The organism is Halomonas ventosae (assembly GCF_004363555.1).
GTDB classification, from domain to species: Bacteria; Pseudomonadota; Gammaproteobacteria; order Pseudomonadales; family Halomonadaceae; genus Halomonas; species Halomonas ventosae.
In genome coordinates, this window is record NZ_SNZJ01000009.1 from 112,741 (window position 1) to 167,550 (window position 54,810).

General features: G+C 68.5%; 53 protein-coding genes (1 of these 53 only partly in view). 31 read left to right on the top strand and 22 right to left on the bottom strand.

What is annotated here, in order from left to right:
* The 3 genes in view from DFP85_RS09675 to DFP85_RS09685 are tightly spaced (at most 2 nt apart) and all read left to right on the top strand, a layout consistent with a single transcriptional unit that may run on beyond the window.
* Positions 1–662, top strand: partial view of a xanthine dehydrogenase family protein molybdopterin-binding subunit gene (locus DFP85_RS09675; RefSeq protein WP_133636076.1) — the final stretch only. Its footprint begins 1,672 nt before the window's first position; only the last 662 of its 2,334 coding nucleotides appear in the window; its start codon lies off the left edge, out of view; it ends in the stop codon at positions 660–662.
* 2 nt (positions 663–664) lie between these two features.
* The gene (locus tag DFP85_RS09680; RefSeq protein ID WP_133636077.1) at positions 665–1,645 is read left to right on the top strand and encodes an XdhC family protein; all 981 of its coding nucleotides are present in this window, start codon (positions 665–667) and stop codon (positions 1,643–1,645) included.
* Positions 1,632–2,309, top strand: a complete 678-nt coding sequence (locus tag DFP85_RS09685; protein ID WP_243737258.1) for a nucleotidyltransferase family protein — start codon at positions 1,632–1,634, stop codon at positions 2,307–2,309. Before DFP85_RS09680 ends, DFP85_RS09685 begins: the two co-directional genes overlap by 14 nt.
* 19 nt (positions 2,310–2,328) lie before the next feature.
* Here DFP85_RS09685 and DFP85_RS09690 read toward each other — a convergent pair whose 3' ends face one another.
* Positions 2,329–3,504: a TauD/TfdA family dioxygenase gene (locus DFP85_RS09690; RefSeq protein WP_133636078.1), complete on the bottom strand. Its 1,176-nt coding sequence runs from the start codon at positions 3,502–3,504 to the stop codon at positions 2,329–2,331.
* 116 nt (positions 3,505–3,620) lie between these two features.
* Here DFP85_RS09690 and DFP85_RS09695 point away from each other — a divergent pair, with 116 nt between their 5' ends.
* On the top strand, positions 3,621–4,499 hold the full coding sequence (locus DFP85_RS09695) for a LysR family transcriptional regulator (protein ID WP_133636079.1): 879 nt from the start codon (positions 3,621–3,623) through the stop codon (positions 4,497–4,499).
* On the opposite strand, the gene DFP85_RS09700 is transcribed toward DFP85_RS09695, so the two are convergent.
* The 8 genes from DFP85_RS09700 to glcD form a co-directional block, all read right to left on the bottom strand.
* Complete coding sequence (locus DFP85_RS09700; RefSeq protein WP_133636080.1) at positions 4,436–5,299, bottom strand: M90 family metallopeptidase; 864 nt, start codon at positions 5,297–5,299, stop codon at positions 4,436–4,438. The genes DFP85_RS09695 and DFP85_RS09700 overlap by 64 nt on opposite strands.
* A 4-nt stretch (positions 5,300–5,303) precedes the next feature.
* Positions 5,304–6,875, bottom strand: coding sequence for a bifunctional GNAT family N-acetyltransferase/carbon-nitrogen hydrolase family protein (locus DFP85_RS09705; protein ID WP_133636081.1), 1,572 nt, complete (start codon positions 6,873–6,875; stop codon positions 5,304–5,306).
* 55 nt (positions 6,876–6,930) lie between these two features.
* Entirely contained in the window at positions 6,931–7,851 is a 921-nt protein-coding gene (locus DFP85_RS09710) for a DMT family transporter (protein WP_133636082.1), read from the bottom strand.
* Positions 7,852–7,941: 90 nt separating this feature from the next.
* Positions 7,942–8,208, bottom strand: coding sequence for a DksA/TraR family C4-type zinc finger protein (locus tag DFP85_RS09715; RefSeq protein ID WP_133636083.1), 267 nt, complete (start codon positions 8,206–8,208; stop codon positions 7,942–7,944).
* 156 nt (positions 8,209–8,364) lie between these two features.
* The gene (locus DFP85_RS09720) at positions 8,365–8,766 is read right to left on the bottom strand and encodes a GlcG/HbpS family heme-binding protein (RefSeq protein ID WP_133636084.1); all 402 of its coding nucleotides are present in this window, start codon (positions 8,764–8,766) and stop codon (positions 8,365–8,367) included.
* A 334-nt stretch (positions 8,767–9,100) separates the two neighbouring features.
* Positions 9,101–10,345, bottom strand: a complete 1,245-nt coding sequence (gene glcF, locus DFP85_RS09725) for a glycolate oxidase subunit GlcF (RefSeq protein WP_133636085.1) — start codon at positions 10,343–10,345, stop codon at positions 9,101–9,103.
* Between the two features lies 1 nt (position 10,346).
* Positions 10,347–11,450, bottom strand: coding sequence for a glycolate oxidase subunit GlcE (gene glcE / locus DFP85_RS09730; RefSeq protein ID WP_133636086.1), 1,104 nt, complete (start codon positions 11,448–11,450; stop codon positions 10,347–10,349).
* A 9-nt stretch (positions 11,451–11,459) separates the two neighbouring features.
* The gene (gene glcD, locus DFP85_RS09735) at positions 11,460–12,959 is read right to left on the bottom strand and encodes a glycolate oxidase subunit GlcD (protein WP_133636087.1); all 1,500 of its coding nucleotides are present in this window, start codon (positions 12,957–12,959) and stop codon (positions 11,460–11,462) included.
* 195 nt (positions 12,960–13,154) lie between these two features.
* On the opposite strand from glcD, the gene glcC reads away from it, so the two are divergent.
* The gene (gene glcC / locus DFP85_RS09740; protein ID WP_133636088.1) at positions 13,155–13,934 is read left to right on the top strand and encodes a transcriptional regulator GlcC; all 780 of its coding nucleotides are present in this window, start codon (positions 13,155–13,157) and stop codon (positions 13,932–13,934) included.
* A 3-nt stretch (positions 13,935–13,937) separates the two neighbouring features.
* On the opposite strand, the gene DFP85_RS09745 is transcribed toward glcC, so the two are convergent.
* Positions 13,938–14,621 carry a GntR family transcriptional regulator gene (locus DFP85_RS09745; RefSeq protein ID WP_133636089.1) on the bottom strand — a complete coding sequence of 228 codons (684 nt, stop codon included), beginning with the start codon at positions 14,619–14,621 and terminating at the stop codon, positions 13,938–13,940.
* A 175-nt stretch (positions 14,622–14,796) separates the two neighbouring features.
* Between DFP85_RS09745 and DFP85_RS09750 the strand changes: the two genes are divergently transcribed.
* The 10 genes from DFP85_RS09750 to DFP85_RS09795 all read left to right on the top strand — a co-directional run bounded on the left by DFP85_RS09750 (position 14,797) and on the right by DFP85_RS09795 (position 26,308).
* Complete coding sequence (locus DFP85_RS09750; protein ID WP_133636090.1) at positions 14,797–15,258, top strand: GlcG/HbpS family heme-binding protein; 462 nt, start codon at positions 14,797–14,799, stop codon at positions 15,256–15,258.
* A 197-nt stretch (positions 15,259–15,455) separates the two neighbouring features.
* Positions 15,456–16,442 carry a TRAP transporter substrate-binding protein gene (locus DFP85_RS09755; protein WP_133636091.1) on the top strand — a complete coding sequence of 329 codons (987 nt, stop codon included), beginning with the start codon at positions 15,456–15,458 and terminating at the stop codon, positions 16,440–16,442.
* Positions 16,443–16,517: 75 nt separating this feature from the next.
* Entirely contained in the window at positions 16,518–17,036 is a 519-nt protein-coding gene (locus DFP85_RS09760; RefSeq protein WP_208108486.1) for a TRAP transporter small permease, read from the top strand.
* Positions 17,033–18,313 (top strand): TRAP transporter large permease, encoded by a 1,281-nt coding sequence (locus DFP85_RS09765; RefSeq protein ID WP_133636092.1) that lies wholly within the window; start codon positions 17,033–17,035, stop codon positions 18,311–18,313. The genes DFP85_RS09760 and DFP85_RS09765 overlap by 4 nt, the downstream gene beginning before the upstream one ends.
* Before the next feature lie 29 nt (positions 18,314–18,342).
* The gene (locus DFP85_RS09770; RefSeq protein ID WP_133636093.1) at positions 18,343–19,128 is read left to right on the top strand and encodes an enoyl-CoA hydratase/isomerase family protein; all 786 of its coding nucleotides are present in this window, start codon (positions 18,343–18,345) and stop codon (positions 19,126–19,128) included.
* Positions 19,129–19,159: 31 nt separating this feature from the next.
* Entirely contained in the window at positions 19,160–20,347 is a 1,188-nt protein-coding gene (locus tag DFP85_RS09775; RefSeq protein ID WP_133636094.1) for a CaiB/BaiF CoA transferase family protein, read from the top strand.
* 62 nt (positions 20,348–20,409) lie between these two features.
* The gene (locus tag DFP85_RS09780) at positions 20,410–21,618 is read left to right on the top strand and encodes a pyridoxal-phosphate-dependent aminotransferase family protein (RefSeq protein WP_133636095.1); all 1,209 of its coding nucleotides are present in this window, start codon (positions 20,410–20,412) and stop codon (positions 21,616–21,618) included.
* A gap of 36 nt (positions 21,619–21,654) precedes the next feature.
* Positions 21,655–24,660, top strand: a complete 3,006-nt coding sequence (locus DFP85_RS09785) for an FAD-binding and (Fe-S)-binding domain-containing protein (protein ID WP_133636096.1) — start codon at positions 21,655–21,657, stop codon at positions 24,658–24,660.
* A gap of 75 nt (positions 24,661–24,735) precedes the next feature.
* Positions 24,736–25,749, top strand: a complete 1,014-nt coding sequence (gene ltaE / locus DFP85_RS09790; RefSeq protein WP_133636097.1) for a low-specificity L-threonine aldolase — start codon at positions 24,736–24,738, stop codon at positions 25,747–25,749.
* Positions 25,750–25,783: 34 nt separating this feature from the next.
* Complete coding sequence (locus DFP85_RS09795; RefSeq protein ID WP_133636098.1) at positions 25,784–26,308, top strand: gamma carbonic anhydrase family protein; 525 nt, start codon at positions 25,784–25,786, stop codon at positions 26,306–26,308.
* Between the two features lie 93 nt (positions 26,309–26,401).
* Here the strand turns inward: DFP85_RS09795 and DFP85_RS09800 are convergent, their stop codons facing one another.
* Positions 26,402–28,102, bottom strand: a complete 1,701-nt coding sequence (locus tag DFP85_RS09800) for an L-lactate permease (RefSeq protein WP_133636099.1) — start codon at positions 28,100–28,102, stop codon at positions 26,402–26,404.
* A 345-nt stretch (positions 28,103–28,447) separates the two neighbouring features.
* On the opposite strand from DFP85_RS09800, the gene DFP85_RS09805 reads away from it, so the two are divergent.
* The 3 genes from DFP85_RS09805 to DFP85_RS09815 all read left to right on the top strand — a co-directional run bounded on the left by DFP85_RS09805 (position 28,448) and on the right by DFP85_RS09815 (position 30,411).
* Entirely contained in the window at positions 28,448–29,155 is a 708-nt protein-coding gene (locus DFP85_RS09805) for a glutathione S-transferase family protein (RefSeq protein WP_133636100.1), read from the top strand.
* A gap of 25 nt (positions 29,156–29,180) precedes the next feature.
* Positions 29,181–29,870 carry a glutathione binding-like protein gene (locus tag DFP85_RS09810; RefSeq protein WP_133636101.1) on the top strand — a complete coding sequence of 230 codons (690 nt, stop codon included), beginning with the start codon at positions 29,181–29,183 and terminating at the stop codon, positions 29,868–29,870.
* A gap of 184 nt (positions 29,871–30,054) precedes the next feature.
* Entirely contained in the window at positions 30,055–30,411 is a 357-nt protein-coding gene (locus DFP85_RS09815) for a phasin family protein (RefSeq protein ID WP_133636102.1), read from the top strand.
* A 104-nt stretch (positions 30,412–30,515) separates the two neighbouring features.
* Here the strand turns inward: DFP85_RS09815 and DFP85_RS09820 are convergent, their stop codons facing one another.
* Positions 30,516–31,139 carry a phosphoribosyltransferase gene (locus DFP85_RS09820; RefSeq protein ID WP_133636103.1) on the bottom strand — a complete coding sequence of 208 codons (624 nt, stop codon included), beginning with the start codon at positions 31,137–31,139 and terminating at the stop codon, positions 30,516–30,518.
* A gap of 248 nt (positions 31,140–31,387) precedes the next feature.
* Between DFP85_RS09820 and DFP85_RS09825 the strand changes: the two genes are divergently transcribed.
* Both DFP85_RS09825 and DFP85_RS09830 read left to right on the top strand, forming a co-directional pair.
* Complete coding sequence (locus DFP85_RS09825; RefSeq protein WP_243737259.1) at positions 31,388–32,248, top strand: hypothetical protein; 861 nt, start codon at positions 31,388–31,390, stop codon at positions 32,246–32,248.
* Between the two features lie 172 nt (positions 32,249–32,420).
* The gene (locus tag DFP85_RS09830) at positions 32,421–33,884 is read left to right on the top strand and encodes a uracil-xanthine permease family protein (RefSeq protein WP_133636104.1); all 1,464 of its coding nucleotides are present in this window, start codon (positions 32,421–32,423) and stop codon (positions 33,882–33,884) included.
* Between the two features lie 168 nt (positions 33,885–34,052).
* On the opposite strand, the gene uraD is transcribed toward DFP85_RS09830, so the two are convergent.
* Positions 34,053–34,577, bottom strand: a complete 525-nt coding sequence (gene uraD, locus DFP85_RS09835) for a 2-oxo-4-hydroxy-4-carboxy-5-ureidoimidazoline decarboxylase (RefSeq protein WP_133636105.1) — start codon at positions 34,575–34,577, stop codon at positions 34,053–34,055.
* A gap of 226 nt (positions 34,578–34,803) precedes the next feature.
* Here uraD and uraH point away from each other — a divergent pair, with 226 nt between their 5' ends.
* From uraH to DFP85_RS09850, 3 genes are all read left to right on the top strand, one after another.
* Positions 34,804–35,157 (top strand): hydroxyisourate hydrolase, encoded by a 354-nt coding sequence (gene uraH / locus DFP85_RS09840; RefSeq protein ID WP_133636106.1) that lies wholly within the window; start codon positions 34,804–34,806, stop codon positions 35,155–35,157.
* 51 nt (positions 35,158–35,208) lie between these two features.
* On the top strand, positions 35,209–36,411 hold the full coding sequence (locus DFP85_RS09845) for a urate hydroxylase PuuD (protein ID WP_133636107.1): 1,203 nt from the start codon (positions 35,209–35,211) through the stop codon (positions 36,409–36,411).
* Positions 36,412–36,491: 80 nt separating this feature from the next.
* Complete coding sequence (locus DFP85_RS09850; protein ID WP_133636108.1) at positions 36,492–37,223, top strand: GntR family transcriptional regulator; 732 nt, start codon at positions 36,492–36,494, stop codon at positions 37,221–37,223.
* A gap of 7 nt (positions 37,224–37,230) precedes the next feature.
* On the opposite strand, the gene DFP85_RS09855 is transcribed toward DFP85_RS09850, so the two are convergent.
* The 9 genes from DFP85_RS09855 to DFP85_RS09895 form a co-directional block, all read right to left on the bottom strand.
* Positions 37,231–38,109: an SMP-30/gluconolactonase/LRE family protein gene (locus tag DFP85_RS09855; protein ID WP_133636109.1), complete on the bottom strand. Its 879-nt coding sequence runs from the start codon at positions 38,107–38,109 to the stop codon at positions 37,231–37,233.
* Complete coding sequence (locus tag DFP85_RS09860) at positions 38,106–38,720, bottom strand: 2-dehydro-3-deoxy-6-phosphogalactonate aldolase (protein ID WP_133636110.1); 615 nt, start codon at positions 38,718–38,720, stop codon at positions 38,106–38,108. Before DFP85_RS09860 ends, DFP85_RS09855 begins: the two co-directional genes overlap by 4 nt.
* Before the next feature lie 3 nt (positions 38,721–38,723).
* Positions 38,724–39,743, bottom strand: coding sequence for a 2-dehydro-3-deoxygalactonokinase (locus DFP85_RS09865; RefSeq protein ID WP_133636111.1), 1,020 nt, complete (start codon positions 39,741–39,743; stop codon positions 38,724–38,726).
* Positions 39,740–40,498, bottom strand: a complete 759-nt coding sequence (locus tag DFP85_RS09870) for an SDR family NAD(P)-dependent oxidoreductase (RefSeq protein WP_133636112.1) — start codon at positions 40,496–40,498, stop codon at positions 39,740–39,742. The genes DFP85_RS09865 and DFP85_RS09870 overlap by 4 nt, the downstream gene beginning before the upstream one ends.
* 50 nt (positions 40,499–40,548) lie before the next feature.
* Positions 40,549–41,697, bottom strand: a complete 1,149-nt coding sequence (gene dgoD, locus DFP85_RS09875) for a galactonate dehydratase (RefSeq protein WP_133636113.1) — start codon at positions 41,695–41,697, stop codon at positions 40,549–40,551.
* Positions 41,694–42,443 carry a FadR/GntR family transcriptional regulator gene (locus DFP85_RS09880; RefSeq protein ID WP_341776971.1) on the bottom strand — a complete coding sequence of 250 codons (750 nt, stop codon included), beginning with the start codon at positions 42,441–42,443 and terminating at the stop codon, positions 41,694–41,696. Before DFP85_RS09880 ends, dgoD begins: the two co-directional genes overlap by 4 nt.
* Before the next feature lie 157 nt (positions 42,444–42,600).
* Positions 42,601–44,058 carry an NCS1 family nucleobase:cation symporter-1 gene (locus DFP85_RS09885; RefSeq protein ID WP_133636115.1) on the bottom strand — a complete coding sequence of 486 codons (1,458 nt, stop codon included), beginning with the start codon at positions 44,056–44,058 and terminating at the stop codon, positions 42,601–42,603.
* Between the two features lie 66 nt (positions 44,059–44,124).
* Positions 44,125–45,498 (bottom strand): NCS1 family transporter, encoded by a 1,374-nt coding sequence (locus DFP85_RS09890; RefSeq protein ID WP_133636116.1) that lies wholly within the window; start codon positions 45,496–45,498, stop codon positions 44,125–44,127.
* Positions 45,499–45,641: 143 nt separating this feature from the next.
* Positions 45,642–46,388: an aspartate/glutamate racemase family protein gene (locus DFP85_RS09895; RefSeq protein WP_133636117.1), complete on the bottom strand. Its 747-nt coding sequence runs from the start codon at positions 46,386–46,388 to the stop codon at positions 45,642–45,644.
* Positions 46,389–46,793: 405 nt separating this feature from the next.
* On the opposite strand from DFP85_RS09895, the gene puuE reads away from it, so the two are divergent.
* From puuE to DFP85_RS19090, 8 genes are all read left to right on the top strand, one after another.
* Entirely contained in the window at positions 46,794–47,732 is a 939-nt protein-coding gene (gene puuE / locus DFP85_RS09900) for an allantoinase PuuE (RefSeq protein WP_133636118.1), read from the top strand.
* 215 nt (positions 47,733–47,947) lie between these two features.
* The gene (locus DFP85_RS09905) at positions 47,948–48,781 is read left to right on the top strand and encodes a bifunctional allantoicase/(S)-ureidoglycine aminohydrolase (protein ID WP_133636119.1); all 834 of its coding nucleotides are present in this window, start codon (positions 47,948–47,950) and stop codon (positions 48,779–48,781) included.
* Between the two features lie 151 nt (positions 48,782–48,932).
* Positions 48,933–49,418, top strand: coding sequence for an ureidoglycolate lyase (locus tag DFP85_RS09910; protein WP_133636120.1), 486 nt, complete (start codon positions 48,933–48,935; stop codon positions 49,416–49,418).
* A gap of 189 nt (positions 49,419–49,607) precedes the next feature.
* Positions 49,608–51,383: a glyoxylate carboligase gene (gene gcl / locus DFP85_RS09915; RefSeq protein ID WP_133636121.1), complete on the top strand. Its 1,776-nt coding sequence runs from the start codon at positions 49,608–49,610 to the stop codon at positions 51,381–51,383.
* 50 nt (positions 51,384–51,433) lie between these two features.
* Complete coding sequence (hyi, locus tag DFP85_RS09920) at positions 51,434–52,210, top strand: hydroxypyruvate isomerase (protein WP_133636122.1); 777 nt, start codon at positions 51,434–51,436, stop codon at positions 52,208–52,210.
* A 39-nt stretch (positions 52,211–52,249) separates the two neighbouring features.
* Positions 52,250–53,137, top strand: coding sequence for a 2-hydroxy-3-oxopropionate reductase (locus tag DFP85_RS09925; protein ID WP_133636123.1), 888 nt, complete (start codon positions 52,250–52,252; stop codon positions 53,135–53,137).
* Between the two features lie 199 nt (positions 53,138–53,336).
* A complete protein-coding gene (locus tag DFP85_RS09930) occupies positions 53,337–54,692 on the top strand; it encodes a glycerate kinase type-2 family protein (protein ID WP_133636124.1) in 1,356 nt (451 codons plus the stop codon).
* A partial coding sequence (locus DFP85_RS19090) for a pyruvate kinase (protein WP_243737260.1) occupies positions 54,689–54,810 on the top strand: 122 nt, incomplete at its 3' end. The genes DFP85_RS09930 and DFP85_RS19090, both read left to right, overlap by 4 nt.

The window sequence follows — 54,810 nt, forward strand, 5'->3', positions numbered from 1 at the left end:
AGAGCTTCGCCCATGAGATGGCCGTGGCGGCCGGGAAGGACCATCGGGACTTCGTGCTGGACCTGCTGGGGCCGGACCGGGAAGTGCATAACCTGACCGTGGGTGACGGCTGGAATTACGGCGAGGATCCGGAACTCTATCCGATCGATGTGGCCCGCATGCGCCGCGTCATCGAGCGGGCCACCGAAGAGGCCGGCTGGGGGCGCGAGACCGGGAAGGGGCGAGGCCTGGGCCTGGCCTTTCATCACAGCTTCGTCTCCTACACCGCCATCGTCTTTGACGTGGAGGTGAGTGAGGCGGGCGAACTGACCATTCACCGGGCGGACATTGCCTTCGACTGCGGGCCTCAGGCCAATCCGGAGCGAATCCGGTCACAGATGGAGGGCTCCTGCGTGATGGGCATCGGTATTGCCCTGCAGAGCGAGGTGACCTTCGAGGATGGCGTGGCCCAGCAGGATAACTTCGACAGCTATCTGATCCCCCGGATGCCGAACGCGCCCAGGGTCGTGCGCGTCCACCTGATCGACAACCCGAACGACGCCATGGGTGGGGTGGGTGAACCCGGCCTCCCACCCGTCGCGCCGGCCCTGTGCAATGCCATCTTCGCCGCCACCGGCAAGCGCATCCGCCGCCTGCCGGTCGGCGACCAACTGGCGAGCTGAGGATGCGCCATCTCGACCTGCAGGTGGTCGACCAGGCACTGGCCTGGCTGCGCGAGGGTCGACGGATCTGGCTCTGCACGGTGCTTGCCACCTTCGGCTCCTCGCCCCGCGAGCCGGGCTCGCTGCTGGTGGCAAGGAGTGACGGCAGGCATGTCGGCTCGCTCTCCGGGGGCTGTGTCGAGGAGGACTTCCTCGCCCGCCTGCGCGACGGCGAGTTCGATGCGGGCCTGCAGACCCTGCGCTACGGCGACCCCGAGGGGCCGGGCGGTCCGCGCATCCGCCTGCCCTGTGGCGGCATGCTCGATGTGCTGATCGAGCCCCTGGCACCCGATGCCGCCACCCTGACCCACCTGGAGGTGATTCAGGCGACCCTGCTCGGCCAGCGACCCCTGATGCGCCGGGTCGACCTGGCCAGCGGCCGGGTGCATTTCGTCGAGGATGACGGCCTGGGACCTCGTGTCGTTCAGGATCGCGGGGCAGGGAGGGTGAGCCTGCGCATCGGTCCCGCGGCGCGTCTGATTCTCGCCGGCCTCTCGCCGGTGGCCGATGCCTGCGCCGAATTCGCGCGCACCCTGGGCTTCGAGGTGATCGCCTGCGATCCCCGCGAGGAGGCACGGGCGGAATTTCGCGTCGAGGGCGTCGAGGTGCAGTCGGTACTGCCCTCCCTCTTCATCGCCTCGGGCGCCTGCCATGCCGCCACCGCGGTGGTGGCGCTGACCCATGACCCGCGCATCGATGACCTGGCGATGATCGAGGCGGTGCGCACCCCGGCCTTCTATATCGGCGTGATGGGATCGCAACGGACCTCCGCAGCGCGTGCCGAGCGCCTGCGCCGCTCGGGCGGCCTGAGCGAGGAGGAGATGGCGCGGATCCACATGCCGATCGGCCTGGCGCTGGGCAGCAAGACGCCGGCCGAGATCGCCCTGGCAGTGATGGCCGACATCGTCCGCGTGCAGCGGGGGCGCTCCCGTGAGTCCCTCTGAGACAGCGCCCCCCATTCGCGAGAGGCCGCTGGCTCGGGTCGTGGCCCTGGTGATGGCGGCCGGGCGCTCACGCCGTTTCGGCGCCGCCGACAAGCGCCGGGCGCGCCTGGCCGATGGTCGCACCCTGCTGGCGAGTGCCGTCGAGCGGGCCGCCGGGGCCTTCGACGACTGCTATGTGGTGTTGCGCGAGGACGACGATCCCGAGGCACTCGGCCTCTCGCCCGACATCTGCCTGATACGTGCCGTGAACGCCGACCTGGGGCTGGGCAGCAGCCTGGCCGATGCCGTCGGCGCGCTGGAGGTGTTTGCCGCCCCGGTGGCGGTCGCGGTGCTGCTGGGCGACATGCCGGACATCGCCCCGGCCACGCTGGTTGCGCTGGGCCGAGCGGCCCGTCGGGACACCATCCTCCGTCCGGTCCAGGGTGGACGGCCTGGCCATCCGGTGCTGTTCGGCCGGGCGCTATGGCCCGAGCTTGCCGCGCTGCGGGGCGACCGGGGGGCTCGCGAGGTGGTGCGCCGGCATGCCTCGCAGCTTCACCTGATCCCTGTCGAGGACCCGGGTATCCACCGGGATGTGGATACGCCCGGTGATCTCGATGCCTGGCAGGGGACTGGCCGGCCCGCAGGGAGCGAGCCAGGGAGCAAGCGAGGCGTTGTGCCATGATCACCCCGCCTCCGGTGACTCAGGGCTGGCGCGCCAGCACCCGCAGCCGCGACTCGAGCATGTCGCGGTCGAGATAGGTGCCCTGCAGGTGGCGCCGCCCGCTGTCGGGGTCGAAGGCGCCGCGGCCGTGCAGCACGCGGCGATTGTCGAAGGCGACCATCTCGCCCGGGGCCAGGCTGAACGCGAACCGGTGGCGAGGCTCGTGCAGCAGCGTCCAGAAGCGGTGGTAGGCGGCGTACCAGGCGTCGATGTTTTCCGCCGGCAGGCGCAGGGTGTCGCGGATCCAGTTGTTGAAACGCACCTCCACCACGCGACCGTCCGTGTCGCAGCTCAGGATCGGCGCACGCACGGCGATGTCCTGCTCCTCGTCCTGGAAGCGGAAGTCGATGGGCGTCTCGCAGAGCAGGCGAAAGGCCTGCGGGTCCTCGCGGCGCAGGGCCTCGGCGACCCGGTAGCCATCGGCGAACAGTGACTCGCCGCCCTCGGCGTCGTTCTCCAGGCAGTAGAGCAGCTGGATATCCGGCGGCTGGCGCCAGTTCGGGAGGTCGGTGTGCAGTGCCAGGCCGATGGCGGTATAGGCGGCGTTGTTGGGGTTGGGCTTGGAGCGGACATCGAAGCGGGCGCCGAAGTTGGTCGAACGCAGCGGGCCGATGCGCCGGGCCAGGCGGCTCACCTCCTCGTCGGCCACTGGCCCGTGTTCGAGCAGCACCAGGCCGTCGCGCAGCAGGGCCTCGAGCCAGGCCCGCTCGCCCTCGACGGAGCCGGTGAAGGCCGCGTGGTCGACCCGCCCGGGGCGAAAGCCCTCGGGCCAGATGTGCGGCGCGGGCAGTGTCGTGGCCGCATCCCCGCCGGGGCGACGCTGGTGGAGCCAGCCGCCGTCGAAGCGGCTCTCGTGCCCGTCCTCCCATACCAGGTGCAGGTGGCCGGCCTCGACGCGGGCCTCCCGGGGGCGGGCGATGGCCGGCTGCGGCAGGACGAGGCGCTCGCGGGTCTGGGCATGGCGGCAGGCGCGGCAGGCACAGTGGTCGCGCAGCCAGAGCCAGGGCAGGCGGGCCTGCTCGCCATCCTCCCAGGCCAGCGTGATCCCCGTTTCGCCGGCCTGGCCATCGTGCAGCCGCGGGGCCTGGGCGTAGGGGTCCAACTCGTGCATCTCCACCGGTGCGGCGGTGGTGGCCTGTGGGGCAGTGGCGTCCATCCGGTCCTCCTCGGGAATGTCAGGTTGACGGATGCCGAGGGTGACGCCTGGCTCGACGGCTGACAAACGATTAATCTGGCCCCTATGACCAAGCCAAGCTTATGGGTAGCTTTTTCATGAGTGCCCTGCCTCCGCTGACCTGGCTGCAGGCCTTCGAGGCAGCCGCGCGGACCCTGAGCTTCACGGCCGCCGGCCGCGAACTGGGGGTGACCCAGGCGGCCATCAGCCAGCGCATCCGGCTGCTCGAGGACCGATTGGGGCAGAAGCTCTTCGTGCGTCACCCGCGAAGCCTCACGCTCACGCCGGCGGGCCAGGCCTGGCTGCCCAGCATCCACGAGGGATTCGCGCGCATCGGCGAGGGCACCCGAGAGGTCTTCGGCAGCGCACCGGCACGTTCGGTCACCCTGCGCACCACGCCGGTCATCCAGCAGAACTGGCTGGCGCCCCGGTTGCTGGCCTTCCATCGTGCCCACCCGGCGATCGCCGTGCGGCTGGTCAGTGCCATCTGGACCGACGAGTTCGGCCCAGAGGGGGCGGATATCGAGATCCGCTACGGGCGTGGCGGCTGGTCGGGCGTGGAGGCGCTGTCGCTGGGTGCCGAGCACCTGCTGCCGGTGTGTGCCCCGGCGGTGGCACGCGGCCTGGCGGCACCCGCCGACCTGGCGGGCGTGACCCTGCTGCATGCGGCAGGCTTCGCCGTGGGCTGGCCGAGCTGGCTGGAACGGGCCGGGGTGGCCGGCCTCGAGTCGCGCTCTCCGGCGCTGACCTGCGACAACCAGGTGATGACCCTGGCACTGGCCAGCCTGGGAGGTGGGGTGGCGCTGACCCATCGCCGCCTGTTCGAGGGGCGTGATGACCTGGTCGCGCCATTCGACCTTGCCGTGCCCACCGACGAGCGCTTCTGGCTGGTGCGCTCGACCCGCGGCCAGCGTCAGGAGGAGGCGTCGCTGCTGTGGTCGTGGCTCTGTCGCGAGGTAGACGCCGACCCGGGGTGAGCCGCCGGGGGGCAGCGCGCCAGGGTGTCCTGGCGGAAGTAGCGCGCGAGCAGCGCATGGAGCTCGGGATAGGCGGCGTGCAGCACGTCCGGGGCGGTGAAGAAGTGTTCGCAGCAGACCGCGAAGCACTCGCCGGGGTGGGTCGCCGCATAGTCGTCGATCGGCGTCGGCTCGCCGTGCGCCAGGCGCGACTGCAGGTCCTCCCAGACGCCCATGAAGACCCGGTGCCACTCCCTCGGGTCGATCTCCCGGGGCAGTGGCGGAAAGCCGTCAACGTCCAGGGAGTTGCCCAGGTCGAGCTTGTGGGCCAGCTCGTGGATCAGCACGTTGAAGCCCGAGAAGTCGCCGCTCTCCATCAGGTCGGGAAAGGAGACCACCACCGGCCCCTGGGAGGAGGTCTCGCCGGCGCGCTCGTCGACGTACTCGTGGACCACGCCGGCCTCGTCCATCTCCTCCACCCGGCGCCGGAAGGCCTCGGGCAGGATCAGGATCTCGTGGACGTTGGCAAAGGCCTCGTGGTGCTCGTCCTCCTCCCAGCCCAGGGTCAGCAGGCAGGCCTGGGCCGCCAGGGCCAGCCGGGCGGGCGGGTCGAAGTCGGTGGTCTCGGCGAGCTCGGGGTGCAGGCTCAGGCGCTTGTCATGCACGAACCGCCAGGCGCGATGACCGAGCCGCTCGGCCAGCTCGTCGGGCAGGGCGGCGAGCAGTGGCAGTCGTTCCCGGGCCTCGCGCCAGGTCTGCTCGGGAAAGGGGTGGCGCTGCTCGAAGCGCCGGCCCCCCAGGCGCATCAGCCGGCCGAGCATGGCGTCAGCTCTCCTCCAGGTTGGCCCCGGACTTCCAGGACCAGTCCCTCCAGCGCAGGTCGAAGAGGTCCTTGCGGCGATCCTTGAGGTTGGTCACCGAGCCCTCGGCCCGCACCACGGTCAGCCGGGTCAGATCGAGGTCCGAGAACATGATCATCTCGGTGTTGGGCGTGGTCTCCGAGAGCACGGCATCGTGGGGGAAGGCGAAGTCCGAAGGCGAGAAGACCGACGACTGGGCGTACTGGATCTCCATGTTCTCGACGGAGGGCACGTTGCCGACGCTGCCGCACAGCACCACGTAGCACTCGTTCTCGATGGCCCGCGCCTGGGCGCAGTGGCGCACCCGCAGGTAGCCGTTCTTGGTGTCGGTCCAGAAGGGCACGAAGAGGATGTCCATCTCCTGGTCGGCGAGCAGCCGCGAGAGTTCGGGAAATTCCACGTCGTAGCAGATCTGGATGCCCACCCGGCCGGCATCGGTCTGGAACACCAGCAGCTCGTCGCCGCCCTCGATCACCCAGTCGCGGCGCTCCTGGGGGGTGATGTGCAGCTTGGCCTGGCGCTCGATGGTGCCGTCGCGATGGCACAGGTAGGCGATGTTGTAGAGGAGGTCGTCCTCGCCCACCTCGATCATCGAGCCGGCGACGATGTTGATGTTGTAGGAGACCGCCATGCGCGACAGCTCGGTCTTGAACTGGTCGGTGAAGCCGGCCAGGAAGCGGATGGCGGCCATCTGGTCCTGCTGGGCGGCGCGGTCCTGCAGCCCCATCAGCGGGGCGTTGAACAGCTCCGGGAAGACCGCGAAGTCGCTCTGGTAGTCGGCCAGGGCATCGACGAAGTACTCCACCTGCTGCAGTACCGACTCCACCGAGTCGAACTCGCGCATCTGCCACTGCACGGCGCCGACGCGGACCTGGGTGGGACGGTTCTCCAGCACCCGTTCCGCCGGCTCGAAGAGGATGTTGTTCCACTCCAGCAGGGTGGCATAGCCCTGGGACTTCTCGTCCTCCGGCAGGTACTTGCGCAGCAGGCGCTTGACCTGGAAGTCGTTGGCCAGCTGGAAGGAGAGAATGGGGTCGTGGATCTCCTTGCGCGCCACCTTGTCGAGGTACTCGGCCGGGGAGAGCTCGTGGGCATGCTCGTGGTACTGGGGGATCCGCCCGCCGGCGAGGATCGAGCGCAGGTTCATGGAGCGGCACAGCTCCTTGCGCGCCTCGTAGAGCCGCCGGCCCAGCCGGTAGCCGCGATAGTCCGGATGGATCAGCACGTCGAGCCCGTACATGGCGTCGCCATCGGGGTCGTTGAGGATGGTCTCGCGCTTGCCGATCAGGTCGTCGTAGCGGTGGGGGTTGGAGAAGGTGTCGTAGTCCACCAGCGCAGTCAGGGCCACGCCGACGATGGTCTCGTCATCCTCGATGACGATCTGGCCGTCGGGGAATTCCGTGATCAGCTTGTCGATGGTGGCCTTGGGCCAGGCCCCGCCGATGTCGTGATAGACCCGGTCCATCAGGGTCTTGAGCTGCGGGTAGTCGTCCGGGGTGAGGTTGCGCAGGTTGAGGTGCAGGTCGTCGAGGGACATGGCGCGTCCTTCCTTCCTTCGGGTCAGGGGGCAGTCTCGCTGCAGTCTACCATGCTCAGCGCGGGCCCCGGTCGAGGCGCGTCGCCCGCGGCGTGAGCCGTCCCAGCGGGCGGGTGAGGGTCTGGGCCATGATCACGCCCACCAGCACCAGGGCCCCGCCGGCGAGGTGGTAGGCGGCGATCCGCTCGCCGAGGAAGGCCATGGCGATCAGGGCGCTGAACACCGGCATCAGGTTGATGAAGATGCTGGCCTGGCTGGCGCCGATCTGGCGGATGGCCCGCATCCACAGGAAGGTGGTGATGATCGAGGCGGGAATGCCCGCATAGAGGATCAGCCAGACGTTGTGGCCATCCACCGGTGTCATGGGGCCGATCAGGTAGCCGGGCAGCAGGAAGAGGGTGGCGAAGGCCGCCTGGAGGTAGAGCACCACCCAGGGCGGCATGTCCAGGGGCCAGCGCTTGAGCATCACCCCGTAGAGGGCATAGCAGGTGGCGGCCACCACCATCAGCAGGTCACCCAGGGCCACCTCCAGTTCGAGCAGCGACAGCGGGTCGCCGTGCCCCAGCAGGATCGACACCCCGGCCAGCGCCAGTATCCCGCCCAGGGTGCCGCCGAGACTCGGCGCCTCGCGCAGGATCAGCGCACTGAGCAGCACGGTCAGCAGCGGCACCATGGCCGCCAGGATGCCCATGTTGGTGGCCGAGGTGGTCTCGGCGGCCACATAGGCCAGCCCCTGCCACATGGCCATGCCCAGCAGCCCCAGCAGAGCGAGCTTCGGCCAGTGGCGGCGGATGGCGTCGCGATGGCGCAAGGCCACGGGCAGCACGAAGGGGGTCAGTACCGCCAGCGCCAGCACCCAGCGCAGGAAGGCGATGCTGCTCGGGGCGATGCTGCCCACGGTGAGCTGGTTGATGGTCATGTTGCCCGACCAGATCAGCACGGCGCCGAGCGGGGGCAGGAAGGTGAGCAGTGGCATACAGGTTCCCTGAACATGAAGCGGCCCCGCATATCGGGGCCGTGATTGCCGGTGTCTCGAGGGCGGACAAGCCCTTGGCCTCCAGGAGCGTCAGCGCAGCTGGCTGTCCTTGCTGCCGCGGCGATTGTAGCCGCTGTGCCCCGAGGGGCGCCTGTCGCGCTCGGCCTGGCAGGTGACACAGAAGCGCACCCCCCGGATCGCCTCGCGGCGCGCCTGGGGGATGGGGTCCCCGCACTCATCGCAGCGCTCGGCGCTCTCGCCGTCCGGCAGCTGCCGGCGCGAGCGTGCCAGGGCATCCTCGACGGTGCTGTCGATCTGCTCCTGGACGGCACCATCCTTCGACCATCCTCCCGCCATGAGCTCCTCCTCGCGCCTGAGGCGTCGGCCCGACCGGATATCGTCCCAGTCTGGACCACTCCCGGGATCAGTTCCATGCCCACGCGTCTCGGGCGGCCCTGCCATCAGAAAGGCCCCGCAAGGGCGGGGCCTGGTCGCGGGCAGGGCGCGAGGTGCTCAGCCGATGGCGGCGACGCCGGCCTTGGCGATCTGGACGTCCTGGTCCGGCTTGACGCCGGAGATGCCGACGCTGCCGGCCACCTGGCCCTCGACGAGCACCGGGACACCGCCGGCCAGCAGGGCCTGCATGGGGGCCGTCACGAAGGCGGTCCGGCCATTGTTGATCATGTCCTCGAAGACCTGGGTCTCCTTGCGCCCGATGGCGGCGTTGCGCGCCTTCTCGGTGGCGACGTCGGCGCTGAAGGGCGGGGCACCGTCGAGGCGACGCAGGCCGAGGAGGTGGCCGCCATCGTCGGCCACGGCCAAGGTCACGGCCCAGCCGTTGGCCTGGGCTTCCTGCTGGGCGGCGTCGAGGATGGCGTTGACGTCATCCAGGGTCAGTACGGGCTTGGTCTGCATGGTGTTCTCCTTAGGGGGCTAGTGTCTTGTCGACGTTCTCGATCCAGTGCCTCACCGGGGTGCGGTTGGCTCCGGCCAGGCGGGTCTGGCAGCTGAATGATTGAGCGCCGTGACGATCGTTCATGCCAGTGCCTCGTCGACGATCTCGATCCAGTGCCGGACCGGGGTGCGGTTGGCCCCGGCCAGGTGGGTCTGGCAGCTGAATGATTGAGCGCCGTGACGATCGTTCATGCCAGTGCCTCGTCGACGATCTCGATCCAGTGACTCACCGGGGTGCGGTTGGCCCCGGCCAGGTGGGTCTGGCAGCTGAATGATTGAGCGCCGTGACGATCGTTCATGCCAGTGCCTCGTCGACGATCTCGATCCAGTGCCTCACCGGGGTGCGGTTGGCCCCGGCCAGGTGGGTCTGGCAGCCGATATTGGCCGTGACGATCACCTCCGGATTGCCGGCCTCGAGATTGTCGAGCTTGTTGTCGCGCAGCTGGGTGGCGAGTTCCGGCTGGGTGACAGAGTAGGTGCCCGCCGAGCCGCAGCAGAGGTGGGCGTCCTGCACCGGGGTGAGGGCGAAGCCGAGCCGGCCGAGCACCTGGTCCACGGCGCCGCCGAGCTTCTGGGCGTGCTGCAGGGTGCAGGGGCAGTGGAAGGCGAGCCGGCGGCGCTCCTTCACCTCGAGGCCGGTGAGGTCCTCGTCGCGCAGCACCTCCACCAGGTCCCGGGCCAGCGCGCTGATGCGCTCGGCCTTGTGGGCATAGTCGGGGTCGTCGGCGAGCATCTCGCCATACTCCTTGACGAAGGCACCGCAGCCGCTGGCGGTCTGAACTATTGCTTCAACCCCGGCCTCGCCCTCTTTCTCGATATGGGGCCACCAGGCGTCGATGTTGGCGCGCATGCGCGTGCGGCCGGCTTCCTGAGCATTGAGGTGGAAGTCGATGGCACCGCAGCAGCCGGCTTCCGGGGCCGGGGTCAGGCCGATGCCCAGACGATCCAGTACCCGGGCAGTGGCGGCGTTGGTGTTGGGCGAGAGCCCGGGCTGCACGCAGCCCTCGAGAATGAGCATCTGGCGCGGGTGTCGCTTGCCCTCGGGGCGCGCGCCCGCATCCACCGGCGCCGGAGGCATCTTGTCCCTGAGGGTGCCCGGCACCAGCGGTCGGAAGGTCTGGCCCAGCTTGAGCAGCGCCTTGAAGCGTGCGGGCTCCACCAGGGCCTTGCGCAGCCCGAAGCGCAGCGTGCGCTCGGGCAGCGAGCGGGGCACGCGCCGCTCGATCTCGGCACGGCCGATATTGACCAGCTTGTGGTACTCCACCCCGGAGGGGCAGGTGGTCTCGCAGTTGAGGCAGGTGAGGCAGCGGTCGAGGTGCAGCCGCGTCTCCTCGGTGACCTGGGTGTCGTCTTCCGGGCTCTCGAGCATCTCCTTCATCAGGTAGATGCGCCCGCGCGGACCGTCGCGCTCGTCACCCAGCAGCTGGTAGGTGGGACAGGTGGCATTGCAGAAGCCGCAGTGCACGCAGCTGCGCAGGACGCGATCGGCCTCGCGGATATGGGGCTTCTTGAGGTCTTCCTCGGTAAAGTGCGTCTGCATCTCAGAGCTCCGCGTAGAGTCGGCCCGGGTTGAAGATGCCCTTCGGATCCAGCTGGGCCTTCAGGTTTCGATGGTACTTGGCCACCACCGGTTCCAGCGGCATGAAGGGGTCGGGCTGGCCCGGTCCCTGGCGGGACCCCAGGCAGGTGGCGTGGCCGCCGGCGCGGGCGCAGGCCTCGCGGATGGTGTCGGCGGGCAGGTCGCTGCGCAGCCAGCGCTGGGTGCCGGCCCAGTCGTGGAGCATGTCCGCTTCCTGGACGCCGGAAAGCGCCAGCGAGGGCGTGTTGTGGGGCAGCGAGAGGCGCCACAGGGCGCGGGCGTCGTCCCGGGAGAAGAAGTCCAGCGTCTGCTCGCGAAGCGCCGTCCAGAACTCCGTGTCCAGCTCGTCGCCGCCGAGGCGCTCGCGGGTGGCGGCGACCGAGCTGGGCCCGCCCTCCAGGCGCAGGTGCAGGGCGCCGGCGTGCCAGGCGGCGGCGGTGATGGGCAGCGGGTGGCGCCCCCACTCGGCGAGCTTCGCCTGGGCGTCGGCCAGCGGCATCTCGAGGCGCAGGCTGTGGCTGGCGCCGGGTCGGGGCAGCACCTTGAGCGAGACCTCGGTGATCAGCCCCAAGGTTCCCTGGGCGCCCACCATCAGCCGCGACAGGTCGTACCCGGCGACGTTCTTCATCACCTCGCCGCCGAAGCGCTGCTGGTGTCCCTCGTGGGTGATCACCCGGGTGCCCAGCACGAAGTCGCGCACGCTGCCGGCCCAGGGCCGGCGGGGGCCGGAGAGGCCGGTGGCGACCATGCCGCCCACGGTGGCAGCCGCGCCGAAGTGGGGCGGCTCGCAGCCGAGCATCTGGCCGTTCTCGGCCAGGGTGGCTTCGAGCTCGGCCAGCGGCGTGCCGCTGCGCACCGAGACGATCAGTTCCACCGGGTCGTAGTAGGTGATCCCGCGGTGCTCGCGGGTGGACAGGGTCTCGCCGTCGACGGGGCGGCCGTAGAAGGCCTTGGTATCACCGCCGACGATGCGCAGCGGACTGCCCTCGGCCGTGGCGCGGCGAATGCGTTCGGCGAGGGCCTCGCTGACGTCCTGGTCGGTCGGTTGGGGGCGTGTCTCCACCATGGGGAATCCTCAGAATCGGGGCAGCTCGGGGTGCGGGAGCTCGTTGTTGTGCACGTGCATGGCACCGAACTCGGCGCAGCGGGCGAGGGTCGGGATGTTCTTGCCCGGGTTGAGCAGGCGGTCGGGGTCGAAGGCCGCCTTGACCGCATGGAAGGTGGCCAGTTCGCCCGGGTTGAACTGGGCGCACATCTGGTTGATCTTCTCGCGGCCCACGCCGTGCTCGCCGGTGATCGAGCCGCCGACCTCGACGCACAGCTCGAGGATCTTGCCGCCGAGCTCCTCGGCCTGCTCCAGCTCGCCGGGACGGTTGGCATCGAAGAGGATCAGCGGGTGCATGTTGCCGTCGCCGGCATGGAAGACGTTGGCGACCCGCAGCCCATACTCCTCGGAGAAGTCGGCGATGCCCTTCAGCACCCGCGGCAGCTCGCGGCGCGGGATGGTGCCGTCCATGCAGTAGTAGTCCGGCGACATGCGGCCCACCGCCGGGAAGGCGTTCTTGCGCCCCGCCCAGAAGGTGGCGCGCTCGGCCTCGTCGCGGGCCTGCTGGATACCGGTGGCCCCGGCCTTCTCGAGCACCGCGCGCACGGTGGCGCAGTCATCGTCGACGTCGGCTTCCACCCCGTCCAGCTCGCAGAGCAGGATGGCCTCGGCCTCTACCGGATAGCCGGCCTTGACGAAGTCCTCGGCGGCGCGGATGGCGAGCTTGTCCATCATCTCGAGCCCGCCGGGGATGATGCCGGCGGCGATGATGTCGCCGACCGCCCGGCCGGCCTTCTCGACGTCGTCGAAGCTGGCCATCAGCACCTTGGCGGTCTCGGGCTTGGGCAGCAGCTTGACGGTGATCTCGGTGACCACGCCGAGCATGCCCTCGGAACCGGTGAACAGGGCCAGCAGGTCGAGGCCCGCGGCGTCCAGCGCCTCGCTGCCGAGCGTCATGCGCTCGCCCTCGATGGTGATCACCTCCACCTTCATTACGTTGTGCACGGTCAGCCCGTACTTCAGGCAGTGCACGCCACCGGCATTCTCGGCCACGTTGCCGCCGATGGAGCAGGCGATCTGCGAGGAGGGGTCCGGCGCATAGTAGAGGCCGTAGGGGGCCGCCGCCTCGGAGATCGCCAGGTTGCGAACGCCGGGCTGGAGCCGGGCGATGCGGGCGTCCGGGTCCACGTCGAGGATGCGGTTGAAGCGCGACATGACCAGCAGCACCCCCTTCTCGAGGGGCAGGGCACCGCCGGAGAGACCGGTGCCGGCCCCGCGGGTCACCACCGGCACGCCCAGGGCGCGGCAGCGCTTCATCAGCGTCTCGACCTGCTCGAGGGTCTCGGGCAGGGCGACCAGCATGGGCAGCACGCGGTAGGCGGAGAGGCCGTCACATTCGAAGGGGCGCAGGTCCTCCTCGCGGTGCAGCAGGGTGAGACCGGGCGCGGCCTGCTGCAGGTCGGCCAGGACGTCGGCCTTGTCGATTTCCGGCAGCTCGCCGTCGAGCCGCTCGTCATAGAGGATGTTCATGTGGCTTCCTCGCTGGATGGCCCATGACCCGCGCGGGCCGGGCAGGTGTCCGGTGGTGGCCTTCAATCTGTGCCTTCTTGACGGGCGTGTCCAGTCTCTGGTTCGCTGGTCAGACCAGTTGTGAGTATAATTCTGGAAAGTATTTCCAAGCTACACCCTCGCGCCACGGAAGGACATCCCCCTCAGGAGACGGCCATGCCCCGCTACCATGATGAGCTGGTCACCACCTCACGCACGCCCGACGCCATTGCGGCCAGGCTCGAGGAGCTGATCCTCGATGGCGTGTTCCGCCCGGGCCAGCTGCTGCCCTCCGAGCGGCGTCTTAGCGAGCGGCTGCAGGTCTCCCGTGCCTCCCTGAGGGAGGCACTCAGGACGCTGCGCAGCAAGGGGGTGATCGTCACCCGGCAGGGGCGGGGCTCGGTGGTGGCCGAGCTGGTCACGGCGGCCCAGGACACGCCGCTGATGCATCTTTTCCGCGACCATCCGCGGACGCTGTTCGACCTGCTGGAGGTGCGGGCCCTGCTCGAGGGCGAGTCGGCCCGCCTGGCCGCCAGCCGGGGCACGCCCTCCGACCGTGTACTGATCACCCGCCGCTATCAGGCGATGGTCGACTATGTGGAGAGCGCCGAGTCGGTCGACGTCGAGCGCCTGGCGCGGCTCGACCACGGCTTCCACCTGGCCATCTGCCAGGCCTCCCACAACCCGGTGCTGGTGCATACCCTGCAGAGCCTGACCGACCTGCTGCTGAGCTCGGTGTTCGCCTCGGTGAAGAACCTCTATCACCGCCCGAGCTCCCGCGAGATGATCAATCGCCAGCATGCGCGGCTCTATCGTGCGGTGATCGAGGGCAAGCCGGTTCTCGCCCGGCGTGTCGCCCTGGAGCACCTCTCCGGGGTGGGCGAGCAGCTGCGCGAGATCGAGGCGGAGGACCAGCGGCTGGAGCGCTCGGCCATGCGCCTCGAGGGCTGGGGGTAGGGGTCAGGAGGTGGCGACCTCGAGGGCGGTCTCGTCCTCGACCACCCCGGCAAGGGAGGCCACCTCGAGCTTGTTGCAGAGATGGTCGCGCAGGATCTGGCCCAGTCGCCTGCCGTCGCGTGCCTCCAGGGCAAGGATCATGTGCTCGTGGTCCTGGACGGCGTTGCCCCAGAAGTCGTCGGTCATCTTCTTGGAGTAGCGGACCCGCTTCACTCGCTGGCTGAGGTTGCTGTAGGTCTCCTGCAGCACCTCGTTTGCCGAGGCGGCCAGGATGCTCTCATGGATGCGCTGGTTGACCCGGAAGTAGTCCGGCAGGTTGCGTTCGCGATAGTGCCGGAGCATCTCGTCATGCAGCGTGCGGATGGCCCGGATCCCCTCGTCACTGATGTTCTGGCAGGCGAGCTCGCCGGAGAGCCCCTCCAGGGCGCCCATCAGGTCGTAGGTGTCCTTCACCATCTTCAGGGTCAGCCGCACGACCCTGGCGCCGCGGTTTGGCAGCAGCTCGACCAGTCCCTCGGAGGCTAGGACCTTGAGTGCCTCCCTAAGTGGCGTGCGGGACACCCCGAACCGCTCGCAGAGGTGCTTCTCGGATATCCGCTCGCCGGGGGCGAGATCCCCCTGCTCGATGAGCTCCCGGACGCGGTCGGCCACATCCAGGTAGAGGCTGCGCTGCTGGATCTTGCTCATGGCATGGGTCCCTCGAGGCAATGGCGTCCTGATGGTCGCAGCAAAGGGTGACGGCAGCGTCGCCGGCCGGGCGGTGCACCCTCGGGTGATGGACCAGGCTGGCATTCTGTCACGAGAGGTATTATGAATTCAAAATGCAGCCAATATCCACCTCGACCATCATCAGGAGTCGCCCATGGCCGGCAAGGTCTTCCGCAGTCACTTCCAGCTTGGCCGTTCGCAGGCCAGGACCATCCTCGACGGCGCCTTTGCCAAGGCGCGTGATGCCGAGATGGAACCTCTCACCGTGGTGGTGCTCGACGGTGGCGGGCATGTCGTCGCCGCCGAACGCGAGGACGGCTGTGCCCCGCTGCGTTTCCCGGTGGCTCAGGGTAAGGCCTTCGCCGCCCTGGGGAACGGCATCGCCAGCGGCGTAGTGGGCGAGCGCAACAGCGAGCGTCCCGCCTTTCTGGCCAGCGTGGCCGCGGCCTCGGCAGGGCACTTCGTTCCAGTGGCCGGCGGGGTTCCGATACTCGACGATGAAGGGCAGGTGATCGGCGCGGTCGGGGCCAGCGGGGCAAGCTCCGGCGAGGACGAGGCCGCCGTGATTGCCGGCATCGAGGCCGCCGGTCTCGCCTGGGGGCGCGAGCCGGAATGAGGGCGTTCCTCGAGCGCGGACGACTAAAGTTTAATACCTGATTATGAATTTTGAATTCAAATTGAATCGGTGAGGCATGGCGGCCACCGCAGAGCGACAACACCACAATTCGGGGCCCGCCACTGCTGGAGGATGTCGGGGCGAGCTCGGCTCACCGGCAAGACGCGTACAACAACAAGCCAGCACCGGAGTATCCCATGAAAGTGATCAAGACAGCATTTGCCGTCACAGCCCTGGCGGCCGCCATGGCGCCTGGCCTGGGCATGGCGCAGACCGAGCTGCAGTTCGGCCACGTCGGCAACCCCGGATCGTTGTTCGACGCCTCCGCCACGGAGTTTGCCAAGCGCGCCAACGAGCGGCTGGGCGATGACTATGAGGTGGAGGTCTACGGCTCGAGCCAGCTGGGTGGCGACAGCTCCATGATGCAGAAGCTCAAGCTCGGCCAGCTCACCTTCACGCTGCCCTCCACCGTGATGTCCTCGGTGGTCGACGAGTTCGGCCTGTTCGAGATGCCCTACCTGATCAAGGACCGGGAGCACATGAAGCGGGTCATCGAGGAAGTGCTCGAGCCGCAGCTCTATCCGCTGGTGGAGGAGGAGGGCTACAAGGTCCTCGCCGTCTGGGAGAACGGCTTCCGTCAGATCACCAATAACGTCCGACCCATCAACACGCCGGAGGACCTGGATGGCCTCAAGCTGCGCACCCCCAAGGGGAAGTGGCGGGTACGCATGTTCGAGGAGTACGGCGCCAACCCGTCACCCATGGCCCTCTCGGAAGTCTTCACGGCGCTGCAGACCGGCACCATGGACGGCCAGGAGAACCCCCTGGTGCAGATCTACTCCCAGAAGTTCCAGGAGGTCCAGGACTACCTGTCGTTGACCGGCCACGTCTACACGCCGGCCTACGTGGTGGTCTCCAGGAGCCACTGGGAGGACCTGCCGGACGAGGTGCGTGAGGTCCTGGAGGAGACCGCCCAGGAGGTGCAGGACTTCGTCTACGAGACGGCCGCCCGGCAGGACGAGGAGCTGCTCGGCGAGATGGAAGCCGCCGGTATGGAGGTCAACGAGGCCGACAAGCAGGCCTTCATCGACGCCAGTGGCCCAGTCTATGAGCTCTTCGGCGAGGAAGTGGAAGGCGGCAGCGATCTGATCGATCGCGTGCTGGAGCTCGGCAAGGAGGAGTGATCCTCCCGTCCGGCTGACCTTCCTGACCGCCCCTGACGGGGCGGTCCTTCCCTGACTCGACGGAGTAGCGTCTTCATGTCTCTCGCGAGATTACGATCCGGCTTCGAGTGGTTGCTCGAGGTCATCACCATGTTTCTGGTGGTGTCGCTGGCAGTCGTCGTGCTGCTCGGCGTCATCTTCCGCTTTGCCGGCAATTCCCTCGGCTGGTACGACGAGGTGGCCGCCGTGATGCTGGCCTGGGTCACCTACTACGGTGCCGCCCTGGCCGCGCTCAAGCGCGGCCATATCAGCGTGCCGGGCCTCGTCTATTCACAGCCGCGTGCCGTGCGCGTGACCCTGGTGGTGATCGGTGAGGTCATCATCCTGGCCTTCTTCGTGATGCTCGCCGCCTATGGCGTGCATGTCATCCAGATCCTCGGGGGATCGACCCTGGTCAGCGTGCCGATCCCGATCGCCGTCACCCAGTCGACCATTCCCATCGGCGCCGCGCTCTACGTGATCGCCGAGCTGATCAACCTGCCGACCATCATGCGCGAGGCCTGGCAAGGCAAGGCGCCGCCCGCGGAGCATGACATCGTGGAGGACGCGCAATGACGACTGCCCTGATCCTCCTGGCCGGCCTGGCGATGATCTTCATCAATATCCCCATCGCCGTGGCGCTGGGCGCGGTGTCTCTGCTGGCCATGCTGGTGCTGCAGGGCCCGAACAGCCTGCTCAGTTTCCCGATCGTGATGTTCGAGGGCGCCACCAAGTTTCCCCTGATCGCCATACCCTTGTTCATCCTCGCCGGGGCGATCATGAATACCGGCGGCATCTCCAAGCGATTGATCGACTTCGCCTCGGCGCTGCTCGGTTTCATCCGCGGCGGACTGGCGATGGTCAACATCGGCACCTCGCTGTTCTTCGCCGAGATCTCGGGCTCGGCGGTGGCCGACGTCGCCGCCCTCGGCTCCATCCTGATGCCGGCGATGAAGAAGAAGGGCTATCCGGCGGACTTTACCGCGGCGATCACCTCCTCCTCGGCGTCGCTGGCAATCATCATCCCGCCCTCCATCCCGATGATCCTCTACGCCGCCATGGCCGACACCTCGGTGGTGCAGCTGTTCGTGGCCGGCATCGTGCCGGGGCTGCTCGGCGGGTTGTCGATGATGGCGCTCGCCTGGTTCTTCGCCGTCCGCTACAAGTACCCGGTCGAGGAAGCCTTCCAGCTCAAGCGAGTCTGGGCCACCTTCAAGGCAGCGGGACTCGCCTTCCTGCTGCCGCTGATCATCCTCGGGGGCATCTTCGGAGGCTTCATGACCGCCACCGAGGGCGCCGCCCTGGCGGTGGTCGCGGCGCTGCTGATCAGCTTCCGCTACGGCGAGCTGCGCTGGAGCACGCTGCGCGGCGCCATGGTCGAGGGCGGCGTCCAGACCGCCGTGGTCATGCTGCTGGTGGCGAGCTCCGCCCTGCTGGGAGACTTCCTCACCCGGGCCCAGCTGCCCCAGACCCTTGCCGCCGTGATCGGCGACTTCACCAGCAACAAGTACATGGTGCTGGCGCTGCTCAACGTCTTCCTGCTGGCGATCGGCATGATCCTGCACTCGGCGGCGGCGATCATCCTCACCGTGCCCATCGTCATGCCGCTGGTGATGATGGTCGGGATCGATCCGGTCCACTTCGGCATGATCGTCACCCTGAACCTGGCCATCGGCCAGCAGACGCCCCCGGTGGCCAGCGTGCTGATGACGGCCTGCTCGGTGGCCAAGGCGGACATCTGGGACGTGGCCAAGGCCAATGTGCCCTTCATGATCCTGCTGTTCGTGCTGCTGATGCTGGTCACCTATGTGCCGGTCGTTCCCATGGGTCTGGTGGACCTCTTCTACCGGTGATGCCGCTGACCCCTGACGGGAGAAACATGATGAGCGACGAGTCCGTGATCCTGCGCCGCGAGGGCGGAATCGCCTGGATCGGCTTCAATCGCCCGGCGAGCCGCAATGCCATGACCTGGGAGATGTACGACGCCCTGGAAGCCTGCTGTGACCGGCTTGCCCAGGACGATGAGGTGGTGGCCGTCGTGTTGCATGGAATGGGGGGCGAGGCCTTCGTGGCCGGCACCGACATCGGCCAGTTCACGCACTTCGCCGCCCCCGAGGATGCCATCGGCTACGAGCGGCGCATCGACCGGGTGGTGGGCAAGCTCGAGGCCTTGCCCAGGCCCACCATCGCCCTGATCGAGGGCGCCTGCGTGGGCGGCGGCGCCGCCCTGGCGCTGGTCTGCGACTTCCGCTACTGCACGCCCAGCATGAAGTTCGGTGTGCCCATCGCCAGGACGCTCGGCAATACCCTGTCGATGAGCAACGTCTCTCGGCTGATCGACATGATCGGCGTGGCCCGCACCAAGGAGGCGCTGATGATGGCCAGGCTGTTCGGGGCCGAGGAGGCGGCCCAGGCGGGACTGGTCAATGCGGTGTTTGACGCCGAGGTGATCCATGAGGAGGTGGCCGCCATCGCCGCCGAATTCGCGCGGCGCGCCCCGCTCACCGTCCAGGCCAGCAAGGCGCTGGTGGGGCGGGTGCTCGCCGAGCGTCGTCCCGCCCCCGAGGCCGGGGACGACTGGGTCACCACCTGCTACATGAGCGACGACTTCAAGGCGGCGGTGAACCGGTTCGTCCACAAGACGCCCTTCGAGTGGCGCGGCCGCTAGCATGAATGACAGCAATGGAGGGAGCACAGCGATGCTGCCACTGCAGAACCTCAAGGTCCTCGACATCTCCCAGATCATGGCCGGTCCCTACTGCACCATGGTGCTGGCCGACATGGGCGCGGAGGTGATCAAGGTCGAGAAGCTCAACGGCGGCGATGACAGTCGCCAGATGGGCCCCTATGTCAACGACGAGTCGACCTGCTTCTCGCAGATCAACCGCAACAAGAAGAGCATCTCGCTCAACCTCAAGGACGACCGGGCCCGGGAGATCTTCTACCGCCTGGCCCGGGACGCGGACGTCATCGTCGAGAACTACCGCACCGGGGTGACCCAGTCGCTGAAGATCGACTACGACACCATCAAGGCGATCAACCCGGGCATCGTCTACTGCTCGATCTCCGGCTACGGCCAGACCGGACCCTACCGGCACAAGGGAGGCTTCGACCTGGTCGCCCAGGGGATGACCGGGCTGATGTCGATGACCGGCGAGCCGGGGCGTCGGCCGCTGAAGACCGGCATCGCCGTCTACGACATCGGCGCCGGCCTCACCGCCACCTACTCGATCCTCGCCGCCTGCATCCACAAGATGAACACCGGCGAGGGCCAGCATATCGACATCGCCATCACCGAGTGTGGCCTGCCCTGGTACACCTGGGAGGCGGCCGCCTACTTTGCCGAGGGCCGGGTGCCCGAGCCGACTGGCTGGCGCCACCGCGTCTCGGCGCCCTACCAGGCGATCAAGGCCCGAGACGGCTACCTGATGCTCGGCTGCGCCAACCAGCGCACCTGGGAGCGCTTCGCCGGCGATGTGCTGGAGCGCCCCGAGCTGATGGAAGACCCTCGCTTCCTGACCAATCACGACCGCGGCCAGCATGTCGAGGAGCTCGAGGCGCTGCTGGAGTCGATCATGGTCGAGCGCGACGTCGACGACTGGCTTGCGCGCTGCGACACGGCCGGGGTGCCCGCCGGGCCGATCAACGATTTCGCCCAGGCCATGAGCGACGAGCACTACCTGGCGCGCGGCATGGTGCAGGAAATGGACCACCCGAAGATCGGTCGGATGAAGACCATCGGTTTCCCCAGCAAGTTCTCGCGTACCCCGTCGCAGATCCGTCAGCCGGCACCGCTGTTCGCCCAGCACACAGATGAAATCCTCGGTGGCATGGGGTTGTCTGCCGAGGAGCTCGAGACCCTGAGGGCCGAGGGCTGCATCAAGTAGGCGCCTTTTCGAGACATGGATTGCATTCATTATCCAAGAACAAGATGCACGGAGATTGACTCATGCTGAACCTCGACTTCCACCCCTCTGGTCGCCACTTCCTCCAGATTCCCGGCCCTTCCCCGGTGCCGGATCGCATCCTGCGCGCCATGAGCCTGCCGACCATCGACCACCGGGGCCCGGAGTTCGGGGCGCTGGGACTCGAGTTGCTCGGCAAGGTCAAGCAGGTCTTCAAGACCGACAACCCGGTGATCATCTACCCGGCGTCGGGCACCGGCGCCTGGGAGGCGGCGCTTTCCAATACCCTCTCGCCGGGCGACGAGGTGCTGATGTTCGAGACCGGCCACTTCGCTACCCTGTGGCACAGGATGGCCACCCGCCTGGGCCTGGCGCCCGAGTTCATCGGCCTGCCGGGCTATGAGGGCTGGCGCCACGGCGTGCAGGCCGACATGATCGAGGCGCGCCTGAGGGAAGACACCGGGCACAGGCTCAAGGCGGTCTGCGTGGTGCACAACGAGACCTCCACCGGGGTGACCAGCGACATCGCGGCGGTGCGCCGCGCGATCGACGCCGCCGGTCACCCGGCGCTGCTGCTGGTCGACACCATCTCGGGGCTGGCCAGTGCCGACTACCGCCATGACGAGTGGGGGGTGGACGTGACCATCTCCGGCTCCCAGAAGGGCTTGATGCTGCCCCCGGGGATCAGCTTCAACGCGGTCTCCGACAAGGCCATCGAGGCGAGCCGCCACAACGCCATGCCGAAGAGCTTCTGGGCCTGGGACGAGATCCTCGAGGCCAACCGGAACGGCTACTGGCCCTATACCCCCAGCACCAACCTGCTCTACGGCCTCAACGAGTCGCTGGACATGCTGCTCGAGGAGGGCCTGGAGCACGTGCTGGCGCGCCACCAGCGCTGGGCCGCCGGTGTGCGCACGGCGGTGGAGGCCTGGGGGCTGGAGATCCAGTGCCAGGATCCGTCCGTCTACTCGCCGGTGCTCACCGGGGTGGTGATGCCCGAGGGCACCGACGCCGACGCGGTGCGCAAGATCATCTACGAGCGCTTCGACCTGTCGCTGGGCACGGGGCTCGGCAAGGCCAAGGGCAAGATGTTCCGCATCGGCCACCTGGGCGACTGCAACGACCTGACCCTGATCGCCACCCTGGGCGGCTGCGAGGCGGGCCTGAAGCTGGCGGGCGTACCCCTCAAGGGCAGCGGTGTGACGGCCGCACTGGACTACTTCGCCGGCCACCCCCTCGAGGCCGCCCACTGACCATCGGCAGTGCCACGCATGGCGGAGGATGATCCCATGACGTCCCTGAAGGACAATTCCCGGGCCGGCCGGGCCCCCGATGCCCGGATCAAGCCGGTGACCGAGCTGGCGGCCCGGCTATCACGCGAACTCGAGGGCGAGGTGCTGTTCGATGACGCCTCGCGGGGCCGCTACTCGACGGATGCCTCGATCTACCAGGTCACCCCGGTGGGCGTGGCAATTCCCCGCCACCAGCGGGACCTGGCGCTGGCGCTGGAGATCGCCCGGGACGCCGGGGTGCCGGTGCTGGCGCGTGGTGCCGGCACCAGCCAGTGCGGCCAGACGGTGGGCGAGGCGCTGGTGATCGACAGCACCCGCTGGCTCGACGAGGTCGTCGAGTTCGACCCCGAGGCGCGCACCGTGGTGGTCGAGCCCGGGATCGTGCTCGACCACCTCAACGCCTGGCTCAAGCCACATGGCCTCTGGTACCCGGTGGACGTCTCCACCAGCGCCCAGTGCACCCTCGGCGGCATGGCCGGCAACAACTCCTGCGGCTCGCGCTCGATCCGCTACGGCAACATGGTGCACAACGTGCTGGGCGTGGATGCGCTGCTGGCCGACGGCAGCGAGGGGCACTTCGGCTTCGTCGACCAGCTTCCGGACTCGGGGAGGGTGCGCGAACTGGCCGAGCGGGTGAAGGCCATCGCCGACGGCGTGGCCCCCGAGATCCGTGAGCACTTCCCCAAGGTGCTCAGGCGGGTCGGCGGCTACAACCTGGACCTCTTCGACTGCCAGAACCCCAAGCCCTATGACCCGGGCGGGCGCGCCAATCTCGCCCACCTGCTGGTGGGCTCCGAGGGTACCCTTGCCGTGAGCCGCCGGATCACCCTGCGCCTCTCGCCGCTGCCCGAGCACAAGGTGCTCGGGGTGGTGAACTTCCCCACCTTCTACCAGGCGATGGACCTCACCCAGCACATCGTCACCCTCGACCCCTCCGCGGTGGAACTGGTCGATCGCACCATGATCGACCTCTCGCTGGAGAACCCGGCCTTTCGCCCGGTGATCGAAAAGGCGCTGATCGGCAGACCCGAGGCGGTATTGCTGGTGGAGTTCGCCGGAGAGGACCGCGAGGCTCAGCTCGCCTCGCTTGCGCGCCTTTCCGAGCTGATGGCCGACCTGGGGCTGCCGGAGAGCGTGGTGGAGATGCCCGAGCCCGCCGAGCAGAAGGCGCTGTGGAACGTGCGCAAGGCGGGGCTCAACATCATGATGAGCATGAAGGGGGACGGCAAGCCGGTCTCCTTCATCGAGGACTGCGCAGTGCCGCTGGAGCACCTGGCCGAGTACACCGACAGGCTGACCGAGGTCTTCCACCGCTACGGCACCGAAGGCACCTGGTACGCCCACGCCAGTGTGGGCACCCTTCACGTGCGGCCGATCCTCGACATGCGCCGTGACGGCGCCGAGAAGATGCGCGAGATCGCCGAGCAGGCCTCCGCCCTGGTGCGCGAGTACAAGGGCGCCTACTCCGGCGAGCATGGCGATGGCCTCTGCCGGGGCGAGTGGGTCGCCTGGCAGTTCGGCGAGACCGTCAACGATGCCTTTCGCGAGGTGAAGCGGCTCTTCGACCCCGAGAATCGTTTCAACCCGGGCAAGATCGTCGACACCCCGCGGATGGATGACGAGCGCTACTTCCGCTTTGCCTCCACCTACCGGACGATCCCGATGACGCCGGTATTCGACTGGTCGCCCTGGAACGTCACCCGCGACCCGCTCTCGGGCCAGCAGGGCGAGCCCGGCAGCGCCGGCGACCCCACCCATGGCCTGGCCATGGCGGTGGAGATGTGCAACAACAACGGCCACTGCCGCAAGTTCGATGCCGGCACCATGTGCCCCAGCTACCGCATCACCCGCGACGAGCAGCACCTCACCCGCGGGCGCGCCAACACCCTGCGCCTGGTGCTCTCCGGCCAGCTCGGCGATGCGGGGCTGGCCAGCGACGACGTCAAGGAGGCACTCGACCTCTGCGTCTCCTGCAAGGGCTGCAAGCGCGACTGTCCCACCGGGGTCGATATGGCCAAGTTCAAGATCGAGGCGCGTACCGCCCGGGCGAAGGCGAGAGGGCTGTCATGGCGCGATCGCATGGTCGGCGAGATGCCACGCTATGCCCCCTGGGCCAGCCGATTCTCCGGCCTGCTGGGGGCCGTGGAACGCCTGCCGCTCCTCTCGCGCCGGGTCAAGACGGCCCTGGGGCTCGCGGTGCAGCGCGACTTCCCGCGCTTTCGCGGCAACTTCCTTGCCGAAGCGCAGGGGGAGGTGGTCCAGGCCCCGCGGGAGGTGCTGCTCTTCGTCGATACCTTCAACAACTACCTGGAGAGCGAGAATGCCCGGGCGGCCAAGCGGGTACTGGAGGCCGCCGGCTACCGGGTGCACCTCAACGTCAAGAAAGGCGAGCGGCCGCTGTGCTGCGGACGCACCTACCTCTCCTCTGGGCAGTTCGACAAGGCGCGACTGGAGGCGCGCCGCACCCTGGACCACCTGATGCCCCATGTCAGGCGGGGCGTGGCGATCGTCGGGCTCGAGCCCTCCTGCCTGCTGACCCTGCGCGACGAGTTCCTGCAGTATGGTTTCGGCAAGGAGGCCGAGGCCCTCTCCGAGTCGGCCTTCCTGTTCGAGGAGTTCCTGGTCCGGGCCTTCGAGGCCGGCGAGTTGCCGCTCGACCTCAAGCCGGTGGCTCACCCGCGGGCCATGCTGCATGGTCACTGCCACCAGAAGGCCTTCGATGCCGTGCGCCCGGTCGAGCAGGTGCTCTCCTGGATTCCCGGCCTCGAGGTCGAGACCATCGAGTCCTCCTGCTGCGGCATGGCCGGCAGCTTCGGCTACGAGGCGGAGCACTATGACGCCTCGATGAAGATGGCCGAGCTGTCGCTGCTGCCGGCGATCCGCAAGGCCGCTGACGATGCCGTGCTGGTCGCCGACGGGACCAGCTGCCGTCATCAGATCCGGGACGGCAGCGGCCGGGAGGCCATCCATGTGGCCCGGCTCCTCGAGCGGGCGCTGGCCTGAGTCCGTGGCTGACGGGCCCTGCCTCAGGGCCCGTCGGCACCACCCGTTACCCACACCCGAACGAGGCGGTTGAGCATGATCGACCTGCGCAGCGACACCGTGACGCGGCCCACCCCGGCCATGCGCGAGGCCATGGCACGGGCCGAGGTCGGCGATGACGTCTGGGGCGACGACCCCACGGTCGCCGTCCTCGAGGCTGCGGTGGCCGAGCGGGCGGGCAAGGCCGCCGGGCTCTTCCTTCCCTCGGGCACCCAGAGCAACCTGGCGGCCCTGCTGACGCACTGCCAGCGCGGCGACGAGTTCATCGCCGGCCAGCTCGCGCATATCTACCGCGACGAGGGTGGCGGTGCCGCGGCCCTCGGCGGCATCCAGGCCCAGCCCATCGAGCATGACCCCGATGGCACCCTCCCCCCGGACAAGGTGCAGGCCGCGATCAAGGGGGCGGACATCCACCATGCCCGGACGCGGCTGCTGGCCCTGGAGAACACCTTTCGCGGCCGGGTGCTGCCCGCCGACTACCAGGCCGAGGTCCTTGCCCTGGCACGCGCCCATGGCCTGGCCACCCACCTGGACGGTGCCCGCCTGTTCAACGCGGCGGTGGCAAGCGGCCGGCCCCTGGCGGCGCTTTGCCAGGGCTTCGACTCCGTGTCGCTGTGCTTCTCCAAGGGGCTGGGGGCCCCGGTCGGCTCGGTGCTGGTGGGCGATGAGGCCTTCATCGCCCGGGCGCATCGCTGGCGCAAGACCCTGGGCGGCGGCATGCGCCAGGTCGGTATCCTGGCGGCGGGGTGTCACCATGCCCTGGACCATCACGTCGAGCGGCTGGCCGAGGATCACGCCCATGCCCGGCAGCTGGCCGAGGGGCTGGCCGATATCGACGGGGTCGTGTTGCAGGCCTGCGATACCAACATGGTATTCCTGGCGGTGCCCGAGGCCGATGGCCGGGCACTGGAGGCGCACCTGGCAGCCCGGGGGATCCTGGCGGCCGTGAGCGCGACCACCCGCCTGGTCCTGCACCTGGACGTCAGCGACGACGACATCCCCCGCATCCTGGCCGCCTTCAGGAGCTTCGTGGCCCGCTCGGGGGCCTGAGCGGGCCGTTCATCATTCACAGGAGACCCCTTCCATGGCGATCTATCAGTACGGCGAGGACCGCCCCGCAATCGGTGACGACGTCTACGTGGCCGAGACGGCCGACGTGATCGGCCGGGTCACCCTCAAGCGCAATGCCAGCGTCTGGTACCAGGCGGTGCTGCGCGGGGACACCGACCACCTCGAGGTGGGCGAGGGCAGCAATATCCAGGACGGGGCGGTGCTGCACGCCGACCCCGGCTACCCGCTGACGGTCGGCACGGGCGTGACCGTGGGCCACCAGGCCATGCTGCACGGCTGCACCATCGGCGACGGCAGCCTGGTGGGGATCCAGGCGGTGATCCTCAACGGGGCGGTGATCGGCAACAACTGCCTGGTGGCGGCCGGGGCCGTGGTCAAGGAGGGGGCCAGCTTCCCCGACAACTCGCTGATCGTGGGGGCGCCGGCCAGGGTGGTGCGCGAGCTCTCCGAGGAGGCCATCGAGGGCCTCAGGAAGAATGCCGAGGGCTACGTGGAACGCGGCCGGCGTCATGCCACGGATCTCAGGCGGATCGACTGATTCCCGCGGCCTGGCCGGGCCTGGTGGCAGGCCGGAAACGACACAGCCCCCACGGCCAGGCCGTGGGGGCTGTGTCGGTGAGGCAGGTGGCGATCAGCCCAGTCGCAGCAGCGGGTCGCCGATGCCCAGCACATAGAAGGCCACCAGGCCGATGATCCCCGTGAAGACGAGGTAATAGATCGTCGGCAGGATGGTCTTGCGGATGGTCTCGCCCTCGCGGCCCAGCAGGCCCACCGTGGCCGAGGCCGCCACCACGTTATGGATGGCGATCATGTTGCCCGCCGCGGCGCCCACGGCCTGCAGCGCCACCATGAAGGCGGTGGAGAGGCCGAGCTGCTGGGCGACGTTGAACTGGAAGTCGGAGAGCATCAGGTTGGAGACGGTGTTGGAGCCGGCGATGAAGGCGCCCAGGGCACCCACGGCCGGGGCGAAGAACGGGTAGACCCCGCCCACGCTGTCGGCCACGAGCTGGGCCATGGCCACCGGCATGGAGACCAGGTCGGCGGCGTTGACGCCGGAGTTGATCAGGATCCGCACCATGGGGATGGTGAAGATCAGCACGAAGCCGGCGCCGAAGATGGTCCGGGTGGACTCGCCGAAGGCGGCCTTGAGCTCACCGAGGCGCATGCGATGCAGCAGGGCGGTGAGCAGCACCACCATCAGCAGGATCCCGCCGGGCAGGTAGAGCGGCTGGATGCTGCCGGAGACGCCCGCCTCGCCGAGGATGTCGGTCCAGCCGAAGGCGAACGAGGTCAGGGCATTCTTGAACGGCTCGATGGTGCGCGAGGCGACCAGGATCACCGCCAGCAGCACATAGGGCACCCAGCCCATCAGGGTGGACATCGGGGCCTTGCCGGTGACCTCGTCCAGCTTGATCTCGAGCTTGCCGATCCAGGCATCGGGCCAGGAGGTGCTCTCCGGGAAGTCCCAGGTGTCCTTGGGGATCAGGAAGCCGCGGCGGGCGGCCGGCACGACGATGGCCAGGCCGACCATGGCGCCGATCATCGACGGGAACTCCGGCCCCAGCAGCACGCCGGCCAGCATGTAGGGCACCACGAAACTGATGCCGGCGAAGATGGCGAAGGGGGCGATGGAGAGGCCCTCCTTCCAGGAGCGGTTGGCGCCGAAGAAGCGCACCATGATCACCACCATGATCAGCGGCATCAGGATGCCGACGATGCCGTGGATCACCGCGACCTCACCGGCGATCAGGCGGAAGTACTCCATCCATCCGGCGCCGCCGGCTTCCAGGGTCTCGGTGATGCCAATGCGGTCCAGGCCGCCGGAGACCCCCACCACGATCGGGGTGCCCACGGCGCCGAAGGAGACCGGGGTGGACTGGATCATCATGCCCACCACCACGGCGGCCAGCGCCGGGAAGCCCAGCGCCACCATCAGCGGGGCGGCCACGGCGGCGGGCGTGCCGAAGCCGGAGGCACCCTCGATGAAGCAGCCGAACAGCCAGGCGACGATGATCGCCTGGACGCGGCGGTCCGGGCTGATCCCCGAGAAGCCGTTACGGATGGCCTTGATCCCACCCGAATGCTTCAGGGTGTTGAGCAGCAGGATGGCGCCGAAGATGATCCACAGGATCGCCACCGTCAGGATCAGGCCCTGCAGGGTCGAGGCCAGCACCCGGGAGAAGGTCATCTCCCAGGCGAGCAGCCCGATCAGCGCGGTGACCACGAAGACCACCGGCATGGCGGTCCTGGCGGGCATGCGAAAGCCGATCAGCAGCACACCGGCCAGCACCAGGGGCACGAAGGCGAGCAGCGCGAGTGTCGTTTCGTTCATGGAGGGGTTCCTTTCGCGTTGGAACGGTTGGTCGTGGAGCCTCCCCGACCGGGCGGGGCATGAAGAAGGCGCACCTTAAGCCCAGGCGTCCGGCTTGGCCATCGCTGGATAACTGGTATGACCAATCTGTGCAGGCGTCCGTTTCCACCAGGTTTTCATGAAATATTCGCTGATTCAGGGGTTTCCGTGGCATGCCGGCAGGCGGCTTCCTCTCCCGCCCGCGCGGGATCTTAGACTAATGGACAAGTCGCCGTCGCCGGGCGACACGCCTGCGACGGCGTTGGCGGTGTTCGGCAAAGGCTGGCACTATCGGGCCATACCCATGACCGGATACGAGGAGATGGCATGACACGGGTGCTCTTTGATCTCTGCGGCATCGATGAGGGGCTGCGCTTCTCGCCCTACTGCTGGCGCGTGCGCTACGCCCTGGCCCACAAGGGGCTGGAGGTTCAGACGCGGCCCTGGCGCTTTACCGAGAAGCAGGCCCTGGCCTTCGCCGACCATGACAAGGTGCCGGTGCTGGTCGACGGCGACGAGGTGGTCACCGACAGCTACGAGATCCTGCGCTACCTCGACCGCACCTATCCCGAGGCGCCGCTGCTGGGCGAGGGGCTGGCCGAGGCGCGGGGGCACTTCTTCAAGCACTATGCCGAGCGTTCGCTGGCCCCGGCGATGATGCGCACCATCATCATGGACCTGCTCAACGCCATCCATCCCGGCGACCGGGCCTACTTCCGCGAGACCCGCGAGAAGCGCTTCGGGCGCACCCTGGAGGAGTTCCACTCGCCGGCCAAGGGCCTGGCCCAGCTGGATGCGGCCCTGGAACCGCTGCGCGGTCGGCTCAAGGAGGCCGACTACCTCGACGGCGAGGCCCCGGCCGGCGCCGACTACCTGGTCTTCGGCAGCTTCATGTGGGCACGCTGCGTCTCCAGCGCCGACCTGGTCTCCAACGCCGACCCGGTTCATGGCTGGCTCGAGCGCATGCTCGACCAGCATGGCGGCCTGGGGCGCAAGGCCCTGCGCATCACCGACATCGAGGGGGCCTATCGCTGAGGCGAAGGGCCCGAGGAGCAGAACCTTGATCGACCTCTACTACTGGACGACGCCCAACGGGCACAAGGTCTCGATCTTCCTGGAGGAGGCGGGACTCGAGTATGTCGTCAAGCCGGTCAATATCGGCCGTGGCGAGCAGTTTGCCGAGGCGTTCCTCGAGATCGCCCCCAACAACCGCATCCCGGCCATCGTCGACCGGGCGCCGGCGGACGGCGGCCAGCCCCTGGGGCTGTTCGAGTCGGGGGCGATCCTCGAGTACCTGGCCGACAAGACCGGCCGCTTCCTGCCCGCTGCCGGGCGCGAGCGCTATGTGGTACTGCAGTGGCTCTACTGGCAGATGGGCGGGCTGGGGCCCATGGCCGGTCAGGCCCATCATTTCCGCCACTATGCGCCGCAGACCATTGACTACGCCGTCGAACGCTATGTCCGGGAGACCGCCCGTCTCTACGGCGTGCTGGACCGACGCCTGCAGGACCACGACTACCTGGGGGGCGACGCCTACTCCATTGCCGACATGGCGACCTACCCCTGGGTGAGATCCTGGGAGAGGCAGGGCCAGGACATCGAGGCGTTTCCCGAGGTAGTGCGCTGGATGCGGGCCATCGAGGCACGCCCCGCGGTGCAGCGGGCCTATGCGCTGGTCGAGCGGGTCAACCCGAGCAGCGGGGTGGAGATGGACGAGGAGGCCCGCCGCCACCTGTTCGGCGAGCACTGAACGCCATGCTCTCGCCCCTCCCCACGACGCCCGGCCCCGGCCGGGCGTCATGGTTCATGGCCGACGGCGCGGCGGAAGGCCTGCAATTCCCGCTGCATGTTGCACTGCACAAAAAGGCCTGCTATGTTGCATTGCAACACGGGGTGACAGGCCCCCGGAGTCCCACCACAGATGGAGGTGTTTCATGAGCAAGGCAACCACCCAGCAGGCCACCGAACAGTTCGAGTCCATGTTCGTGGCACCCGCACGCAGCTTCGGCGCCCTCAACCTCGACTACACCGAGAAGCTGGTCGCCGCCCAGTTCGACGCGGTGCGCGCCCTGACCGACATGGGCCTGGCCCAGGCCCGCGGCTGGCTGGACGTGCGTGACGCCGACAGCCTGAAGTCTGTCGTGGTGTCCCAGCAGAAGGCCAGCCAGGACGTGGGCGAGCGCCTGCGCGGCGACGCCGAGAAGATCATGAGCCTGAGCCAGGAGTACGTCCAGAAGAGCCAGAAGCTCGCCGAGGACGGCATCAAGGCGGCCACCACGGCAGCCAAGTAAGCTCCCTGGCCATCGAGCATGGCAAGCGCCGGCCCCGGCCGGCTTTCACGGGCCGTCACCCTCGGGTGGCGCCCGTGTTCTTTTTTGCGGGCCCGCTGCCCGCCTCAGCCGTGCTCGCTGCCCAGCAGCGCGATGACCTCCTCGTCCTCCACCTGCCCGAAGTCGGCGAAGAACTGCCCCACGGCCCTGAAGTTCCAGGGCGTCTCCAGGCAGACCACCTCGTCGGCCAGCGCCTCGAGCCGTGCCACCGTATCCGGCGGCGCCGCCCCCATGGCGGCGATCAGCTTCTGCGGACCCCGTGATCTCAGGGTGCTCAGCGCCGCGGCCATGGTGGCGCCGGTGGCGCTGCCGTCATCCACCACCACCACGATGCGCCCCTTCGGGTCGATGGGGGCGCGCACCGGCGTGTAGCGGCGGCGGCGCTCCTCGAGCAGGGCGCGCTGCCGCTCCGTCTCGCGGGTCACCGCCTCCTCGCGGTAGTGCCGCGCCGCCTCCTCCAGCGCCACGCTGCCATCCTCGCTGACCGCGCCGATGGCATATTCGGGATTCCCCGGCGCCCCCAGCTTGCGCACCAGCACCACGTCCAGGTCGCCCTCCAGGGCGTCGGCGATCAGCCGTCCCATGGGCACAGCACCCCGCGGGATGGCCAGGATCAGCGGATCGTGCCCCCTCAGGTGGGAGAGGCGTCGCGCGAGGCGCTCGGCGGCATCGAGTCGATCACGGAACATGACGGTGCTCCTCGTAGGGAAGGCGTGTCTCCAGTGTAGGCCGCCCCGTACGCGGTGCGAAACGCTCGTCCGGCGCGGATGTCGGCCTTGCCCGATCCCTGATGTATTTAATGGAAAATATTTCCGGTATACAAAATGTTTGTGTAGTGTAAGACATGAAGCCGGGCCGAGTGTCGACCAGGCATCGCCGGCCACGCCGGCCCGGCAGGACCGTCTCGCGACAACACCAACAACCGGAGATGCTTCCCATGCTCGATCGTCCCTTCCGCCAGGCCGCCGCCGGCATGGCGCTGCTGGCCACCCTCGCGACCGGGGCGGCCCAGGCGGCCGACTGGAGCGATACCGCCATCGGCTATCGCTACGGCACCCAGTTCCACGAGCCCGGCAATCCCGATCGGGTGGCAAAGCACGTCCTGCAGGTCACCCATGCCAGCGGCTATTCACTGGGCCAGAACTTCCTCAACCTCGACCTTCTGCAGTCGGATAGTGCCGACCCGGCCAGCGGCAGCAGCGGCGCCACCGAGGCCTACCTGGTCTACCGTCACCAGCTCCACGCCGGCAAGCTCCTCGCATCGCCGATCGCCTTCGGCCCGGTCAGGGACATGGCCCTGACGGCCGGCATCGACCTCAATACCAAGAACACGGCCTTCGCCCCACGCAAGCGCCAGCTGCTGGTGGGGCCGACCCTCAAGTTCGACGTGCCGCGCGGCTTCGTCGACCTGAGCCTCTTCTACAGCCGTGAGTGGAACCACTGTGGCCTCGACGCCTGTGGCCCGCCCGGCAACCGTAACAGCCTCGCCTTCGACCCCTATTACCAGCTCAACCTGGCCTGGGGGCTGCCGTTCGAGGCGGGCGCGCTGCCGATGAAGTTCCAGGGCTTCTTCAACCTCAACGGCGAGAAGGGCGACGACTATTTCGGGGCGGCTACCGAGGCCGAGCAGCTGATGCGCTCCAGCCTGATGCTGGACGTGGGGCGGCTGGCCGGGGGTGGCGAGAACACCCTCTGGGTCGGCGCCGGCTACGAGTATTGGCGCAACAAGTTCGGCAACCACGGCAAGCCGGGTGTGGACACCGATGCCCTGATGGTCCAGCTGGAGTGGCACCTCTAGCACGAGCGGCGATCACGGGGCCCCGTCCGACTGACGGCGGGCGGGAGCCGCGGGCCAGGCCCGACCATGACGGCGTACGACTTTGTGAGTAAGCGCATTCCAAAGTGTGCGACAGTGTGCCAGGGTCTCTTGTATACAAACGATGGCGATAATAACAGCAGTGGTCTTACCCATGCAGACAAGCCCCAACAACACCTCGATCTTCGATTTCCACGGCAAGCCACCGCTGGCCAAGGCCTTGCCGATCTCCCTCCAGCATGTCCTCGCCATGGTGGCCGGCGTCATCACGCCGCCCATCATCATCGCCGGCGTGGTGGGCGCCACACCCGCCGAGAAGCTGCTGCTGATCCAGATCGCCGTGCTGGCCTCCGGGGTCTGCACGCTCTTCCACCTCTACGGGATCTGGAAGTTCGGCGCGCGCCTGCCTGCCATCTTCGGGGTGGGCTTCGCCTATGTGCCGACGCTGATCGCCGTGGGCGGGCAGTTCGGCATCGAGGGCATCATCGGCGCCCAGCTGGTCGGCGGCATCACCATGATGGTGGTGGGCTACTTCATCCAGTACATCCGACACCTCTTCCCGCCGGTGGTGGCGGGGACCGTGGTACTGGTGATCGGCCTGTCGCTCTACGACATCGCCATCCGCTACATGGCCGGCAGCGGCAACGTCGAGGCGCCCGGATTCGGGGCGCCCATCAACTGGGCCGTCGCCCTGGTCACGCTGCTCACGGTACTGGTCGCCTCCCAGTTCGGCAGGGGGGTGGTCAAGCTGTCGGCCATCATGGTCGGCATCCTGGTGGGCTACCTGCTCTCGCTGGCCCTGGGCATGGTCAGCTTCGACTCCGTGGTCGAGGCGAAGTGGGTCGCGGTGCCGGAGGTGATGCCCTTCGAGATGGAGTTCCATGCCGCGGCCATCGTCTCCATGGTGGTGATCTGCGTGATCAACTCCGTGCAGACCATCGGCGACCTCTCCGCCACCACCGTGGGCGGCATGAACCGGGAACTGAGGACGAAGGAGCTGACCGGCGGGCTGCTGGGCAACGGCCTGACCACGGCCGCGAGTGCCTTCTTCGGGGCCCTGCCGACTTCCACCTTCAGCCAGAACGTCGGCATCGTGGCGATGACCAAGGTGATCAGCCGCTACGTGCTGGCCATCGCCGGCCTGTTCATGATCCTGGCCGGCCTGAGCCCCAAGTTCGGCGCCATCATGACCACCATTCCCTACCCGGTGCTGGGCGGGGCCACCATCATCGTCTTCGGGATGATCACCATGACCGGCATCCAGCTGCTCATCAAGGATGAGCTATCGGCCCGCAACATGACGATCGTGGGGCTGGCGCTGGCGCTGAGCCTGGGCATCGCCCAGGTGCCGGCGGCGATCGAGCAGTTCCCGGCGATGCTCAAGAACCTGATCGGCGGGGCGCCCATCGTGGTGGCCGCCATCACCGCCTTCGTGCTCAATATCGTGCTGCCCCGCACCTCGCTGGCCGACGAGGCCCGGGAGCGCGAGGCGATCGCCAGGGCGGATGCCGAGGCCGCCGGCCAGGGCGAGGCTGGCCCGCATGCCGGGAAGGTGGAGGCTGACGAGCGGCAAGGCGCCGGGGCCGGCCGTGCCGCGGGGGTCGCGCGGGGCGGCTGACCCGGGCGCCGCCCCATGTGCCCTGCCGGGTGGGGAAAGCCCCGCCCGGCAAGCCTGCAAGCGAGCAGCCGATATCTCGGCTGCTCGCTTGCGTCAGGGAGCGTCGCAGACGGCCCCGTTTCGGGGCCGCCGGGAGATGTCGGCTCCCTCGTGTCGGGCGAGCCGCTCTCAGCCGAGACGGGCGTCCAGGCGGAAGCGGGCGATGCGGTTGATCTGCTCGATGGCGGTGCGGCGCTCCTCGGCCGGGTCGTTGGGCAGGCGCGCCTCGAAGGCGGCGAGGATGGCATGGCGGTCGCTGCCCTTGACGGCCATCACGAAGGGAAAGCCGAACTTTTCCTTGTAGGCGGCGTTGAGGCGCTCGAAGCGGGCCAGCTCCTCCGGCGTGCACTGGTCGAGGCCGGCGCCGGCCTGCTCGCGGGTGGAGTCGTCGGTCAGCTCGCCGGCCACCGCCGCCTTGCCGGCGAGGTCCGGGTGGGCACGGATCACCTCGAGCTGGCGTTCGGGGCTCGCCTCGCGCAGCACGCTCCCCATCACCTCGGCCAGCCCCTCTGGCGTGTCCTCGGCGGGCGAGAGGCCGCGCTGCCAGGCGAGCTCGGCGACCCAGGGGGAGTGTTCGTAGATATCCCCGTAGTGGGCCACGAAGGCCTGCTGGTCCAGCTGGCTGGGGGGCGGGGTGAGGATCTTGTCGGTCATCCTGGGGCTCCTCTGCTTGGTGTGGCGGCCTGGTGGCGCACGGTGGCGGCCAGGCCGTGGCGGGGCGGTCGAGGGATCTCGAGGCTCCTGCCATAAAGTGTATACAAAAAAATTTTGAAATGTACCCCAATAAAGGCTAAAACTGTCTTCACTAAGGATCTGATGAGGCCTGCCCGCCCAGGGCGGCGCCAGGCAGCGACCCACCCGACACGCAAAGGAGAACCCCATGGGATACCTGACCACACATGTGCTGGACACCGCCCAGGGCCGCCCCGGCCAGGGCATTCGCATCGAGGTCTTCCGCCTCGAGGGCGAGACCCGCACTCGGCTCAAGGCGGTCGTCACCAATGATGACGGGCGCTGCGATGCCCCCCTCCTGGAGGGCGACGACTTCGCCACCGGCGAGTACGAGCTGCTCTTCCATGCCGGCGACTACCTGCGCGCCCAGGGCGTCGAGGCCGATGAACCGCGCTTCCTCGACGTGATCCCGCTGCGCTTCGGCGTGGCCGATGCCGGCCAGCACTACCATGTGCCGCTGCTGCTCTCGCCCTATGGCTACTCCACCTACCGCGGAAGCTGAGGGGCGCCCCCTCCCGATACGCCCATAACAAGACGCTTGACGAGGCCCCCCATGCAAGCCTACCTGCTGGATTTCACCAACTTCATGCTGCGCTGGCTGCACGTCATCGCGGCCGTCGCCTGGATCGGCGAGTCGATCTACTTCGTGATGCTGGACAACAGCCTGCGCAAACCCAAGGCCGCCGAGGATCGGGAGAAGGGCGTCTTCGGCGAGATGTGGGCGGTGCATGGCGGCGGCTTCTACCACAACCAGAAGTACGCCAGCGCCCCCGACAAGCTGCCCGAGGACCTGCACTGGTCGTTCTGGAAAGCCTATACCACCTGGCTCACCGGCTTCTGCCTGTTCGTGATCCTCTACATGGTCAACCCGAGCTTCTACCTGGTGAACCCGGGCAGCGACTGGGACTGGGCGGCGAACATGAGCGGCTGGCAGGCCAATGGGGTGGCGCTGGCCTTCCTGCTGGCCGGCTGGGTGGTCTACAACGAGCTGTGCAAGCGCATCAGCCCCGACATGCAGCGCGACGGCCTGCTGAGCATCGCCGTGGCGGTGATGATGGTGGTGGTGGCCTATCTGAGCAGCCAGATCTTCTCGGGGCGTGCCGCCTTCCTGCTCACCGGTGCGGTGATGGCCACCGCCATGTCGGCCAACGTCTTCTTCTGGATCATCCCCGGCCAGCGCCGCATGGTGAAGGCGATGAAGGCCGGCGAGACGCCGAATCCCCTGGACGGCAAGCGCGGCAAGCAGCGCTCGGTGCACAACACCTACTTCACCCTGCCTGTGGTGCTGCTGATGATCAGCAACCACTACTCCTTTGCCTACTCCCATGAGCTGGCCTGGGTGATCATGTCGCTGTTCATCTTCGCCGGCGCGCTGATCCGTCAGTACTTCGTGCTGATGCATGCCGGCCAGAAGCGCCCGGCCTATCCGGCGGCCGGGGTGGCCCTGCTCCTGGTGGCGTTCTGGATCGCGGCACCCGCCGGCGGCGGCCAGGCCAATGCCACGGCCGCGGTAGCGCCCGACCTCGATGAGGTGCACGCGATCGTCGAGTCGCGCTGCGTGGCCTGTCATTCCCGCGAGCCGAGCCAGCCGGGCTTCACCGCGCCGCCGGCCGGCATGGCCTATGACACGCCTGAGCAGCTCAGGGCCCAGCGGTCGAAGGTCAAGGAAGTGGTGGCGAGCGGCTACATGCCGCTGGGTAACATGACCGGGATGACCGACGAGGAGCGTGCGGTCATCGCCGCCTGGGAGGAGTGAACCGGCTGGTCGCCGGCAGGCCGGCGATATGTATACAATGATCGCGCATGCCGGAGATGACCAGGGGAGGAGGGGACTCGATGAACCAGCGCCAGACGGTTGCCGAACGCGGCGGCGCGGGCCGACCGGGCAAGAATGGGGACGGTGCCGAGCGCCACGAGGAGATCCACCGCTCGATCAGCGACGCCATCATCGAACACCGCCTGCGGCCCGGGGCGCGCCTGCGCGAGGACGCCCTGGCCGAGGTCTTCGGCATCAGCCGAACCGGCATCCGCAAGATCCTCCAGCGCCTGGCCCTGGAGCAGCTGGTGACGCTGACGCCGCGCCGCGGCGCCAGCGTGACCCGGCCCACGGCCGACGAGGCCAAGGACGTGTTCGATGCCCGGCAGATGGTCGAGTGCGGCCTGATGCCGGAGGTCGCCCGGCGCATCACCGAGGAGGACCTGCGCGAGCTTCGCGACATGGCCCGGCGCGAGCGCCAGGCCCTGAAGTCCGGCGAGCAGAGCACGGCGATCCGGCTGTCGGCGGACTTCCATGCCCGCCTGGCGCGCATCTCCGGCAATGCCACCCTGGCCGACTTCGTCGAGCGGCTCTGCTCGCGCTCCTCGCTGATCCTCGCCGTCTACGGCAACCCCGGCCACCTGGGCTGCGAGTCCCACGACCACGACGACCTGATCGGCCACCTGGAGGCCGGCAACGGGGAGCGCGCCCAGGCCTTCATGGGCCGCCACCTCAAGGCGATCGAGGCCTCCCTCTCCATCGTCGAGGAGGCGGCGGAGGCGCCGGACCTCCACCGGATCTTCTCCGACTGAGGCCGCCTCAGGCCAGCCGCAGCGTCGGCTCGGCGAGGCCCGCCACCCCGGGATCGGCGACCAGGAGGTGCCCGGCGTCGGGCTCCTCCCGGCGCCGGGCCGGGTCCATGCCCTCCCGCGCGGTGGTGATGTAGAGCCGCTCGAGGCGCTCCCCGCCGAAGGCCGGGCAGGAGGGCTGCGAAGTCGGCAGCGCGATGGCGTCCACCTCGCGGCCCATCGGGTCCAGGCGTACCACCCGGCCGGCGCCCCACAGGGCGAGCCACAGGTGCCCCTCGGCGTCGACCACGGCGCCGTCGGGATTGCCGGGGGCGGCCGAGAAGTCGGCCCAGGGAACCGGTTCGCCCTCGGGCCAGCCCTCGCGGTCCAGCGCCCAGCGCATCACCATCCCGCTCGGGGTATCGGTGAACCAGGCGGCCTCGCCCCCGGGGGAGAAGCAGATCGCGTTGGGAATGGTCAGGCCCGTGCGCAGTCGGGTGAGCTCGCCGCGATGGAGGCGGTAGAGGCTGCCGGCACCGGGCTCGGCGCCCTTGCCCATGCTGGAGAGCCAGAGGCTGCCGTGGCGGTCGACCCGGGCGTCGTTGCTGCGTGTAAGCGAGTTGTCGGCCTCGAAGTCGCAAAGTTTCCGGGCGTGACCGCCCTGCGGATCGAAGCGAACGAGACGATCCTCGCCCACCAGCAGCAGGCCGCCGTCCTCGAGCGGGGCGGCCAGCGAGACCATCCGGTCGAGCTCATGATGCCCCGTGGCGCCGGAGGCCGGCGCCAGCCAGTGCAGCCGGCGGCCGAGGATATCGCACCAGTACAGGCGCTGACTGGCGGCGTGCCACTGGGGGCCCTCGCCCAGTTCGCAGCCGCAGGCGACCGCCACTTCGGCTGTCATGCCGCTCATAAGGCGTCCCCGTCGGCCGCGCGCCAGGCGGCGACCAGCGACCTGGCCCGTTCGGCCACCTCGCCGGCAGTGAGACCGGGGGTGTAGAGCGCGCTGCCCAGGCCGGCGCCGTCGATGCCGCCGGCCCGCCAGTCGGCGAAGTTGCCCACCCCGATGCCCCCCACCGCGTAGAGCCGGGTGCCCGGTGGCAGCACGGCGCGCATGGCCCGCATGCCCTCGATGCCGACCTGTACCGCCGGGAACAGCTTCAGCCCGGTGGCACCGGCGTCCAGGGCGTCGAAGGCCTCGGACGGGGTCACCACGCCGGGCCAGGATTCCATGACCAGGTGGCGGCTCTCCTCGATCACCGCCGTGCGGCAGTTGGGGGAGACGACCAGGCGTCCGCCGGCAGCGAAGACGTCGCGCACCTGGCCCGGGGTCAGCACGGTGCCGGCGCCGATCAGGGCCCGGTCACCCAGGGCGTCGGCGAGCCGGCGGATGCTCTCCAGCGGGTCGGGGGAGTTGAGTGGCACCTCGATGCGCTCGATGCCGGCGGCGAGAAGTGCCTCGCCGACCTCGACGGCCTCGTGGGGAGAGATGCCGCGCAGGATGCCGATCAGGGGAAGGGACATGGATCAGGGCTCCGGTCGCGTGTCAGGGGTGTTGGCGTCATGGGGCAGGGTGGCGTGGGCCAGCCCGAGGCCGGCCAGCACCGCGGCCTCGCCGTCAAGGCGGCGGAAGTCGATGCCCAGCACCTCCAGGGCCAGGGCATAGCGGTGGCAGAGCGTCTCGGCGCCGATCAGGGTGACGCGCTCGCCCTCGGTCAGCATCGCCCGGGCGCCGGCCAGCTCCAGGCCGATCACCAAGCCCGAGAGGCGGGCCGCCAGCCGCGCGCCGCGAGCCTGGCCCGTCGGCAGGCCGCCGTCCAGCAGGTCCTGGGCGCGCAGGCCGAACAGCCGGGTGGAGAAGGCCTCGGGGGCGGTCGCCACCTCCTGCACCGCCGCCTCGAAGGCTTCGCGGCAGCCGGGCTCGGCCAGGTCGTCCTCGCCTGGCCCGTGATGCAGGGAGTGCCGGAGCACCGACTGCCCGGCCAGCAGGCCATAGAGCTCGCCGGTGAGGAAGGTGGCGAAGCGCGTGACCGCGCCGGCCTCCAGCCGCGCCCACTTGGCATGGGTGCCGGGCAGGCAGACGTGCCCGGAGACCTCGCCTTCGCGAGCGGCCAGGCCGGCGAGCTGGGTCTCCTCACCGCGCATCACATCGAAGCGGCGGCCGGCGTCATCGGGGTACTGGCAGAGTCCCGGCAGCAGCGCGACGTCCAGGCGCGGGTCCTCGACGGCGGGCCTGACCACGCCCCAGGCCAGGTCGTCCAGCCGTGTCGGCACCGGCAGGTAGGCGGCCTCCCGCCAGCCCTGGCGGGCACCCGCCATGCCGCAGACCCGCACCGGCACGCGGCCGTCGGCGGGCAGCCAGTCGCCGATCGTGGCCAGCAGGGTGGCCTCGTAGTCATCGGGCGCAAGCGAGAGCATGCCGCGCTCGGCGCCGGCGCGGGCCAGCACCTGCCCGTCGTCCGCCAGGGCCCAGGCGCGCAGGTTGCTCGACCCCCAGTCCACGGCGACCCAGGCCAGGCGCTCGGCGATCCCCGTGGCCTGGCTCATGCCCGGCCCCCGTCGATGATCAGCTCCTGGCCGGTCATCATCCGCGAGGCCTTGGAGGCCAGGAACAGGCAGGGACCGATCATGTCCTCCACCGGAATCGCCTCCTTGAGGCACTGCTGCGCCAGGCACTCCTGGAGGTCGGCGTCGTTGACCCACAGTGCCTTCTGGCGTTCGGTCATTACCCAGCCGGGGATCAGGCAGTTGACGCGGATGGCATCGCCGCCGAGCTCCCGGGCCAGCGCCCGGGTCAGGCCCAGGATGCCGGCCTTGGCGGTGACATAGGTCGGGTAGCCGGACAGGCCCAGGTGAACGCTGTTGGACGACAGGTTGATGATGGCGCCGCCGCCCAGTGCGCGCATGTCCGGCGCGACCTCTTGCGCGGTGAAGAACTGCGGGCGCAGGTTGGTGGCGATGGAATCGTCCCACTCCTCGACGCTCCACTCCGCCAGCGAGTGGCGGGTGTCCCGTGCGGCGTTGTTGACCAGCACGCCGATCGGGCCATGGGCCTCGCGGGCCCGGGCGACGGCGGCCTTGAGCGCCGCCACGTCGCGGATATCGCACTCGATGAACAGCGGCCGGTTGGCGTACTTCGCCTCCATGGCGTCGCAGAACTCGCTGGCGTCAGTGAGGCCGACGAAGGCCACCCTTGCGCCCTGGGCCAGGAAGCCCTCGGTCAGCGCCGCGCCGATGCCCGAGCCGCCGCCGGTGATAAAGACGCTGGTGCCGTCCAGATCCTTGAACTGCATATCGTTCATGTCAAAACCCATAGGTGTCTCCTCACTCCTCACGCTTCAAACTTCTCGCCTCACCATTCGGCGATTGAACCGTCTGTATGCGTCCACACCGGGTTGCGCCAGCGGTGGCCGACCTGCGCGCGTTCCTCGACGAAGGCCTCGTCGATCTCCACGCCGAGTCCCGGTCCCTGGGGGATGGCGCAGAAGCCCTCCTCGATGGCCAGTGCCGACTTGTCGACCAGGTAGTCGAGCACGTCGTTGTCGCGGTTGTAGTGGATGCCCATGCTCTGCTCCTGGATGAAGGCGTTGTGGCATACCGCATCCAGCTGCAGCGAGGTGGCAAGCGTCAGCGGGCCGAGCGGGCAGTGCGGGGCGAGCGCCACGTCATGGGCCGAGGCCAGGGCGGCGATCTTCAGCCCCTCGCTGATGCCGCCGCAATGGGAGAGGTCGGGCTGGACGATATCGATCATGCCGTCGGCGAGCAGGTCGCGGAACTCGAAGCGGGTGTGCAGCCGCTCGCCGGTGGCCAGCGGATAGCCCAGGCCGCCAGCGATCTGCTTGAGGCAGGGCAGGTGCTCGGGGGCCACCGGCTCCTCGACGAACATCGGGTGGAAGGGCTCCAGCTCGCGCAGCAGCGCCTTGGCCATGGGACGGTGCACCCGGCCGTGGAAGTCGATGCCGATGCCCACGTCCGGCCCCACGGCGTCGCGGGCCTCGGCCACCCGGGCCACCGCTTCGTCGACCTTGCGGTGGCTGTCGACGATCTGCAGCTCCGGGGTGCCGTTCATCTTGAAGGCGGTGAAGCCCTGCTCGACCAGCGCTCGGGCGCCGGCGCCCACGTCATCGGGGCGGTCGCCGCCGGTCCAGGCGTACATGCGCATGCGGTCGCGCACCGCGCCGCCCAGCAGCTGGTGCACCGGCACGCCCAGGTCGCGTCCCTTGAGGTCCCACAGCGCCTGGTCGATGCCGGCGATGGCGCTCATCAGGATCGGCCCGCCGCGATAGAAGCCGGCGCGATAGAGGGTATTCCACAGGTGCTCGATGCGGTGCGGGTCCTGGCCGACCAGGTAGTCGGCGAGCTCATGGACGGCCGCCTCGACGGTGGCGGCGCGGCCCTCGATGACCGGCTCGCCCCAGCCGTAGCAGCCCTCGTCGGTCTCGATCTTGAGGAACAGCCAGCGCGGCGGTACCTGCCAGGTCTTGAGTCGGGTGATCTTCATGCGGGGTGTCCTTCGGTAGGGAGAGGGGAGTCGGGGAGCAGTCCCAGGTCCGTCGCCGTGCGCTCGAGCACCGCCCGGGCCGCCCGGCGAGCGGTCTCCGGCTGACGCAGGCGGATCGCCTCCATCACCCGGCGATGGCGCTCGAGGCTGTCCTCCAGGGAGTCTGCCTGGTGCTGGGAGTGTTGGATCAGCGCGATGATGGAGGGGCGCAGCAGGTGGCCCATCTGGCGCCACACCAGGTTGTGGGTGGCCTGGTAGATGCCGTCATGAAAGGCCACGTCGTGCTCGGCGTGCTGCTGGTGCAGGCCGGTGCCGGCGGTATCGCGCATGCCCGCGAAGGCATTCTCCAGGCGCGCCAGGTCACGGCCATCCGCCGACAGGGCGGCCAGCTCGGCCACCTGAGGCTCCGCGGAGAGGCGGAAGGCATGGATCTCGCGGACCAGCCGCGGGTCGGGATCGGCCAGCCCGGCCAGCCAGTCGCTCATCAGGGGATCGAGCAGGTGCCAGTCGGTGACCTCGCGTACCCGGCTGCCGCGCCCCGCAGTGCGCTCAACCAGCCCGGTGGCGACCAGGCTGGCCAGGGCGTTGCGCACCCGGTTGCGACTCACGGAGAAGCGTTCGCAGAGGTCCTTCTCCCGCGGGAAGGCGCTCCCGGCCGGCGGCTGCCCCGAGAGGATGGCGCGAGCCAGGACCGCCGCCAGCGCCGGGGCGCCACCATCGGCGGGTAAGACAAGGTCGTCGAGCATCATCGGTTCCAATGGAATATCTGACCTTATAGTAAGTAATGTCAGACATTTTGCAAGGGGGCAGGTTGCCGGGACAGGCATCCAACGTCGAACGGAAGAGTGCAAAGGACGCGCCCCGGACCAAGGCCCGGGGCGCGTCGTGAGGGACGGGCACGTCTCAGGTGCCGCTGGTGAGGGCGACCGGCCGTTGGCTCAGCATCAGGCCGTAGTAGAAGAGCCCGCCCAGGGCGGCCCCCATCATCCAGCCGTAGCCGTCGAGGCCGGAGAGCGCCGGCACCAGCACGGTGGAAATCGAGAAGAGGGCGGCGCCGCCGAAGGCCAGCAGTGCGCGCCGGTTCCAGCCCTTGACGTAGTAGTAGGCGCCGCCCGGTGCCGAGGAGAACAGCTCCTGCATGTCCAGGTGCTGGCGCTTCACCAGGTAGTAGTCCACCACGATGATCCCATAGAAGGGGGCGACGACCGCGCCCAGGGCATTGACGAACCCGGGCACGCCGATCTGGCTGATCAGCGAGACCCAGAGGGCGCCGACAAAGAAGGCCAGCACGGCGGTGATCAGGCCTCCCACCTTGAAGCTGATCCTGCTCGGGAAGAGGTTGGCCAGGTCGTAGGCCGGGGGGATGAAGTTGGCCACCAGGTTGATGCCCACGGTGGCGGCGAAGAAGGTCAGCGCCGCGACGATGGTCAGCGGCAGGGAATCGACCCGCTCGACGATGTCCGCCGGGTTGGTCAGGGCGTCACCGAACAACACCAGGGTGCCGGCGGTGATGATCAGGGCAATGAACGAGAAGAAGGCGACGTTGAGCGGCAGCCCGAGCAGGTTGCCAAGCTTCATCTGGCGCTCGGTCTTCACGAAGCGCGTGAAGTCGCCGAAGTTGATCACTACCGCGGCGAAGTAGGCAACCATGGTGCCGACGATGGCGAGGAAGGCGCCTACGGCGCTGCCGGAGCGTTCGGTATCGGCGCTGAAGATGGTGCTCACCGCGGGCAGCAGGTCGCTGCCGGCCTGGAACCACACCACGATCATCAGCACCACCATCACCACATAGACCAGCGGGCCGGCCCAGTTGAGGAAGTGCTTGATGCGCTCGATGCCTTGCCAGAAGATCGCGATCTGGAACAGCCAGACGATCACGAAGGAGATCCAGGCCACGGCGGAGAGGCCCAGGAAGGTGCTGCCGTCGCCGGTTCCGACGAAGGCGGTGATCAGCAGGGCAACGGCAGTGGAGGCGAAGTAGGTCTGCACGCCGTACCAGAAGATGCCGATGATGGCCCGCAGCATCGCCGGCAGGTTGGCACCGCGCACCCCCATGCTGGCGCGCACCATCACCGGGAAGGGAATGCCGTACTTCACGCTGAGCTTGCCGGTCAGGTTGACCAGGTACATCACGATCACGCCGGCAAGGATGATGGCGGCCATCACCGCCCAGCCGTTCAGCCCGTAGGTCAGGAACAGCGAGGCCGCCAGGGTGTAGCCGAACAGGCTCTGGATGTCGTTGGACCAGACGTTGAAGATCTCGAAGGCGCCCCAGCTCCGCTCGCTGGGCTTGAGCGGCGCCAGGTCCTCGTTGTGCAGCGTCGGGTCGATCGTCTGGATGTCCAGTTCGCTCTCTTTCATCGCGGTCACCATTGTCATTGTTGCCCGGGCGGCTCGACCGGATGTGGTCGAGCCGCCGTGCCCTGCTTACTGGCAGAAGCGCTGGCAGGGGGCCCAGTGCTTCATCAGCAGGAAGTAGGTGAGGCCGGCCGGGATCAGGCTGGCGTACCAGGAGATGGGGGAGAAGGTGAGGGCGGCGACGATGCCCACGGCGGTGGCGATCAGGGCGGCCATGTTCACGCCCCGGTAGGGGCCGTTCTCGTCGTACAGCTTGCCCAGGTCCAGGGTGCGGCGACGGATCAGGTAGTAGTCGACCACCAGGACGGCGAAGATCGGGCCGAGGAAGGCGGAGTAGGTCTGCACGAAGAGCTGCAGGCCGGCGGCGGAGTCGGGCTGCACCAGCTTCCAGGGGAAGGTGGCGAAGGCCAGCAGGCCGACCAGCACCGTGGCGGTGCGAAACTTCATCTTGAAGATGTCCATCAGCACATAGGTCGGCGGTACCACGTTGTTGAGTACGTTGGTGGTGACCTGGGCGAAGGCGATGAACAGCAGGGTGGTCATCAGCAGCGGGGTGTTGTCCACGGCATTGGCGAACACCTGGATGGGGTCGGCGACGCCGGTGGCCTCGGAGACCATGAAGCCGATCAGGCCCATGAACAGGGTGCAGGGCAGGATCGACATGGCGTAGATGGTGGTCAGCAGGCCCTGGCCGGTGCCGGTCTTGTGCTCGCGGGCATAGTCGCCGACGTTGAGCATCATGGTGCTGTAGATGCCCAGGAAGAGCATGGTCGCACCCCAGAAGGGCAGGCCCCAGGAGCCTTCCATGGTCAGCAGGTTGGCGGAGAGCACGTCGCCGTAGCGCACCACGGTGCTGTAGAACATGTAGACCAGCGAGGCGAGGATGAAGGCGCTGCCGATGTTCTCCAGCCACTTGATGCCCTGGAAGCCCATCACCGACAGGCCGATCTGCAGGAACTGGAAGGCGATGAAGAAGAACACCAGGTTGTCGAAGCCGAACAGCGTGGCCGAGACCATGTTCAGCGCGCCCGCGCCGATCCAGCTCTGGAAGCCGTACCACACCACCGCCGGCACGGCGCGGACCAGGCCCGGCAGCCGCGTCCCGGTGAAGCCGAAGGCGCTGCGCGCCTGCACCATGAAGGGGATGCCGTACTTGTAGCCGGCGGCGCCATTGACGGCCAGGGCGATGCCGATGACGAAGCAGCCGATGGCGATCGCCAGGGTCGCCTGGATCAGGTTCAGCGTGCCCACCACGCTGGAGCCCATGGTGAAGGTGCCGATGGAGACGCAGCCGCCGAACCAGGCCAGGAAGTAGGAGCCGCGCCCCATGATCCGGGTTCGCTGCGGGGCCAGCGACTCCTCGCCGGGGGCCTTGGTGCCGTGGTCGGCGACGGGGGAGGCGGCGATCCCCGCGGCCGTGCTGTCGGGAGTGGGATGACTCATGGTGATGTCCTCGCAAGTCGTTTCTGTGCTTGTGGTTGTCTTCCGGCAGGACGCTGCCGTGGAAGGCTTGCGGCGTGGCGTGCGCCTGTGGCGCGATGCGTTGTGGTTGTTCGTTACGGTTATCGATGCACGAAGCGTGCCGGTCAGCGCTCCGGCGTCAGCTGGGAGAAGCCTTCGAAGCGCCCCGTGAAGGGCTTGGGCCGGGGGAAGGCCAGGTCGCCATGCTTGCTGGTGCCAAGCCCCAGGCCGACCAGGGCCTCGGCCAGCTTGACGGCGGCGGTCACCCCCTCGACCACCGGCAGGCCGACCTCGCGGCTGATGGTGTCGGTGAGATCGGCCATGCCGCCGCAGCCCAGCACGATGGCGCCGATATTGTCCTCGTCGCGGGCCCGCCGGCACTCGTCGATGATCCTCACCAGGGCGGCATCGCCGTTCTCCTCCAGGTCGAGCACCGGGATCTCCGCGGCGCGCACCCGCCGGCAGTGGTGGGTGAAGCCGTACTGGTCGAGCAGGTGCTCGGCGATGATGCCGGTGCGCCCCAGGGTGGTGACGATGGAGAAGCGGGTGCTGACCAGGGTGGCCATGTGGAAGGCGGCTTCGGCGATACCGATCACCGGCGCCCGGGTCAGCTCGCGGGCGGCCAGCAGGCCGGGGTCGCCGAAACAGGCGATCACGTAGGCATCGGCGCCCTCGCGCTCCCCGGCCAGCACCTCCTCGAGCACGCCCACCGCACTGACGGCCTCGTCGAAGTGGCTCTCGATGGAGACTGGCCCATGGTCGGGATGGCGTGCGGAGACGCGGGTACCGGGTGAGGCGATGCGGCTCGCCGCCTCGCCGATCGTCGCCGTCATCTCGGCGCTGGTATTGGGGTTGATGACGCGGATGTGCATGGCGTGGGTTCTCCTGGGCTGTTTCGTGAACAAGATGGTTTGTCTTTGTACACAAAATAGCCTGCGCGAGCCCAGGCCGCAAGTCCGGATGGGTAGCGCCGCGATCGAAAATTTAAGTCTTAAAAATCATGTAGTTAATGGTTGATATATGTGAGGACCTCACATGTCGCCGGTATCCAGGCGCGGTATCTGATCACGGCTGGTGTGCGTGTGAAGGCATTTATAAGAGGTTTAAGTATACAAGATGCGAGAGTCGGCGCCTGGCTCGTGCGGATCATCGTTCCGGCCATCGGCGAGGGGTTGCGGATGACATGGGTACACTCTATCTTTGCATTGTATACACGATATGCGCCTTGCTCCGGCTCTTGTCGGAGAAGGGTGCCAGAACAACCAGGACGCTTCGCCATGACACACCTCCGCTCATCCGACTATCCCCGAGACCTGATCGGCTACGGCCGCACCCCACCACACGCCAACTGGCCGGGCGGGGCGAGGATCGCCGTGCAGTTCGTGCTCAACTACGAGGAAGGTGGCGAGAACTGCGTGCTGCATGGCGACGAGGGGTCCGAGCAGTTCCTCTCCGAGATCATCGGTGCCCCCGCCTTCCCCGATCGCCACCTGAGCATGGAGTCGATCTACGAGTACGGATCCCGGGCCGGGGTGTGGCGCATCCTGCGCGAGTTCGAGCGCCGCGGTCTGCCGCTCACCGTGTTCGGCGTGGCCATGGCCCTGGAGCGCCACCCGGAGGTGGCCCATGCCTTCAAGGAGCTGGGCCACGAGGTCGCCTGCCATGGCTATCGCTGGATCCATTACCAGGAAGTGCCGGAAGACGTCGAGCGTGAGCACCTGAAGAAGGCGATGGCGATCTTCCAGCGCCTCTATGGCGAGAAGCCGCTGGGCTGGTATACCGGTCGCGACAGCCCCAACACCCGCCGGCTGGTGCTCGACGAGGGCGGCTTCCTCTACGACAGCGACTACTACGGCGACGACCTGCCGTTCTGGACCCGCGAGGCGGACAGCCAGGGCGTCGAGCACGACCACTTGATCGTGCCCTACACCCTGGACAGCAACGACATGCGCTTCGCCGCCCCCCAGGGCTTCAATACCGCCGACCACTTCTTCACCTACCTGCGCGACGCCTTCGACGTGCTCTACGCGGAGGGCGAGGAGTCGCCGAAGATGCTCTCCATCGGCATGCACTGCCGCCTGCTGGGCCGTCCCGGGCGCTTCCGCGCCCTGCAGCGCTTCCTCGACCATATCGAGGCCCACGACCGGGTGTGGGTGGCGCGCCGCGTGGATATCGCCCGCCACTGGGCGGAGCAACACCCGGCGCCAGGTAGCTGACCCCTTGAACAGCCGTAACGCTCGAGGCTGATCCGGCGACAGGCTCCGGGGTGCCGGACCATCGAGGGGGCGCTGTGAACCCTTCCCTGGGCGCTACCGATGCCATCCATGGCATAGGACCCCCTCTTCAGCCTGTCCCCGGCGCCTCTCGCCCTGACCTTTGCGGGTCACTCGTACAAACCTGGGCTTCGGCCCCGAGTCTTTCAGGACACCCCATGAAACCACGTACCTACTACGCCCCCGCCGGCGGCCACCCGCCCCAGACCCAGCTGCTCTCCGACCGCGCGGTCTTCACCGAGGCCTATGCGGTGATCCCCAAGGGCGTCTTCGGCGACATCGTCACCAGCAACCTGCCGTTCTGGGAAAAGACCCGACTTTGGGTGCTGGCGCGCCCGCTCTCCGGCTTCGCCGAGACCTTCTCCCAGTACATCATGGAGGTCGCCCCCGGGGGCGGCAGCGAGCGTCCCGAACTCGATCCCGAGGCCGAGGGCGTGCTCTTCGTGGTAGAGGGCGAGATGATCCTGACCCTGGCCGGCGAGCGCCACCGCATGGTCCCCGGTGGCTACGCCTTCATCCCGCCGGGCAGTGACTGGCAGGTCAGGAACGCATCCGATGCCCCGGTGCGTTTCCACTGGGTGCGCAAGGCCTTCGAGCGGGTCGCGGGCATCGAGGTACCCGAGGCCTTCGTGGTCAACGAGAACGATATCGCGCCCAACGAGATGCCGGACACCGAGGGGCGCTGGGCGACCACGCGCTTCGTCGACCCGGCCGACGTGCGCCATGACATGCACGTCAACATCGTCACCTTCCAGCCCGGCGCGGTGATTCCCTTCGACGAGACCCACGTCATGGAGCACGGCCTCTATGTGCTGGAGGGCAAGGCGGTCTACCACCTCAACCAGGACTGGGTGGAGGTCGAGGCCGGCGACTTCATGTGGTTGCGCGCCTTCTGCCCCCAGGCCTGCTATGCCGGCGGCCCGGGCCCCTTCCGCTACCTGCTCTACAAGGACGTCAATCGCCACCCCAAGCTGCGCCTGGGTGGTCGCTGATAATCACGAGAGGGGCGCCGGGGACAGGTCTGGAGGGGGTCCTATGCCAGGGATGGCATCGGTAGCGCCCAGGGAGGGGTTCACAGCGCCCCCGAACAGGCCTGTCCCCGGGTAAGCCCCGATAGATGGCTGTTCTGGATTGGAGACTGACATGCTGGAACTGAAAGCCGAGCCGCTGACCGCCGACGCCTTCGCCCCCTTCGGCGATGTCATCGACGCCCGGGCGTCGGAGTGGTTTCCCATCAACGCCGGGAGGACCCGTCGCCACCACGACCTGGCGAGGGTCGAGACGCTGGGGGAGGAGGCGCGGACGCTGATCAGCATCTTCGTCAGCCAGCCGGTGGCGATGCCGCTGGAACTGGACTTCCTGGAGCGCCATCCGCTGGGCAGCCAGGCCTTCATGCCGCTCCATGAAGAAAGGTTTGTGGTGGTCGTCGCACCACCGGGAGATCGGATCGATCCCGCCGAGGTGCGCGCCTTCGTCACCGACGGCCGCCAGGGGGTCAACTACCATGCCGGCACCTGGCACGCCATCCAGTCGGTGCTCGAGCGGGAAGGGGAGTTCCTGGTGGTCGACCGCGGCGGCGAAGGTAACAACTGCGACGAGCATCCGGTGGCGGTTCGCGTGACCCTCTGACACACCGCCCTGGCGGGGAGGTGTGCTGCTTTTTTGATACCCAAGTCCTTGAGTGGGCTTGGGTATTTCTTTTGAATGGAAAATATGAAAATACTTTCCATAAAATATTGACGGCCTGCGGCGGGATGCCTAGTCTCTGTATACAGAAATATTTTTCAAAAATAACAACCCCTCACAGGAGGAAGCGTCATGACCCGCATGACAGCCGCTGAAGCCGCCGTTCACGTGCTCCGCAAGGAAGGCATCGATGTCGCCTTCGGGGTACCGGGTGCCGCCATCAACCCCTTCTATGCCGCGATGCGCAAGCTGGGTGGCATCGACCATGTCCTGGCCCGCCATGTCGAGGGGGCCTCGCACATGGCCGAGGGCTACACCCGCACCAGGGCCGGCAACATCGGGGTGTGCATCGGCACCTCCGGCCCCGCCGGCACCGACATGATCACCGGGCTCTACTCCGCCTCGGGCGACTCCATCCCGATCCTCTGCATCACCGGCCAGGCGCCCCGCGCCCGGCTGCACAAGGAGGACTTCCAGGCGGTGGACATCCAGGCGATCGCCGGGCCGGTCACCAAGTGGGCCGTCACGGTGCTCGAGCCGGCCCAGGTGCCGCGCGCCTTCCAGCACGCCTTCCAGCTGATGCGCTCCTCGCGCCCGGGGCCGGTGCTGATCGACCTGCCCATCGACGTGCAGATGAGCGAGATCGAGTTCGACCCGGACACCTACGAGCCGCTGCCGGCCTACAGGCCCGCCGCGACCCGGGCCCAGGCCGAGAAGGCCATCGCCATGCTCCAGGCGGCCGAGCGCCCACTTATCGTGGCCGGCGGCGGCATCATCAACGCCGATGCCTCGGACCGGCTGGTCGAGTTCGCCGAGCTCACCGGGGTGCCGGTGATCCCCACCCTGATGGGCTGGGGGGCGATCCCCGATGACCACGAGCTGATGGCCGGCATGGTGGGGCTGCAGACCTCCCACCGCTATGGCAACGCGACCCTGCTCGCCTCGGACTTCGTGATGGGCATCGGCAACCGCTGGGCCAACCGGCATACCGGCTCGGTGGAGACCTATACCCGCGGGCGTACCTTCGTCCATGTGGACATCGAGCCGACCCAGATCGGCCGGGTGTTCGGGCCCGACTACGGCATTGTCTCCGACGCCGGGGCGGCGCTCGACCTCTTCCTCGAGGTGGCCCGCGAGATGAAGGCCGCCGGCCGCTTGAAGAACCGCACGGCCTGGGCGGCGGAGTGCCAGGAGCGCAAGCGCACCCTGCTGCGCAAGACCCACTTCGACAACGTGCCGGTCAAGCCCCAGCGGGTCTACGAAGAGATGAACAAGGCCTTCGGCCCGAACACCCGCTACGTCAGCACCATCGGCCTGTCACAGATCGCCGGCGCCCAGTTCCTGCATGTTCACAAGCCGCGCCACTGGATCAACTGCGGCCAGGCCGGTCCCCTGGGCTGGACCATCCCGGCGGCGCTGGGCGTGCGGCGCGCCGACCCTGAGGCCGAGATCGTCGCGCTCTCCGGCGACTATGACTTCCAGTTCATGGTCGAGGAGCTGGCGGTCGGCGCCCAGTTCAAGCTGCCCTTCATCCACGTGCTGGTGAACAATGCCTACCTGGGGCTGATCCGCCAGGCCCAGCGCGGCTTCGACATGGACTACTGCGTGCAGCTCTCCTTCGAGAACGTCAATGCCGCCGAGCTGGGCGAGTACGGCGTCGACCACCTCGCCGTGGCCGAAGGGCTGGGCTGCAAGGCACTGCGCGTGACCCGGCCCGAGCAGATCGGCCCGGCCTTTGCCCAGGCCCGGGAGCTGATGGCCGAGAACCGGGTGCCGGTGGTGGTCGAGGTGATTCTCGAGCGGGTGACCAACATCGCCATGGGCACCGAGATCGACGCCATCAACGAGTTCGAGGAACTGGCCGAGGTCGTCGCCGATGCCCCCAGCGCCATCACTGCCACCGTCTGACCGCAGTTCGTCGAGTCACTATCCAGCAGGCAAGACGCAAGGAGTTCGATATGCCCAAGTTTGCCGCCAATCTCAGCATGCTGTTCACCGAGGAGGCGTTCCTCGACCGCTTCGCGGCCGCCGCCGATGCCGGCTTCCGGGGCGTGGAGTACCTCTTCCCCTACGAGTTCGAGGCCGCCGCGATCAGGCAGCGCCTCGATGACCATGGCCTGACCCAGGTGCTGTTCAACCTGCCGGCCGGCGACTGGGGGGCCGGCGAGCGTGGCATCGCCTGCCACCCGGATCGGGTGGAGGAGTTCCGCGCCGGTGTCGACCAGGCGATCGAGTATGCCCGCGTGCTGGGCAACACCCAGGTCAACTGCCTGGCCGGCATCAAGCCCGAGGGCGTCAGCGAGGCCGATGCCCACCGCACCCTGGTCGACAATCTGCGCTTCGCCGCCGAGAAGCTCGAGGCCGCCGGGATCCTGCTGATCGCCGAGCCGATCAACACCCGCGACATCCCGGGCTTCTTCCTCAACCACACTGAGCAGGCGCTGGCGATCTTCGACGAGGTGGGAAGCGACAACCTCAAGCTGCAGTACGACATCTACCACATGCAGATCATGGAGGGGGACCTGGCGCCGACCATCGAGAGGCACCTCGACCGCATCGCCCATGTGCAGATCGCCGACAATCCGGGGCGCCACGAGCCGGGCACCGGCGAGATCCACTATCCCTTCCTCTTCGCGCACCTCGATAGCCTGGGCTATACGGGCTGGATCGGCGCCGAGTACAAGCCGAGGGCGGGCACCCGGGAAGGCCTGGGCTGGCTGGACGCGACCCGGTAAACACCCTATCGACACCCCAATGACAACAGGAGAGAGACCATGAGCAAGATCGGATTTATTGGCCTCGGCATCATGGGCCGTCCCATGGCGGGCCACCTGCTGGACGCTGGCCATGAGCTGGTGACGGTCAAGCGTGGCACCCTCGATGCCACCCTCGCCGACAAGGGCATGCGCGAGGTGGAGACTCCCGCGGCCGTGGCCGCCGAGGCCGAGGTGATCATCACCATGGTGCCGGACACCCCCGACGTCGAGGAGGTGCTGTTCGGCGAGGGCGGCGTCACCGAGGGCCTCAGGCCCGGCACCCTGGTGATCGACATGAGCTCCATCGCCCCCCTGGCGACCCAGAACTTCGCCCGCTGCATCCACGAGGCCGGCGGCGAGTACGTCGACGCCCCGGTCTCCGGCGGCGAGGGGGGCGCCATCAACGCGGCGCTGACGATCATGGTGGGTGCCACCCAGGAGGGCTTCGAGCGCGCCCGGCCGATCCTCGAGGTGATGGGCAAGACCATCACCCACATCGGCGGCCATGGCGCCGGCCAGACCTGCAAGGTGGCCAACCAGATCGTGGTGGCGCTGACCATCGAGGCGGTGGCCGAGGGCCTGCTGTTCGCCTCCAAGGCCGGGGCCGACGTGGCCAAGGTGCGCGAGTCGCTGCTCGGCGGCCTGGCCCAGTCGAAGATCCTCGATGTCCATGGCGAGCGGATGATCAGCCGTTCCTTCGACCCGGGCTTCAAGGTCCGCCTGCACCAGAAGGACCTCAACCTGGCGCTGGACGGGGCTCGCAGCCTCAACCTGGCACTGCCCGGCACCGCCAATGCCCAGCAGTTGTTCCAGGCCTGTGCCGCCCATGGCGGCGCCGACTGGGACCATGCCGGTATCCTGCGGGCCCTGGAGGCGCTGGCCGACCACGAGGTGGGCCAGGAGTGAAGGGCTCGCGCCCCTGGACAGGTAGCGAGTTCTGCCCGCCGGCTCTCCCGAGCCGGCGGGCGACAGGGAGGTGACTGCTCCCTGACGGCAGGCGTCGGGTCGTCGCCTGCCGGATCGCCGACGGCGATCCTTGCCCGGTGGCGGGTTCCCCCTGAACTACCCCGCTCGTCACCGGGCCTTTTTCGTGAAGGAGAACCCCATGAATACCCTGACGCCGCTGGTCGCCCGCGACCCGGTCGAGACGCCGCGGGCCTGGCTCCGGCAGCTGTCCGAGCATGCGGTGGCGGCCGTTCATCCCGATGCCCTGCTGCCCGCCGTGCTGCCCGCGCCGCCGCGAGGCCGCACCGTGGTGGTGGGGGCCGGCAAGGCCGCCGCCGCCATGGCCGCGGCACTGGAGCGCGCCTGGCAGGCCCGCCAGCCCCAGGCGCCCCTCGAGGGCCTGGTGGTGACCCGTCATGGCCATGGTTTACAAGGCTATGGTGTACAAGACCAAGGCCCGCAAGGGCAGGTTGGCGACTGTCGCCGGGTCGAGGTCCTCGAGGCCTCCCATCCCATGCCCGATGACCTGAGCGAGCGGGCGGCCCGGCGCATGCTCGAGGCGGTGGCCGACCTGGGCGAGGACGACCTGGTCATCGCGCTGATCTCCGGCGGCGGCTCGGCGCTGATGAGCCTGCCGGCGCCGGGCATCACCCCGGCCGAGAAGCAGGCGATCAACCAGGCCCTGCTGCGCTGCGGCGCGCCGATCCGCGAGATCAATGCCGTGCGCCGCCACCTCTCCGCCATCAAGGGCGGCCGCCTGGCCGCGGCGGCCCACCCGGCCCGGGTGCTGACCTGGCTGATCTCCGACGTGCCCGGCGACGAGGCCTCGCTGGTGGCCTCGGGGCCGACCCTGCCGGACGCCACGACGCCTGCCGAGGCCCTGGCGATCCTCGAGCGCCACGGCATCGCGGTGCCCGCGGGGGTGCGCCGTCACCTGGCGGCCGATGCCCCGGCCCCGCATCCCGGGGAGCCGGCCTTCGCCCGCGACGCGAGCGTGATCCTTGCCCGGGCCCGGGATGCCCTCGAGGCGGCCCGTATCGCCGCCGAGGCCGCGGGTATCGAGGTGCGCCTGCTCGGCGACGACCTGGAAGGCGAGGCCCGGGAACTGGGACGCGCCCAGGGACGCCTCGCGCTCTCCGCCCAGCACGGACTCGAGAAGCCCCTGTTGATCCTCTCCGGGGGCGAGACCAGCGTCACCGTGCGGGGCGACGGCCGGGGCGGTCGCAATGTCGAGTACCTGCTGGGGCTGTTCGAGACCCTGCGCGGTGCCGAGGGTATCCATGCCCTGGCCATCGATACCGACGGCATCGATGGCTCCGAGGACAATGCCGGGGCACTGTTCTCGCCCGAGGACTGGACGCGTGCCCTGGCCCGGGGCCTTGACCCCGTCGATTATCTGTCACGCAATGATGCGTATACTTTCTTTGCGGCCCTCGATGACCTGATCGTCACCGGGCCGACGTGCACCAACGTCAACGATTTCCGTGCCATCCTGGTATTGCCGAGGACCCCATGACCCGACCCCTCCCCGTTCCGCCCCACACCCCCATCCGTCGCACCAAGATCGTCGCCACCCTGGGCCCGGCCAGCGACCGGGAGGGGGTCCTCGAGGCGATGCTCGAGGCCGGCGTCGA

What these genes read in the sequence shown, in the direction of transcription:
- DFP85_RS09680 (WP_133636077.1), top strand. Translation starts at nt 665, where the DNA reads ATGCGCCATCTCGACCTGCAGGTGGTCGACCAGGCACTGGCCTGGCTG.
- DFP85_RS09690 (WP_133636078.1), bottom strand. Translation starts at nt 3,504, where the DNA reads ATGGACGCCACTGCCCCACAGGCCACCACCGCCGCACCGGTGGAGATG.
- DFP85_RS09695 (WP_133636079.1), top strand. Translation starts at nt 3,621, where the DNA reads ATGAGTGCCCTGCCTCCGCTGACCTGGCTGCAGGCCTTCGAGGCAGCC.
- DFP85_RS09700 (WP_133636080.1), bottom strand. Translation starts at nt 5,299, where the DNA reads ATGCTCGGCCGGCTGATGCGCCTGGGGGGCCGGCGCTTCGAGCAGCGC.
- DFP85_RS09705 (WP_133636081.1), bottom strand. Translation starts at nt 6,875, where the DNA reads ATGTCCCTCGACGACCTGCACCTCAACCTGCGCAACCTCACCCCGGAC.
- DFP85_RS09710 (WP_133636082.1), bottom strand. Translation starts at nt 7,851, where the DNA reads ATGCCACTGCTCACCTTCCTGCCCCCGCTCGGCGCCGTGCTGATCTGG.
- DFP85_RS09715 (WP_133636083.1), bottom strand. Translation starts at nt 8,208, where the DNA reads ATGGCGGGAGGATGGTCGAAGGATGGTGCCGTCCAGGAGCAGATCGAC.
- DFP85_RS09720 (WP_133636084.1), bottom strand. Translation starts at nt 8,766, where the DNA reads ATGCAGACCAAGCCCGTACTGACCCTGGATGACGTCAACGCCATCCTC.
- glcF (WP_133636085.1), bottom strand. Translation starts at nt 10,345, where the DNA reads ATGCAGACGCACTTTACCGAGGAAGACCTCAAGAAGCCCCATATCCGC.
- glcE (WP_133636086.1), bottom strand. Translation starts at nt 11,450, where the DNA reads ATGGTGGAGACACGCCCCCAACCGACCGACCAGGACGTCAGCGAGGCC.
- glcD (WP_133636087.1), bottom strand. Translation starts at nt 12,959, where the DNA reads ATGAACATCCTCTATGACGAGCGGCTCGACGGCGAGCTGCCGGAAATC.
- glcC (WP_133636088.1), top strand. Translation starts at nt 13,155, where the DNA reads ATGCCCCGCTACCATGATGAGCTGGTCACCACCTCACGCACGCCCGAC.
- DFP85_RS09745 (WP_133636089.1), bottom strand. Translation starts at nt 14,621, where the DNA reads ATGAGCAAGATCCAGCAGCGCAGCCTCTACCTGGATGTGGCCGACCGC.
- DFP85_RS09750 (WP_133636090.1), top strand. Translation starts at nt 14,797, where the DNA reads ATGGCCGGCAAGGTCTTCCGCAGTCACTTCCAGCTTGGCCGTTCGCAG.
- DFP85_RS09755 (WP_133636091.1), top strand. Translation starts at nt 15,456, where the DNA reads ATGAAAGTGATCAAGACAGCATTTGCCGTCACAGCCCTGGCGGCCGCC.
- DFP85_RS09760 (WP_208108486.1), top strand. Translation starts at nt 16,518, where the DNA reads ATGTCTCTCGCGAGATTACGATCCGGCTTCGAGTGGTTGCTCGAGGTC.
- DFP85_RS09765 (WP_133636092.1), top strand. Translation starts at nt 17,033, where the DNA reads ATGACGACTGCCCTGATCCTCCTGGCCGGCCTGGCGATGATCTTCATC.
- DFP85_RS09770 (WP_133636093.1), top strand. Translation starts at nt 18,343, where the DNA reads ATGAGCGACGAGTCCGTGATCCTGCGCCGCGAGGGCGGAATCGCCTGG.
- DFP85_RS09775 (WP_133636094.1), top strand. Translation starts at nt 19,160, where the DNA reads ATGCTGCCACTGCAGAACCTCAAGGTCCTCGACATCTCCCAGATCATG.
- DFP85_RS09780 (WP_133636095.1), top strand. Translation starts at nt 20,410, where the DNA reads ATGCTGAACCTCGACTTCCACCCCTCTGGTCGCCACTTCCTCCAGATT.
- DFP85_RS09785 (WP_133636096.1), top strand. Translation starts at nt 21,655, where the DNA reads ATGACGTCCCTGAAGGACAATTCCCGGGCCGGCCGGGCCCCCGATGCC.
- ltaE (WP_133636097.1), top strand. Translation starts at nt 24,736, where the DNA reads ATGATCGACCTGCGCAGCGACACCGTGACGCGGCCCACCCCGGCCATG.
- DFP85_RS09795 (WP_133636098.1), top strand. Translation starts at nt 25,784, where the DNA reads ATGGCGATCTATCAGTACGGCGAGGACCGCCCCGCAATCGGTGACGAC.
- DFP85_RS09800 (WP_133636099.1), bottom strand. Translation starts at nt 28,102, where the DNA reads ATGAACGAAACGACACTCGCGCTGCTCGCCTTCGTGCCCCTGGTGCTG.
- DFP85_RS09805 (WP_133636100.1), top strand. Translation starts at nt 28,448, where the DNA reads ATGACACGGGTGCTCTTTGATCTCTGCGGCATCGATGAGGGGCTGCGC.
- DFP85_RS09815 (WP_133636102.1), top strand. Translation starts at nt 30,055, where the DNA reads ATGAGCAAGGCAACCACCCAGCAGGCCACCGAACAGTTCGAGTCCATG.
- DFP85_RS09820 (WP_133636103.1), bottom strand. Translation starts at nt 31,139, where the DNA reads ATGTTCCGTGATCGACTCGATGCCGCCGAGCGCCTCGCGCGACGCCTC.
- DFP85_RS09825 (WP_243737259.1), top strand. Translation starts at nt 31,388, where the DNA reads ATGCTCGATCGTCCCTTCCGCCAGGCCGCCGCCGGCATGGCGCTGCTG.
- DFP85_RS09830 (WP_133636104.1), top strand. Translation starts at nt 32,421, where the DNA reads ATGCAGACAAGCCCCAACAACACCTCGATCTTCGATTTCCACGGCAAG.
- uraD (WP_133636105.1), bottom strand. Translation starts at nt 34,577, where the DNA reads ATGACCGACAAGATCCTCACCCCGCCCCCCAGCCAGCTGGACCAGCAG.
- uraH (WP_133636106.1), top strand. Translation starts at nt 34,804, where the DNA reads ATGGGATACCTGACCACACATGTGCTGGACACCGCCCAGGGCCGCCCC.
- DFP85_RS09845 (WP_133636107.1), top strand. Translation starts at nt 35,209, where the DNA reads ATGCAAGCCTACCTGCTGGATTTCACCAACTTCATGCTGCGCTGGCTG.
- DFP85_RS09850 (WP_133636108.1), top strand. Translation starts at nt 36,492, where the DNA reads ATGAACCAGCGCCAGACGGTTGCCGAACGCGGCGGCGCGGGCCGACCG.
- DFP85_RS09855 (WP_133636109.1), bottom strand. Translation starts at nt 38,109, where the DNA reads ATGAGCGGCATGACAGCCGAAGTGGCGGTCGCCTGCGGCTGCGAACTG.
- DFP85_RS09860 (WP_133636110.1), bottom strand. Translation starts at nt 38,720, where the DNA reads ATGTCCCTTCCCCTGATCGGCATCCTGCGCGGCATCTCTCCCCACGAG.
- DFP85_RS09865 (WP_133636111.1), bottom strand. Translation starts at nt 39,743, where the DNA reads ATGAGCCAGGCCACGGGGATCGCCGAGCGCCTGGCCTGGGTCGCCGTG.
- DFP85_RS09870 (WP_133636112.1), bottom strand. Translation starts at nt 40,498, where the DNA reads ATGAACGATATGCAGTTCAAGGATCTGGACGGCACCAGCGTCTTTATC.
- dgoD (WP_133636113.1), bottom strand. Translation starts at nt 41,697, where the DNA reads ATGAAGATCACCCGACTCAAGACCTGGCAGGTACCGCCGCGCTGGCTG.
- DFP85_RS09880 (WP_341776971.1), bottom strand. Translation starts at nt 42,443, where the DNA reads ATGCTCGACGACCTTGTCTTACCCGCCGATGGTGGCGCCCCGGCGCTG.
- DFP85_RS09885 (WP_133636115.1), bottom strand. Translation starts at nt 44,058, where the DNA reads ATGAAAGAGAGCGAACTGGACATCCAGACGATCGACCCGACGCTGCAC.
- DFP85_RS09890 (WP_133636116.1), bottom strand. Translation starts at nt 45,498, where the DNA reads ATGAGTCATCCCACTCCCGACAGCACGGCCGCGGGGATCGCCGCCTCC.
- DFP85_RS09895 (WP_133636117.1), bottom strand. Translation starts at nt 46,388, where the DNA reads ATGCACATCCGCGTCATCAACCCCAATACCAGCGCCGAGATGACGGCG.
- puuE (WP_133636118.1), top strand. Translation starts at nt 46,794, where the DNA reads ATGACACACCTCCGCTCATCCGACTATCCCCGAGACCTGATCGGCTAC.
- DFP85_RS09905 (WP_133636119.1), top strand. Translation starts at nt 47,948, where the DNA reads ATGAAACCACGTACCTACTACGCCCCCGCCGGCGGCCACCCGCCCCAG.
- DFP85_RS09910 (WP_133636120.1), top strand. Translation starts at nt 48,933, where the DNA reads ATGCTGGAACTGAAAGCCGAGCCGCTGACCGCCGACGCCTTCGCCCCC.
- gcl (WP_133636121.1), top strand. Translation starts at nt 49,608, where the DNA reads ATGACCCGCATGACAGCCGCTGAAGCCGCCGTTCACGTGCTCCGCAAG.
- hyi (WP_133636122.1), top strand. Translation starts at nt 51,434, where the DNA reads ATGCCCAAGTTTGCCGCCAATCTCAGCATGCTGTTCACCGAGGAGGCG.
- DFP85_RS09925 (WP_133636123.1), top strand. Translation starts at nt 52,250, where the DNA reads ATGAGCAAGATCGGATTTATTGGCCTCGGCATCATGGGCCGTCCCATG.
- DFP85_RS09930 (WP_133636124.1), top strand. Translation starts at nt 53,337, where the DNA reads ATGAATACCCTGACGCCGCTGGTCGCCCGCGACCCGGTCGAGACGCCG.